The sequence below is a fragment of the Dyadobacter sp. HNCC25DJ185 genome (genome assembly GCF_056895195.1).
Map to the genome: position 1 here is coordinate 1 of NZ_JBXHAR010000017.1, position 57,671 is coordinate 57,671.

Genomic DNA, 57,671 nt, shown 5'->3' on the forward strand with positions numbered 1-57,671 from the left:
GTTTCTATTTAAACGACTTTCATGGACGTGGGTGAATTCCCCCAATTCATTTAAGTTTTGTTATAGGTGTCAGAAACAATCCAGTAAATCATAACTCTGGGGATAACGCTCATGTAACCTTTTGTATATCAATTTTATATTTCTATCTTGCTTACTGTTACCTCTAACCGAAACCTGATGTGAAAAAACTACTCTGCCTCTTTACTTTCCTCACCATCGTATCCTGTGAAAAGGACAATAGCCCTGCACCTTCCCCGGACCCATTGGTGCTTGCAAAACATCAGGCCCCCTTTGGAGCCACTACCGTTGACGTTAAACTAAAAAAAATCACTCTGGATAACATCATGAGTGTGGAATACACCTACGATGGTGACTTTCTTAGTCAGCAGAACAGGTACGACAAAACCTGGGTTATACTCTACCAAAGTGGTATTTTCAAAAGAAGCAATAATTTTAATGAGTCCTACGAAGTCGTTTCCACGTATGATTCGCTGACTTCTCCGCTCAAGCCATTTTTTTCTCTGAGCTTTACGGCCCCTAGAAATGATTCTCTCCGCTTTGTGACCGACGAAAAATTTGGGGATAATGTAAAGTTTTACAGGACGTTCGCTTTTGACAAAGAAGGTTTTATATCGCGGCAAGAAGTTGTACAAAATGACCCAAACGCGCTCTCGTACAAGATCAGCTATATCCGGAATGCGCAGCACAACATAACAGAAACAAGACTGAAAGATATGCATGACCCCACTGCTGTCGAACGTGTGGAATATTCCTACGATGCAAACCCTAATCCTTTTTTCAAACTGGGTATGGACTGGAACGGGGATATCTCTGTCAGTTCTTTAAGTGTGAACAACATTACAAAGAAAACAACGATGGGGCCTAACGGACCGCTGAATACGACTTATTATGAATACGAATACCTACCCAACGGGTACCCCTCGAAAGTAAAGGTCAGTGTGGTTGATCCCATTTACTTGCCCTATGTGTATAGTTTAAGCTTTGAATATTGATCGTTAATTAAACCCCGAACTGTGCGAGGTGATGTTCCAGATGCTTATAGAACATTACGTTCCACTCATCCCTTGTCAATTTACCGAACGAAAGCGATTCTTTGCCGTCAAAATGGTCTGCTCCCAGTTCAACGGTTTTATTCAAATAACCGATCAGGCGTTTTTTTTCTGTTTCAAAATCCCTTTCAGTAGTAATTAGAAAAGCAGGGGCAGTTTGAGAGTTTTTTTTATAAGGCTTGTCGCCACATACGGTATCTTTAACAAACAATTTCAAAATAAACCTCATGAAAGCATTCGGCTTTTTGTGCTTATCCTCAAAGGCCATCTCGTAAGCCACATTCAGGTGCGCGAGCATTTGCGGGGCACTCATTTTGCCCCAAAGAGGCCTGGTTGCGGGATTCAAATGTTCAATTCTGCTGATTAACGCTTGTGTTGTTTCAGGAAGGAAAATATTCTCCATGTCGTCGCTGCTTTTTGGTGAGTCGGATGAATGAATACCCAAAATAGCGATAAATAAGGATATTTTGTTCCTTAAGAGAAGTGGAATAAACGGCTACTTTTTGACGATGCTACAAGTTTTTGTCATCCCGTTTCTAAATACCATTTTGATGAGATAGATATCAGCCGGGAGCCCCCCAAGGTCAAATTCCCTTAATTCTGTGGAATACTGAATGAACGGAGGCACAATGACCATCTGACCGGCCGTGTTGTAAACGCCGATTGTTTTTACCTGCTCCCAATCAGCATTCTTAATCGACACCTTATCAATTACAGGATTAGGATAAGACACAAAATCGTCTGGTGATTGAAAATCAACTGAAATAATCCTGCTATATGTAAATGTATTGTCCGAATCAACCAGCCTAATCCTGTAAAAATTACTTCCTTGAGCCGGATGCGTATGTTCGAAGTGATATGTATTTAGAGAGCTGCTTTGTCCGGCTGACTTTATCTTGCCGATGGAAAGCCAATTCTTTGCGTCTGTGCTATGCTGTATTTCAAAGAAATCACTGTTAATTTCAGATGAAGTCATCCAGGTCAAATTTGCACTCAGCTCCACTTGCTCTACCGAAAACGCCACAAGGGTTACCGGTAAGGTATTCTCGATACTGGTGGCAGTCACTTTAAGCATATCCTGAGTATAAATGAGCGGGAAGAACAGTGACACAAAGTGGTTGGCAGGATCAACCTCGCTTCCTGTTGTGGTCACATAGTGCGCATCCTTGTTAAAATAGGCTAGTTGCAAAGTTGCTTCATTATTACCATTCAACTCCGAAGGGTGATATACAACCCCTATTTTACCAAATATATTGATCGGCTCATTGAAGGTGTAAACTCTTTTGATACTGCTCAGAGGAGAACCCTGTATAGGATCCGGCGAAACCGTCATCAATTTATTACTGAGCTCTGTTGTGTTGTTCGCGGGGTTTATTACCAATCCATCAATATAAACAGTGGTCGATCCATTTATATAAAAAATATCCCCAGTTTTAAATTGTGCCGTAGCCTTCTGTGGTCCGAAAAGCGCAGAAAATAACAGCAATAGTACCGGATATCTTTTCATGACCCGAGTGAATAGTATTGTTTGTGGTGAATGCTCCCTTTTCTTCCCGTCGGCTTCCTGAGTATTTTTAATACTTATCCGCATTTGTCAAGAAGTAGGTTTTTCTTTTTCTATTCAACAATCGCGGTGCAGATTGGCCCAGTTCCGATTTCAACTGTGCAATTTGCTTCACAAGCATTTCATTCAACCGGGATAGTTCATCCGTTCTCTTAACCAGTGCTTGAATCGCAATAAAATTGATACCGTCGAAGTCTGCCTGATTAATAGTTGTATCATTACCAATAGTTCCGACACCATCTTTCCCAAATGCGTGATGAAAATCCTGCGCCATGGGGCCGTAATGACGAAATAGAGAAGAATCCTGATCCTTGTAATTCCACGAGGTCAGCTCAAATGCACTTATTTTTCTTAAAAATTCTTCCCCGTCAACCTTTCTGAAATTTTCTTTTTTGTTTCGGTCAGATATAATGTTCCAGGAATTGCCACCCGGCGAAAGACTCACGCCATTAAGGGAATTGGAAGTGAATAAAGAATATCCACCTGTGAAACGCATGGTCATTGAATTGTCTGCTCCACCCGAAACCTGATCACCGAATGCAAACGCTCCTTTTTTATTACTTACTGAATTCGTGCCGATTACCACAGAGTTGTTTGCACCAGAGTTGTTTCCATATCCAATTGCAACAGAGTTATCACCAGTGGCCTGACTGGACTTTCCTTGTGCAAAAGAAGCATAGCCAAGCGCCTGGGATTCCACACCGGCAGCCAGGGAAGCTTCACCGCTTGCCACTGTCTTTTCTCCAATCGCCGTCGAAGCCGTACCAAGGGCAACGACCTGATAACCGGAGCCAAATGAATAGTATCCCATCAGGGACGGAGTAGCAACATACTGGTCCATTACGGAGTTACGTCCACCAATAGACCTGAAAGCACACCGTTGCGAAATCCATTTCACGTAAAAACTCAATGGCTTGTCCTGAATATAGTAAGGATCATTGGTTAAGGTGGGTGCTATCAGCAAGGAAGTCCCAAGAATGGAACCATTTTCAACATGCAATTTTTCAGTAGGGCTGATTGTACCTACCCCTACTTGCGCCAATGAGCTCGTCAACGCAAAACAGTAAAACAGCGGCGGCATGATCCGCATCTTAAAAATTCTGACAAACATATTAAAGAAATGGTATGGTTTAATGCGTGCTCATATTTCAATCCGGGAATCTTATGGTAGTTTCCGATAGGGATTATTAACTGTCCTCACAAGCCGCGAAAATGTTAATTATGAGCCATGCAAATATTGTCTTAGCAATATTTGCATGAGAAAATAATGACCCAGTGGACATTCTTAATTATTAAAAGGTTTTATTAAGCAATTAAACTTTCCGCGTAGCTATGGCCACTCTTAAAAATCTATCTCGCAATTTGGTGTGGACGGCCTATCTAGCGACATTGTCCTGTCAGCAAAAGGAACCGGTGGCGGATTGTGGCTGTGGAGGAAAGTCATTTAGACAAATCAGGGAGGTAGCTGCGAGTTACGTAGGAAACGGTGGCTTTGTTTTGTTCGAAACCAGCGATACAACAAGCAAAACATGGGCTTATGCCTGTGAGGCCGACTCAGCCTGGCAGAAAAGCAAAGCGATGACCAGTCGCGACTATATCGTCACCGGTGAACTGAAATCGACGTGCTACACAGGCGAGAGTCTGGTAGCCATTCCACCATTTTTGAAAGTTGTTTCAATCCGGAAAAAATAAAGGGGTATCTCCATTTTTTCTAAAGCAATTTCTTTTCAAAGCAAACACTGTTCTCAACTCCGATGTATTGTCCATAATTCGGGGTTACCGAATAGCCATTTTTATGGTAGAGGGCTACTGCCTCGGTTTGCCGGCTTCCCGTTTCCAATACACAACGTTTAGCACCCAATTCAACGGCCCAGGTTTCAAGTTCCTTCAACATTTTCGAAGCTACTCCTTTGTTCCTCCCTTCGGCCGACACAAACATGCGCTTCACCTCCATTGCATCATCCCCGAAAGGTTTCAGTGCGCCACATCCAATTGGTTTTCCATCCTTGTAAAAAACCACAACATGTTTGATCTTGTCGATCTTATTATATTGGGAATAAAAAGCATGTTCAGCCCCATCAGTAATGGCCAGATAAGCGTCCAGTGCGCTTACCAGGGAGACAAAATCAGGATTTTCAGAGTCGGTTCTGACCAAGGTATTCATATTAGTAAAACATTGTTTCCTTCACTTGAAGGAAGAGATGAATGGAGAAATCTTTTAACGCAGCTCATCCAGCTCCACAACTTTCTGGGTTTTGGTCAGCAAATGGATGATCAGCCACGCAACCAGATAGGTGCATCCGCAAATCGTGAAAATGATATTATACCCTCCTTCCAGATTTCCGGCTGCTTTGTAAGTATCCAGCAGGCTTCCGATCAGGATCGGGAAGAGGATCCCTCCTACTGCCCCGGCCATTCCCCCAATACCTACCACGGAACTTACGGCTTGCTTGGGAAATAAATCCGAAGGCAAAGTAAACACATTGGTAGCCCAGGCCTGGTGCAACGCCACCGCAAAACTAATCAGCCCTACGGCGATCCAAACATCCCCGGCGAACTGGATCAGGATGACAGACAATTCCAGGGATGCGAAAGCCAGTAATACCGACTTTCTTGCCTTCAGAGTCGGCCAGCCCTTTTTTATTAACCAAGACGAAAGGTACCCCCCGCCGATGCTCCCTAGTGTCGTAGCCGTGTAAATCAGCATTAATTCCAGACTTGGCTTTTTGAGGTCAAGATGAAACGTGGAAGCAAAATAGGAAGGCAGCCAAAATAGAAAGAACCAATAAATGGGATCAATAAGGCCCTTTCCAGTAATGTAAGCCCACGTCTGCGGAAATGTAAAAAGCTTGATCCATTGCACAGGCTGCTTTTCGGCGTCGTTTTCGTCCTGATCCTGACCGCTTGTAATGTAATGCAGTTCTTCCTTACTCAGCCGCTTTTGCTTTGCGGGAACGTCATAAAACACGACCCAGAAAATAAGCCAAACAAAACCCAGGGCACCCGTTATCCAAAAGACTTCCTGCCAGCCATAACTGACAAGAATCCAGGGGACGAGGATCAGCGCGACGACTACTCCAATGCTCGTACCCGCGTTAAACAGGCCAGTTGCGAGGGCACGTTCTTTTTTCGGAAACCATTCTGCCACGGTCTTCACTGCGGCAGGATAGTTACCGGCCTCCCCCAACCCGAGGCCCACCCTCGCCAGTCCAAATCCAAAAGCACTTCTGGCAATCGCATGCAGCATTCCGGCCACACTCCAGAACACAATGGTAAACGAATAGCCCGCTTTCGTGCCAATCTTGTCAATCAGCCACCCAAAAACCAGAAGCCCCAGCGCATAAGCCGCAGTAAAAGCCATGACAATACGCGCAAAATCCGTTTCCGTCCAGGTAAACTCTTTCTCAAGGATAGGCTTCAGCAAGCCTATGATCTGGCGGTCGAGGTAATTAATGGTAGTGGCGGCAAACAGCAGAAGAACGATAATCCAACGGTAATTTTTTGTCTTGCCCATGCTGCCTAAGAAAGTTTTTGAACGAATTGCAGGAAATGGTTTTTCAGGCCCTCCCAGTCCTTATCCTGGATTAATTGCTTGTCAAAAAGTTGCCCGCCAATACCCAGCCCGTCTGCGCCCGCCCGCAGAAAAGCTGACATGTTCTCGAGGCCTACCCCACCGGTCGGAAGCAGTTTCAGCTGGTTCATGGGTGCTTTTAAGTCTTTAATATATGCTGGGCCAAGCGAGGTCGCCGGATAAATCTTTACCATGGTTGCACCCATTGTCCAGGCATTGTAAATCTCAGTGGGCGTGAACGCGCCGGGAAAAATCGGAATATTTTTCTTCACACAGGCCTTAATGACTTCTTTAGCGACCACCGGCGTCACAATGAATTGCGCACCGGCCTCCAGCGCAGCATCCAGATCGTCCTTTGTACAAACGGTCCCTGCCCCGATGTTCAGGCCTTCGCTTTCGTTCTCAATGGCGTAACGGATTATTTCAGTAGCACCAGCGGTGTTCATGGTGATTTCCACTGTAGTGAGGCCCGACTCCCGGAAAATCGGAAGGATTTGTTTGACGTCGTCTAAGGTCACGTTCCTTATAATACCCACCAAAGGCGCCTTTTTAAAAAGTGCTTCCGAAAATTTCGCTTTACTCATCATTCGTTTTATTCAGTGTTTGGTTTTGATGTTCAAATATGTGGAAATGTGCCGTTTTACTGCTCTTCCACGAGTTCAGATGAAAACTGGGTTGCTCTGGAGGATTGTCCCATCTTTCTGTCGTTTGAAAGGCATTTTCAGATTTGCCTAAATCCAGGAACAGGAAAATGGTGCTGGACCTACCAGTTATGAATGGATCCGTCGGGCGCTTTCAGGATAGGATGCGGGAATTTTGTTTTTTCTTTGATCTCCATCACAAACGTAGCTTTCTTGGGATCGAATTTCACCCCGAGGCCCGGAGCGTCGTTCAAGTACAGCTTTCCATTCTTGAAATTGATAAAATCTTCATTGAAATAAGGCGGGCGTTCCGGTTCTCCTCCGCCCAGCTCCATCATAGCCCGCGCCGGGCTGCTCGATCCGAGCACATGTACCAGTGCTGCGGTAGACAACGGACCCGTAAAATGCGGTATCATGCCCACGTAGTGCGTTTCGCAGATGGAAGCCAGCTTTTTAAATTCGCCTATCCCGCCTGTATTTGGCAATGTGAAACGTGTGTAATCGATCCAACGCTTTTCGATAAACTCATTGGCATCCCGGCGGTCGCCAAATTGCTCTCCAACCGCGATAGGTACTTTGGTCATAGAACGCACCGTCTGGTAAACAGAAGGGTTCTCGGACCGAATGATATCTTCCACAAAGTACGGCTCTAATGTTTCCAGTGCGGAGCAGATCTTTATCCCGTCCGTTAAATCAAAGCGGGTATGCAAGTCGATCGCCCATTTTCCTCCGCCGCCTACCGCCTGGTCGATCCTTTTACAAAACTCCACGGTCTTCTTCACATTCTCGTAAAAATCAAACGGTTCCTCGCCGCTGCCACCTGTCGGGCCGATACGGTAACACCTTAACCCTGCCTCCATACAATCGCGGGCACGTTCCTCTTCGGTTTTGGCTTTACTGGCCCTGAACCCGGTCGCATAACATTCCACATAATCGCGGGTTGCACCGCCCAGGAGTTCATACACCGGAACATTCAGGGCTTTGCCCTTGATGTCCCACAAAGCCATTTCCAAGGCGCCCAGTGCATGCAGCTTTTCACGTCCCGGCGGATAAAACATGCCCCGGTACACATTCTGCCAAATGTGCTCAATGCGAAATGGGTCTTCACCGATCATCATCTGGGCACATTGTTCGATCATATCTATCGAGCCGCCTTCGCCAATCCCAATGATCCCTCCGTCTGTTTCAATCTCTACAATACCCCTGGCCTGATTGAACAGTGGTTTATTATATCCAGGCGCAGCATAGTAGCGTATTTTGGTGATTTTCATTTTTGAAGCCGCTTCCAATTGCCGGAAAGGGAAACCTGCAGCAATTGCGGTAGTTCCCAGTAAAGCCGATTTGATAAAGTTCCTTCTTTCCATATGAATGGGTAGTTCTTGGGGGACATTCTAAATAAGTGAGCGAGTATCTTAACCAAAATCTCTCTACATCGATTTATACTTTAATCGATTAAGCATTTTTTTAGCAAATTATTTTTCCAGCCGCTGCGTCTTGGCCATCGACGAATCCCTGGCTATGAGCTTGGCTTCCATTAAGATTTGCTTCATCCCTTCAGTGGGGTTTTTGAGCCTTTTTATCAAGTATTCAACGGCTGTTTTCCCAAGCATTTCCAATGGCTGACGCATGTAAGTAATCGGACAATAGTACAGGTCAAATACTTCCGCCTGTCCAAAACTGACAATCGCGAGGTCGGAAGGTACCTTGAGGCGTAATTCATTAATGTATCTCAAACCGTTGATCGCCAGACCGTATGTGGCGAAAATGATCGCATCCACTTTCTGTTCCGGCGCCCGTATCTCATCGATTGCGGTTTTCACTTCTTTGTCCATGGTCTCAAACCGGACTTCCTTCAGCCAGTTAGGATCAAATACAATGCCGCTGTCCGTCAGTGCGTGCTTGTAACCACGTATACGCTCCTCCATATGGTACATGGTGGACTTATACGCCATCAACGCAATCCGTTTGTAACCTCCACGGATCAGATGGAGCCCGGCATCGTACGATGCCTTGTAATTGTTCGTCGCCACGAAATCCGTCTGTATGTCCGGAAAATGCCTGTCCAGCAGCACGAACGGAATATTTCTTTCTTTAAGGTAAATGACCTGATTTTCGGAACCTTCGGAGGAAACAATGATAAAACCGTCCACCTGGCGGTTGATCAGGACATTCAGGAGGTCCCAGGATTTATCAGCACTTTCGTCGCAACTTCCAATAATCACCGTGTAGCCGTTTCGCTTTGCCTCGTCTTCCACCACCCGCGCTATGTTTGCAAAAAACGGATTGGATATATCGGCGATAACCAACCCTATCGTGAATGTTCTACCGCTCCGGAGACTTTTAGCCAGGTGGTTGGGCTGGTAGTTTAGCTCTCTGGCTATTTCTCTGATTTTTTTTGCGATCGCTTCACCAACCCGGGTTTCCTTTTCCTTGCCGTTCAACACGTAGCTTACCAGTGCGGTAGATACTCCTGCTATCTGGGCGATATCCTTCAGAGATGTTTTTTTCACTTTCCGCCTGCTTAACATTGTGTAAAGCCCCGGACGGTTTGTCAGGGGGTATGGAGTTGTGCTACCTTCATGGCTTTACCATTGTCCGCCGAATTTCTCACCTGCCAGTTCGATTGTTCGTAATCGGTTCCTGGCCGCCTCTTTTCATTGACAGCCATGTCGTTACCCGGCACTGCATTCACCTACAGATAACCAGCCCAACCTCCTCGCTACCATTTTTCCTGGGAGCCTCAGACAATTTTAGAATGGCTATAAGGTATATATTTTCGTTCATGAAATGATCGGTCAGACCCCCGAAATTTTCTTTTTTGAAATCCGACGGTTCGCTGGTATTGCCCAACGCACTAAAAGCGTCTTGCTGATAAGAATGTAACCCACCAAACGAGAAAGTTTTATTTCACTTAATCTTTACATTTTCCTCGAATAGGCAGATACTTCCTTTACCTTGAACAAATCACTTCGAAAGCTAAGCAGCTATTCCGGATAACCATCACAACGTTTCATACTAGCCTGCCTGGGATTGCGGCCAAAGCGCACTAGTTTTATATCATCCAAATAGCAAGAACGTTTTTCCCTACAAGCGCTCCATGAACTTCCTGAGACGACTTTTAGACCAGTCTAAGCTGCCGCTTTCGGAAAAGGAATTCTGGCGCTACTCATTTTGCTATTGGGGTATCTTCGCCATCATTACGCTTTGGCAGCTCACTATGCTGTGGCTCCTGCGCGAAGGTTATGTCATGCGCTACCACGAAACGTTCATCTGGCTGCTGGACGGGCTTTTCTGGTGGTCTACTACACCGCTGATCCTGTATGCTTCGCTTAAAATTCCCGTTGTTTTCAGACTGCGCACCACTTCATTGATGAAGCCTGTCCTTTACCATTTGCTCATTGTTACGTTCCTGAACATTTTTATCAATTCTGTTCACTATTACATTACCAATCCGCTGATGTTCTGGGCCATTGGCCGATCTATCCCACTCGAGAGCTATCTTTTTTCTTTCTATTTTGGTTTTACGGGAAGCTATGCACAGTACATGCTGCTGGTGGTAGGCTTTAACAAAGTTTCGTACATATACCGCTATCAGGCATTGAAACAACAGCACTTCGAAACCGAGCTGAGCAACGAACAGCTGCGCGGCCAGTTGGCCAACGCACAGCTTCAATCCTTGAAAATGCAGCTTAACCCACATTTTCTTTTCAATACCCTGCACGCAGTCGTGAGCTTGATCCTGAAAAACGACATCCGGAAGGCTACTGTCATGATCACCACCCTGAGTGACCTGCTGAGGGCCGTGCTGGTGAACCAGAAGGCCGACTTCATTCCATTGCAGGAAGAGCTGAAACTGACCAGGCAATACCTGGACATTCAGCAGGTCCGTTTTCAGGATAAGCTTAAAGTTGAGTACCAGATCGATCCGGCATCCGAACTCTATCCGGTACCGCAGCTCATCTTGCAGCCTTTGGTCGAAAATTCAATTACCCATGGCATCTCCGACCTGACCACTAATGCGCTGATCAGGATCACGAGCACCATGAGTTCCTCGGGGCTGGAAATCAGGGTGATAGACAATGGCTTGGGTGTTAATCAGCGCAGGCAGTCGCGTGGGATGGGATTGGGGTTGAAAAACACAAGCCAAAGACTCAGACAAGCCTATGGTGAACGGGCAGTTCTGCATTTCGAACAGCCGGCCCAGGGAGGGACCATTGTAACTTTAAATTTTGGAGGGCAGCCAAAAAAATAAAAATGCCAAACCTTATGAAACATTGCTGTCTGGTCATTGACGACGAAATGCTGGCACGGGATGTCATCCGCACGTTTCTGAGACACGATCATTCTATCGACATCGTGGACGAAGCCGCCAATGGATCGGAAGCCGTTGTCAAAATATTGCAGCACAGGCCGGATATCATCTTCCTGGACATTCAAATGCCGGAGCTCGATGGGTTCGAGGTACTGAAGGAAGTATGGCCCTACCATCAGCCGTTTGTTGTATTCACAACTGCATTCGACCAGTATGCATTACGCGCTTTTGAAGTAAACGCAATCGATTACCTGCTCAAACCTTTCGACGAAATCCGTTTCCATCAATCACTTGGAAGACTGAAAGAACGGTTAAGCCAACAATCCCAGCCCAGGATTCAAGATTTGGTCAATAACCTGCTGAAAGAGGCCCACCAGAAAGAAGAAAACTATTTGCACCGGATCCTCGTCAAAGAAGCAGGAAAAATGTACCTGGTCAAAACAGACGATGTCAGCCATTTCTCAGCGGACGGCAACTATATTTCGGTTTATACTAAACAAAAAACGTACACCATTTATGAGAGCCTTAGCAGCCTGGAAAGCCGCCTTGACCCGGCAATCATGATCCGTGTAGGGCGTTCCAGCATTGTAAATATGAATTATATAACTGAGTTGGAAACCTACTTCAATGGTGAATACATCATCCACCTTTCGACCGGCGAAAAGGTTAAATGGACCCGGGGCTATCGCGATAACATCAAGGCCTTCCTCACCAAAATGGGATAGCTGACCTGTTTCACTGGCATAATATCACGTTTCAAATAACAAAATACTCAACTCAAATATTTGAGGTTGTATTTCAACGGTCTGGGTTTGAAATTTGTCACCGTTATGATATTACCTAATCTCATCATCGTTAGCCATGTTCTTCAAACCTCTAAAACAAAATCGAACAGCCATTCCTGTTTTCGCTCTACTCACGCTTACTCTCCTTTATGCCGGCAGCAAATTTTACAAAGCACCACGTCAGTCCTCTCATAGGGCCAGTGAAGAAACGGTTCCGGCATACCCGGTGAGCACGAAATGGCGATACGACGAAATGGCCCACAAGCTTGTGATGGAATGCCCGGCCACCAGCGAAGAATTGAATACCCGTTTTGCTTCAGGTCTTGGAAAGGCGCTCCACCACGTATCCCGTCAGATCGCTGGCGATAATCAAGTCATTGAATTATAGGGCCTGAATTAAAAAAGCCAGAGGCTCGACAGGTATCACAGTTCGGCAGATTTTCAACCTGGACTGTGATATCATCGCGCCTCTGGCTATAAGCCTTCTCCTGTCAGCGATAATCAATACTGTAGCTCCGCCACTTCGTCTGCCACTGCCTTTGTCTCGACTGCAGGCGGCAGGAGCTTGTACATCACCGGAGTAACCAGCCTGGAAAGCAACGTCGAACTGATCAGACCGCCAATGAGCACCAGGGCCAGTGGAGAATACAAAGCGCTGTATTCGATGACCAGAGGGAGTAACCCTCCTATCGCCGTCAGCGACGTCAGTAAAATCGGCACAAACCTGATTTCACCCGCTTCTATGATCGCCTCCTCGATTCCTTTGCCCTGCTCGCGCAGCTGATTGGTAAAATCGACCACCAGAAGTGAATTTTTTACCTCGATACCGACCAATGCAATGAAACCGATCGTCGCGGTAAATGAAAGTGTTTCACCTGTCAGATAAAGCATCGCCAACCCGCCCACAATGCCCAGCGGGATCACAGATAGGACGATCAGAATACTTTTGAAGGTTTTGAATTCCAGGATCAGGACACCGAGAAAACCGAATATCGTGACTAGTATAATCAACCCCAATCCGCCGAAGCTTTCCTGCTGGCTTTCTTTTTCACCTGCAACCGTAAAAGTCTGTCCTTTTTCAAATTTGAAATTGTTCAGCTTTTGGGTGATCTGGTCGTTGAGACGCTGCACATTGTAGTCGGGCTTTACAAATGCCGACACCGTGACGTACCTGTCTTTGTCGTAGTGACGGATTTGGTTAGGTGAACTTTCCATTTCAATAGTCGCTATATTTTTCAATGGAATACTTGCGCCACTCGCCGAGGGAACATATAATTTGTCAAAAACACCATAATCCTGAATAGCCGCATTTCTCGCAACCGAAACATTCACGTCGTAATTATCCGCTTTACCGACGTCTTCCCGGTAAGTTGCAACGTTCAATCCGGCAGCGCCCAATCGCACCGTACGATCGATGTCCGCAGATGAAATACCCAGGGCACCCGCTTTTTCCTTGTTTACCTTGACACGAAGGTCTGTGGGCTGTACAAGCAAAGGGTTATTTACATAAATAGTGCCCTCTGTTTTCGCCAGCAGGTCGGCCACACGGAAAGCTGTTTTTCTCAGATCATCCAGGTCTTCCCCGTAAATACGATAAGCCAGAGGCGCTTCGATCAACGGGCCTTGTTCAAAATCCTTTACCTTGATCTCCGCACCCGGGTAACGTTCCAGCTTTTTCCTGAGTCTTTCGATTACCTCCACCTTCTCTTCTGTTTCAAGGCCTTCGACCTGAACAAAGATCTCCGCAAAGTTTTCACTTTCATTTCTTTGTATGACATTGTAGTAAATCCTGGGATTTCCTTTTCCCACATTGGTCGAGAAAGAGGTGATCAATGGTTCCTGTTTCAATACACCCTCTACATACCTGGCGACCTGATTGGTTTTTTTCAGGTTTGTTCCCTGCGGCGTTTCGATGTCCACCAGGAACATCGGCTTTTCCGATTTCGGGAAAAGACTGTTTCCAATCAACGGGACCAGTGCCAGTGAGCCGCCGAATATCAGTGCGGCAACCAGCAAAGTCACCACCGGCCTTTTCAGCGCTTTATCGAGCAGGCTTCCATAAGTGGTGTGGATGATTTTCTTCATTCCCCTCAGCAGGAAATTCCCTTCTTCGCTCATATGGGGCTTCAAAATGACGCTGGAGAGAAATGGCACAACCGTGAGCGAAACCAGCATGGAGGCAAACACCGTGGTGATGACTGAAAGGGGTAAGCTGCGGATAAAATCACCTGCGCCTTCGGGCAAAAAAACCAAGGGCAGAAAAGCAAAGATCAGCAGGATCGTGCAGCCCACCACGGCGAGCCCGATTTGGGACGAAGCTTTGATCGAAGCCTCAATGCGGCCATAACCCATCCTCAGGTAACGCTCAATGTTCTCAACGACTACAATACTGTCGTCGACCAGGATACCTAATGCAACAATCATCCCCACAATGCTAAGCTGATTGATATTGTACCCAAAAAGGTTCATGAGTGTCAGACCAATGGCAAGAGATAATGGAATGGAGATCATGACCACGACCGATGCGCGTGTGCCCAGGGGCAGAAGTGTCAGCAAAACCAATAAAATCGCGATTCCAAAATCCCTCGCAAAATGCGATAACCGGGTATCGACGCTTTTGGCCTGGTCAAAAATTTTCACCAGTTCAATATTGGAAGGCAACTCTTTTTTGAATTTCTCGACAATCGGATCTACCTGGCCCTGCACCGCAATGATGTTTTCGCCTTCTTTCTGGCTTACATTCACAAAGCTGCAACGGTAACCGTTCAGCCTGGTGATGTGTGTTTCATCTTCATAGCCCAGCTTCACATCAGCCACGTCCTTGAGGTACACGACTTTGCCGCCGGAGGTCGACACGATGGTATTGGAGACCTCGTCTAGTGTACGGTAGTTCCCGCTGGTTTTGATATTCAGCTTTTTAGTAGCCATGCTGATGCTTCCGCCGGGAATATTCACGTTTTCGCTCTGTAATGCACGAATCACCTGATCCTGTGTCAGCTTTTGCTGGGCTATTTTCTGCAGGTTCAGGTTCACTTTAACCTGCCTTTCCGGGATACCTGAATACTCAACTTTTTTCAGGGTTTTGACTTTTTCCAGCTGTTCTTTAAAAGCCTTGGAATACTTTTTCAATTGTGCATAAGTGGCATTTTCGCTGATCAATGCATATTGATAAATGCTCACATCGGATGGGATCTGTTTGTTGATACGGATGTCGGCGATGTCAGCCGGAAGCTGGGAACGCAGACTGTTGATCTCACGTACCACTTCCTGGTACTTATCGTCGGGGTCGGAGCTGTACTTGTATTGGATCTGCATCACCGCCAGGCCATCACGAATGTCTGTGATGAGGTGTTTCATATCGTCCAGCTCGTTCATCTTTTTCTCCATGGGGTCCACCACCAGTTGCTCCATATCTTTCGGACTTGTTCCCGGATAGATCACAATGACGGTAAATTGCGGGGGATGAATGTCGGGGTCCTCGCTACGGGGCATTGTAAACAGGGAATAGATGCCTAATGCAAGCACGGCCAGGAAGACGACCAGCGTAAACTGGTAATTTTTGACTGCGAATTCAGGTAATTTCATGATTTCGTGCGTTGAATAATTACTGAATGATTTTGATCGCCGATCCGTCTGCCAGATACGCGGAACCCTCCCGGATCACCTTTGCACCGTTGTCTATCCCCGAAAGGATATAAGCCTTGTCGCCTTCCAGATACGAGATCTTCACAGCTTTCCTGACTGCCCTGCCCTGCTGCGCAACGAACACAAATGCACTGTCGTTTTCCCCTTCGATCAATGCATCAACAGGGATAGAGATCATGTTAGTTTTCTCTTTCGGGTAAATACTCACCTTCGCAAAGAGCCCGTTTGCCAGTTTGGCACCTTCCTTATCCAGACGGATCTCAGCCTGATAAAGCCCCGAAACCGCGTCGCTGCCCTGCGCTAGTGTTTTTACGCTGCCGGTGAATGTCTGGGGATAGGCATCAAAAGTGATTTCTGCCTTTTCACCGCCTTTTAGCCGCGCCCAATCCTTATCAGTAAGCCCGCATTTGATCACCCAATCGCGGCTGCCGGTACCGCTCACAAACAAAACAGCCGCCCCCCCGGAAACCTGTTCCCCGGCATTCTGCAATTTCTTAATCACCACGCCATCGGTGGTTGAAATGATCTTGGACTGCGAAAGATTGAATTTTGCAATATCGACTTGTCTTTCGGCCAGGTTCAGCGCTGTCTGGGTGTTTTCGACTTGCTCTTTGGTAGCCACGCTGTCCCGGTAGAGGTTCTGTACGCGCTGTGCATCGCGCTTGGCTTTCAGGAAATTCTCTTCGGCCTGGCCCATTTGAGCAGCGATCTCGGTGGTGTTAAGGGTGGCCAGAAGCTGTCCTTTACGCACCCTATCTCCCTCTTTTACGTAAATATCCTTGATAATCCCTCCGACTTTGAAAGATAATCTTGCCTCGTTGTCAGAACCCAACAAGCCAGAAGTTTCCACAGCCTGCGCCTGGCTCAATGCCGACGAGCTGATGATTTTTACCGGAATGGTGTTGTCCGTGGGTTCCGCCTTCTTTTTTTCCTCTCTGCAACTGACGGTCGTGGCCAGGAAGAGAATGGATATGCCGATCTGGATGGTAGTTTTCATTTCATTTTTAATTTGAGAATACGTAACTCGCCTTAGCCCGTTCCAGCTCAGCAGCGCGGGTTTGAACGTTTAAATAAGAAATACTTTGTTGGAGCTGATCGTTGATCAGCCTGTTTTGCGCGTCCAGCAGCTCAATGTAAAGCAACTGGCCCTCACGGTAGAGCTTCTGCTGGTCCTGGTAATATTGCTGGGACAAGGTAGTCTGGCTTTTGGAAGCCTGGTAGATCTGCATTGCCGATTTCAGACGATTGGAGGCTGTTTTGGCCTGTAATTGCAGTTGCTGTTCCACCTGGCTGATCTGCTCGCCGGTTGCCTGGCCATCTAGCATTGCCTGCTTTGCCTTGTACTGGGTGCGGTTTGCGGCAAAGACACGCCAATCCAAGGTCACGCCGAAAAGATAATAACGGGTATCATGGTTGAAGCTCACAAAATTTCCCTGCGACCCCAGGTCAATAAACGTCGACAACCTGGGCAATGCCGCCGCCCTCGCCAACTGGCCCGAAAGCGCATTGATTTTGTACAGCGATTCCAGTTTCAGGAGTTCTTCCCTCCTGCCGGCAGCAGCTGAGTCTGGCACAGAGACCGCTTCGATGATCAGCGGCTCCTTTTTAAGCAGTTCGAGTTTGGTATCCAGCGGATTATTGAGCAGAAAATTAAAATAAGCCACCGCATTAACAGATTGGTTTGTCGCATCGTCGAGTTTTGCCTGCAAACCGATCAGTTCATTTTCCGACCGGCTTACCACCGTCCTGATCGCCTTATCATTTTTGACGAGCGCCTGGTTAAACCGCAGGTTTTCACGGGCAAGAGATACCGCATTTTCCAGTATCCGAATGGCCTCATCGGCCTGCAGACAGGCGTAATAAGCCACCTTGATCTCTTTCACCAATTCCCTTTTATAAACGTCCAGTTCGGCCTGCTGAAAATGGATCTGTTCCTTACGGATGCGGGTATTGTATGTGATTTCCGCATTGTAAAGCGGCAAAGACGTCCTGAATTTAGCGTCGTAGTAATTATTTGGATTGAAGGTCTGGCTGACGTTCTCGACCTGCGGAAATGCGGAGGAGTTGGTCAGGTGGTTCAAGGAGGTATACACCGGGTTCAGCAAATCGCCAATCGGAATGCTGATCTTCCTTCCGCCACGCGAATCCAGGTAACTGGAACTGAAATTGACTTCCGGCAGAAAGAAGGTTTTGGCTTCCCTCAATGCGTATAAACTTTTTTCCAGGATAAAACCCTGCTGCCGAAGTCCCTGGTTATTTTTCAGGCCCTGGTCAATGTATGCTTCGAGAGTCGCATCCTGTGCAACTGCCTCAATGGCAGGGACGATCAGCATCATCATGTACAGGACCCTTCCCGAAATACGGTGATATATCCAATTTAACATAAATAATGTTTATTTAGTGAACAGTGTTTATTGAAAAGCAAAATTTTTTAAGTCTTCAAAACTTCCAGATAATTGGCGACCGCATGGTCCAGCATTACCTCCACTTCCGGGTCGGACATCGGCACAATACACATTCTGCCCCTGACATACAGTGAAACCAAACCATGGACAAAAGACCAGACGGAGATCGCGAGTAAAAGAGTATCGGCCGGCTTAATCAGTTTTTGCTCAAGACATTCGCCGATTGTCTCGACCACATAACCAAAAGCACATTCTCCTGCCTGCCATTTTTCCTCATTCTTAATCTGGGCCAGCGGCGCACGCATAATGAACATCAGATCATAATAGTCAGGATTTTCGAAGGCAAACTGCATATAAGTGCGTCCAATAGCACCCAGACGTTCAAAAGGATTGGATATCGAGTCATTTTTGCGGAGTTCTTTATCGAGCAACGCAAACGCATTTTCGTGGATTACATAAAAAATCTCATCCTTGTCTTTGAAATACAGATAAATAGTCGCCGGACTATACTCAATATCATCGGCAATGTTACGAATGGACGTCTTATCGTAGCCATGCTTTAGAAACAGCTGAGTAGCCGACTCAATAATCAGGTTTCTCATATCCTGCTTCTCCCGCTCTTTCCTTTCCTTGATTGCCATGACATTTTTTGAAGTACGTTGTAAATATAATAAACACTGTTTAGTAAAAACAAGCACTATTTGATTTAGGCAGGAAAAATTTATGCCATTCATCACAAATCATTTTACAAATTACTCATACAGAATATCTTAGGTAAATATATATTGCTCATCCCAGTCCGTTTACTGCTATGGCCATTCTACAAAAATTTCTTCAACATCTCGATTGGACAGTCAACACACTCCGGTTTGTGAGAAAGCACTTACTCCTGATCCTTTCCCTCGGCCTGATCGCCGCGTTCGGAAGGGCTGCCCAGCTTCGGGCATTTGGCGAAGTACCTTCCTGGTTAAATGCTGTTTTGGAGGTGACAATCCAGGTTTCCCGGGTCCTGATTTTCCTTTTCACATTAGGTTTAACAAACATCAAAAAAGGTTTAAACCGGTTTCTGAGTATTTTCTCGCCAAAAACAACACATCCTCGGCACTGGAAAATAGCCTGGGCGACATTCCAAAAACAATGGCCGAAAGTGACACTCAATATGGCTGCTTTTATACTGATGGCGTTCCTGACGAACTTACTGATCGACCATATTGCCTATGAAACCTGCCTGTATATCACGCTTAAAAAAGATGGCCTCATTTCTGGGAACACATCCGAATGGTCGCTGATCCTCTTTTTTAAAAATATTTCGGTCATTCCCTTTACACTCGTTTTTAATGCTACCTTACTTTTGTGGTTTGTAAACAAGCTGCCACAACAGAATAGTAAGGCCTGAAACTCATTATGAAAAGATTCCCGATTTCAATGCTGATGCTTGGGTTAGCATGGACTTTTTCGTCCTTAACCGGGAAGGAGGACTCCGGAAAACCCAATATCATCGTTTTTCTGGTCGATGACATGGGATGGCAGGACACTTCAGTGCCATTCTGGAACGAAGCGACCGATTTTAACAGACGCTACCACACGCCCAATATGGAGCGGCTTGCCCGGGAAGGAATGAAATTGACCAGCGCCTACGCGATGCCCGTCTGCACGCCTACACGTGTAAGCCTGCTCACCGGCGTCAACGCAGCGCACCACCGCGTCACACACTGGACATCACCTGATAAAGACAAGAATACCGATTACCTGGATTCGCTGGTTAGCCCGGTCGACTGGAACATCAATGGATTTAGCCCTGTCGCAGGCATACCGCATACTTTTCATGCGACGCCCCTGCCGGAAGTCCTGAAACAAAACGGCTATTATACCATTCACAGCGGAAAGGCACATTTCGGGTCGGCGGGTACACCCGGTTCCGACCCGAAGCAGTCAGGCTTTATGGTCAACATTGCGGGAAGCGAAATTGGCCACCCGGCCAGTTACCTGGGTGAGAAAAACTACGATAACCCTAAAAACGGCAAATCCGACCGCAATGCTGTTCCCGGGTTGGCGACTTACCATGGTACCGGCACGTTTCTGAGCGACGCCATTACGACGGAGGCATTGAGGGCATTGGAAAACCCATTGGACAAAAAGCAGCCCTTTTTCCTATATCTAGCCCACTATGCCGTCCACGTCCCGCTGAGTCCCGACAAACGTTTCATCCACAAGTACGTCCAGGCCGGACTGGATTCTACGGAGGCCAAATATGCAGCTTTGCTGGAAGGGATGGACGAAAGTCTCGGTGACGTCCTTGAATTCCTGGATGAAAAGAAAATCGCAGACAACACCATTATCCTCTTTATGTCCGATAACGGAGGTTTGAGCCTGACGCCTCAACGAGGTGGGAAGGCCTGGACGCACAATCGTCCGCTAAGGGCCGGAAAAGGCTCGGTTTACGAAGGCGGGATCAGGGAGCCGATGCTCGTGCGCTGGCCGGGGGTTGTCAAACCAGGAAGCGTTAGTGATCAATATGTGATCATTGAAGATTTCTTCCCGACTATCCTGGAAATGGCCAGGGTCAAAAATACAAAACTGATCCAGCGGATAGACGGCGAGACATTTGTTCCACTATTGAAAAATCCTGCAAGACGGAATCAGAACCGGGAGTTGGTTTGGCATCATCCTAACCGCTGGATAGCAGCCGAAGGGCCGAATATCCATTATTCAACCGCCTTCAGAAAAGGCGACTGGAAATTGATCTATGATTACAGGAAAGAAAAACTGGAACTTTACAACCTCAAAACCGACATAGGGGAGACTAATGACCTTTCCGCTTCAAACCCTGCAAAAGTGAAAGAACTGGCATCTATGCTTACAAAACAATTGAAGAAATGGAATGCCCAGTTGCCGGTATTCAAAGCCACAGGAAAGCAGGTGCCCTGGCCCGATGATGTGATTTAAAATACAGAAAGGGCATATAGCCCTTTCGTTTGCGAAGTATTATTGATTATTGCCGGGTGCTGCTGGCATGGAAGCCAGCTTGGCTTCATCCTCACTGATGCGGCTCCTCAGCGATTCAATATCACGCTTCAGCCTGTCAAGATTATCGGCAGCCCGCCTTGCCCGTTTGGCGTCCCGATGTGCAGAGCCGGCACTTTTACTGGCTCGCCTGGCTAATTTCTTGCTTTGGGCATCATTGCCCAACTTTTCTGCCGCCTCCCTGTTATTGTCTGCCGATTTTTGTGCCTCTTCGGCCGCTTTGGCAGCCTCGTCTGTTTTACTTTGAAGTTCGTTTTCCAGTTTGGCAAGTTCCAGCTTACGGTCGTTGAGCTTTTTGCTCAGTTCCAGCGCCTGCTTCTGGTCTTTTAACATATTGATCGAATCCTTGGAAACGACCTGTGCCGACAATGAGAAGGTAATTAGCAGGAAACCCAGGGTACCCGCTATTGCTTTGGTTTTCATATTCTCTTTATTTGAATGTAACTACGAAATACCCATGCTGCAAATACCATGCCGTGGCTGCTGGTTTTCCGCCGGAGATACCGCACCATTCTTCCTGCCGGTACTAAATTGCGCTTTTTGCAGGCTCTACCTGCGCCGCTTTTGACGAAATACTCCTGATAATTTCATCCAGCTCATTGGCGGACGTCATGATATGCTCGAGCAGCTCGGTCTCTTCCGCTTCCGTATTCTCGTAATTTTTGATCAAATCAACCAGACCCATTAACCTGGCCAGAGGAGCCCGGATGACATGGGACTGGAGCCAAGCTATTTCCTGCAATTTCTGATTGCGTTCCTCGATTTCGTTGACATATCTTACCCGGTCGGTCACATCCCGAAGCACACCAATCATCCTGACCGCCTTGCCCGTGTGGTTCCTGCGGATATAACCCGTTTCTTCAACAGATGCATAGGCGTCGTTCACCTTCCGAAAACGATACTTCGCAGTCCACTTCGTACGCTTAATGTCGTCCAGGTACAGGTGCAGATTTTGCTGCACCCTTTCCTTATCTGAGGGATGAATATGTTCCGCCCACTTTCCGAGCGGATTACGGTCCTTGTTGATATCGAACCCGAAAAGCCGGTAAAACCCGTCGCCCCATTGAATCTGGTCGTTGATCAGGTCCCAATCATAAATCGCATCATTGGTAGCCTTGTTCAACAATTCATATCGTTCGTTACTCTTTTTCAGGGCGTCCACCGCTTGTTTGCGTTCCGAAACATCGATACCCGTGCACTGGATTTCGACGGGCTCCCCATTTTCGTCTGTCAGGGCGATGAAATGCCAGTAAGCACATTGCTTTTCGTGATCAGGACTGATGTGTTCAATTTCCATCGGGCAAACAGTGCCCGGATTTTTCAGACAGGAGGCAACTGTATTGATTACGCGCTTTTTGTCATGCTGGCGTATGATCTGCATACAGTTCACGCCAATGAAATTACCCCCACCGTAGAACCAGCCAAAGTCCTCCTCAAACTTGTTGTTATAATAAGTATAGTTTCCGGTCAAATCGGTCCTTATCACATAAATAGTTTGGGAATTGACCAGGCTGCGCAGCCTGGACTCACTGGCCTGAAGCTCCTTTTGCGTGTTTTTAAAATCGGTGATGTCGAGGCAGGCCCCAATCATTTTAACAGGCAGGCCTTTGTCATCCACTTTTGTTTTTCCCCAGGTTTTTAGGGTGCGTTCCTCACCGGAGGAATGGATGATCCTTTCTTCAAACCCAAAATCACTGCAGGTCTCCAGAGCAAGCCTGATCCCGCTTGAAACCCTCTCCCGGTCATCTGGATGGATTTTTGAAATATACCCTTCCAGGCTCGGGCTAAACGTGTTTTTATCAAGCCCATAGATCGTATACAGCGTATCCGACCAGTTGACCACATTCGTTTCAACATCCCACTGCCAGTTTCCAAAACGGGCCAGTTCCTGGCCTTGTGCCATGAGCATGGTAGTCTCTGCTGCAATTTCTGCTATCTGCCTGTTTTCCAGGATTACGGTCAGGATCGAAATGGCACGATCAATCACCTTGATTTCCTCCTCTCCCGGGAATTTGACCTTGTTGTAATAGACAGCAAAGGTTGCGATCACCTCATTATCCAGGATCATAATCGGGTGGGACCAGCATGCACGAAGCCCGTACCTCAAAGCAATATCTTTGTGTTTGACCCACCTGGGATCCGTGGCAATATCGCTCACCACCACTTTTTCTTTACTAAAAGCTGCCGAGCCGCAAGAGCCTTCCAACTCCCCTATCTCCAAATTCTGGATGGACCTCATGTAGGTTTCGGGCAGGGACGGCGCCGACCAGTTTTGCAACCGGTTATTTTTGACCCTGTGGATCGCACATCTCATTTGGGGGAAAATCTTTTCAATACCCAGCAAATAATCGTCAAGGAGCTTTTCAAGGGACGACCCTGCCGAAGAATTACGTTCCAGGATGGTTTTCTCCAGGTGCTCCATGTCCTCCATATGCTTTGCTTCTGTGATGTCGAGCATCAGTCCGCGAAGCAAATCAGGCTCGCCATTCCCGCGGATTATTGACACAAAGTCCCTAATCCAGACAATGGAGCCATCCGCATGCAGCATTCGGTACACAAAGGCATGGTTGCGGCCTTCACAGGTAAGCCTCTGGCAAATATCAGGAACCCTGTCCCGGTCTTCCGGATGTATCTGCGCTTTCCAGCATTTAGGGTCGCTTAACCATTGTTGTGGCTCGTAGCCCAGTATGTTCCGGATCTGGTCGCTGACAAAACGGAATTCGCTTGTAGTGGCGTCTGCCTCCCATACAATGCCGTCGATCGTCTGGATCAGGGATTCAAATTTGTTGTACGAATTGATGAGTTCCTGCTCGACGATCTTGCGCTCGTGAATGTCCTGAATAGCCCCATAAATCCGGGTGCATGCGCCATTCAAAAACTGGCCCTTCCCTGTTACCCTGATCCATCTTTCATTTCCTTTGGCGGTAATCGCAATCAGCTCCAGATCAATGAGCGTCCCTTTTTCAATCGTCTGCTGTATCGCCTGGATAAAACGGTCACGGCTTGCGCCGGGTTTATAAAAATGCTCGGGGAATTCAATGCTGGGCTGGTAGTCCGCCGGCACTTCGTAAATCTCCTTCACAACATCCGACCACACTACGACACCCCTGACCAAATCCGCCTCCCAGCCGCCTACGCGAGCAATCCGTTGTGTTTCATACAGGAACTTCTCATTGCTAAAGGTATTTCCATCGCTGACTTGCCCGGCAGCCGCAGGAGCCTCTTCTACAGATATCAAAATAAGCCCGACCTGGCCTTGTTCACCGAAAACAGGCGTATTGGTTACAACAAAATATTGTTCTTCTGTTTTCTCTCTTTTGGGAAGGGCTGGTGTATACCGGAAAACAGGGGTATGATTCGCCTGGCCATCTCCAACCACCCGCTCAAGCAAAGAGCTCAACACCTCTTTCCCCTGAGATGACATCTCAGGGAAAGCTTCGAAGAAACCTTTCCCTACTAAACTGTTCCTATCTCTGCCTGTAAATGCCAGGTAGGCATTGTTGACCTCAACTATAGTACATGTGGGAAGATCTGGGTGCAGGACCACACTAGGTGTAGGAAGAGCATTGAATACCTGAGCTAAATAGTTTTTTAACATGCCTCAAACCGTTAAACACAATCGTGGATCAAAACGCAAAAATTTCACCAACCATTAACCGTAAACGTAACCATCCGGAGGCTAAGCCCAAACTAATCATGTGCTTGCCAATTTAATGATATTTTCTATCAGATTACTTCAGTAATTCGCCTAACTAAAAGCATTTTGGCATAAAACTTTCGGTTAAATTCGCACTACGCGCTGATAATCCGCCACATCACATGAAACCCGTATTCATCCCTACCGCTTTCCTGTTGCTAATGCTCACCGTTTTCTGTCTTTTTCACAATGAAGAGCGTCGTGAAGAACAGGACCGGACCTCCGAGATAGCAGTTTGCGCACCATTGTACAATAATGCGGTACAGGCTGCGGCAGATGGAAAATTTGTCGTCGCGCTGCCCGGATGGGGTCATTACAGTTATCCGGTCTCAACCGAAAACGACAGTTCGCAATTCTATTTTGATCAGGGCCTGAGTATGTATTACAGCTATCACTTCAAAGAAGCTGTGGCATCTTTCAAGGAATCTGCTCGCTTTGACCCCTCTAATGTGATGGCTTTCTGGGGCCAGGCTTTGGCCATGGGACCTTACTATAATGCCGCACATAGCTACACCAAACCCGCAGAATTGGCAGCGGCGCTAAAGAACATGAATGACAAAGAGTCCGCTGCCAGCGAAAAAGAAAAAGCGCTGATCGATGCCATGAACAGCAGGTACTCGGCCGACCCGACAGATTCCGACCGGGCCGCGTTAAACCAGGCTTACGCCGCAAAGCTCAGATCCTTGATCCCGGTATATGGCGATGATGCGGATATCAAAATGCTCTATATCGATGCTAATATGCTGATGCATGCCTGGGATTTTTGGAACAAAAACGGTTCATCTAAAGCCTGGACACCCGAGCTCGTAGCGCTTTGTGAACAGGTATTGCGAAGTAATCCCAAACATCCGGCCGCGCTGCACTATTACATTCATCTTACCGAAGCTTCCCAACATCCCGAAGTCGCATTAGGAAGCGCCGAAACGTTACGGGACTTGCTGCCGGGTGTGGCACATATGGTGCATATGGCAAGCCACGAGTACGAACGGAACGGCTTGTATGCAAAGGGTGTGGAGGTAAATAACCTGGCGGATGATAACTTGGTCTATTACGACTTACTGGCCAAAAACCTTTCCCTGGCAAAGCATTCCTCACATTACTTTGCAGTGCAGACCTATTGCGCGCTGACAGGCGGCATGTACAAAGAAGCAATGCGCTACGCAACAAGAGCGCAAAAAAGCGTCTCTCCCGGTTACGAAGCTACTTATGACCAATATCTTTTTATGTTGCCCGTGATGGTGATGGTGAGGCATGGAAAGTGGGATGAGATACTAAACAACAGCATGGTTCCCGACAGCAAGTGGACTTATGCCAGTCTGCTTTCGGACTTTGCCAGGGGACTGGCCTTCATCAACAAGGGCAACCTGGATTCCGCCGCGTCACATTTGGAAAGCCTGAAATCAAAATCAAAAGATCCCGTGTTGACCAAAAGGCGCATCCCATTCAACGCTCCGGTGCAGATTGCCGGAGTTGCGGAAAAAATTTTGGAAGGTGCGTTGCTGTTTTCCCAAAACCAACCTGCAAAAGCGATTGCCAGCCTGCAAAATGCGGTTGAGTTAGAAGACAAGCTGATTTACACCGAGCCCAAAGACTGGCCGGTACCATCACGCCAGTTTTTGGGTGCCTACCTGCTCAAAGCCAGAAAACCTGCCTTGGCGGAAGCCGTTTACCGACAGGATCTTGTTTTCAATCCGGGCAACGGCTGGTCGCTGCTTGGCTTGTACGAAAGCTTGCGGGCGCAAAAGAAAACAAAACAATTGGCCCGTCTTAAAACCAAGTACGAGGAATCGTTCTCCCATGCCGACCAGGTACCTACTGGCTCCGTATCGATCGAATAAGCTTGCAAGGTCTGATTAAACCTTAAACCGATTGCGCATGAGGGTAAAAAAATCGAGCATATCCCCAGCTAAAGCCATCTTTTCAGCAGCATTCGCCGCCGGTACACTCGACCTCCTGGCAGCGATCCTGGTTTATGTCATTATTTTGGAGCAAACCAGCGCGTCGCGCATTTTGATGTCCATTGCAAGCGGCGTTTTTGGCGAAGCCGCCTATTCGGGAGGAATGGCTATGGTACTGACAGGCCTGCTCCTGCACTATTTAATAGCCCTTATTTTCTCTGTTTTCTATTACTTTCTTTATCCGAACCTGACATTTTTGCGTAACAAGAAGCTGCTCAGCGGATTTCTATATGGTATTTTTGTTTGGGTTGTGATGAATTTCGGTGTTCTTCGGATCGTGTTTTCAGGGTTTTCCCTGCCTGGTCCCGGGCAGGCATTATTGGGAATGGCCATCATCATTGTTGCAGTCGGGATACCTATCTCTTACATGGTATCGGCAAGCCATTTGTAACCGGCTTCACGCCTGTTTCGTGCATTTGATACCTGTTAACATGCAGATGGTCAATTGGATTTCCTGATCCGCCCGATGAAAAGTTTCTTTGCCACAATCTTAAACTGAGAGGTGATGAGAAAAATTCTGAACAAGCTCTACCACATTCCATTCTGGCTGCTCTACCATTACCTGTGGTGGACGGTGTCGATGGGCAACCCGTTTAAGGCTGCCAGCAGCATCCTGTATACGCCATATACGGTCAAATTCGCATTCTATGTGGTCTTTCAGGCATTGGCTGTTTACTTCAATTTATACTACCTCATTCCAAAATACCTGGAAAAGAGCCAGTTTAAAACCTATCTGGGCTGTCTTTTTGTATCCCAGGTCGCGACCGCGCTGGCGATCGTTTCGGGCTATTACCTCAGCGCTTCCGTCGGACATATGGCGATCGAAACATTGTATGGCCGGGATTCCAATTGTTTTTTCTACTTTTTCGCGGAAGCGCTGCCATCCACGCTTGCCAGTACAACGCTCGCAATGAGCATCAAGCTGACCAAAAACTGGATCCGCAGCGAACAAAGAAAGCAGTTACTGGAAAAGGAAAAGCTGGAAACAGAATTGCAATTTCTCAAACACCAGTTCAACCCCCATTTCCTATTTAATAGCATCAATTCTATTTTTTTCCTCATACATAAGAATCCGGATATGGCATCGGCCTCGCTGGCCCGGTTTTCGGATTTGCTCCGGCACCAGCTCTATGAATGCAATGACCATCAGATACCCCTCGAAAAGGAAATCAGCTACCTGAGGAATTTCATCGATCTCGAAAAACTACGCCAGAACAAGCATGTCAGGGTAAATGTGGAAATTGAATTGATGGAAAAGGGATTCCCGGCTGTTGCACCTTTCATGCTCATGACCTTTGTAGAGAATGCCTTTAAACATGTCTCCCGGGGAAGCAGCACCGACAATTGGATCAACATCAGGCTGCGTCTGATCGAAAACCAGCTTCTCTTTCACATCGCTAACAGTACTTCTGTAAACAGACCTCAGAACCTGTCTCCTTACAGCGGCATAGGTTTGAACAATGTCAAACGAAGACTGGAACTGATTTATCCCGACAGACATCAACTGGACATCCGGAATGAAAGCAATTTCTTTGAAATAAATCTGCAGGTTGAACTGGAAGAAATCGCTTTAAACGGCAGAACGGCATTCGACTATTTAGACCACTAACGGAATTAAGCCACTGCAGATTCGTCGGAGTTCAAATCTGAAAAATTCGCCTACTGGACAGTGAGGAAGATTTTCTCTTTTTTGGAAGCAGCCTGTATTTTGGAAAACAAGGCATTAAATGCCGGCCTGGAAGTACCTGCCACGATCTGATTGCCGTTTAATTGCGTCCCTACCAGTATGCATCCCTCGGTATCGCCTACGGAATTACCAGGGTGAATGCGAATCCCGATAAACCCCGGAACATTCTGGGCCAACGGGAGCAGCTTTCGGAATCGTTCGGAAAAACTGACTACCAGCTCATATCTCCCTCTGGGGATAGCTGTTTGTCCATGTATCTTCACATTGAAAATTTCGGATATCGTCATCGTTTTCGTCAAACCCCGATCGATATCTTCCAGGGTGAAACATTCAAAAACGCCATCGACACTCAATGAGCCGGGAGTTGCGCTGGCATTGGGATTTCGGGTAATTACAATTTGCATATTTGGGGAGAGTGAAGGGATCGTTTAAAACTTAAATTAATCAACTTCGCCAATTTATTGAATCCTGAACGCATCCTATCCTGGTGCAAAACCCGCTAAACTTATTAACCGGTTAAAGACCCAAACCACGGCCGGCTCGCCAGGGCCTCGGAAGCTACAGGCCTTGCAGGAGCACAAAAACGATATTTTGTTACCTTTGTAAACTTTATGTAAAAGCACTTCTATGTGAAAGCAATTTCTTTTTGGAAAAAATAAACAGGCCTGACTTCCGGGCATCTGTGACTATTCACTCTAAAAAAAGAAATCATGCTTTTTCTCCAAGATGCCGCTTACGCGCATCCTAATCGGGATGTGCTGTTAACAAACATCAATCTCTCCATTAATCGGCAAGATAAAGCTGCCATAATCGGCCATAACGGGTCCGGAAAATCGACGCTCTTGAAAATCCTTGCCGGAGAATTGCCTCCTTCAGGCGGAATCGTCAGAATGGATTCGAAGCCGTACTATGTCCCTCAGCAACTGGGCCGGTTTAATGACCTCACGGTCGCAGAGGCGATGGGTATTGCCAGCAAACTGAAGGCGCTGCAGGATATCCTGGACGGCCATCTCACTGACGCTAACATAGAAACTTTGGCCGACGACTGGGCCATCGAAGAGCGTTGTAAGGAAGCGTTTGCACATTGGAAGCTCAGCGGGACCGATTTGACTCAAAAGATGGCTACACTGAGCGGTGGACAAAAAACCAAGGTTTTCCTAGCCGGAATCATGGTCCACGAACCGGAAATCGTGCTGCTCGACGAGCCGAGCAATCATTTGAATACGCTGGCCAGGGATATTCTCTACGACTATGTGAGCTTTACCAGGCACACGCTCGCCGTCGTAAGCCACGATCGAACACTGTTAAATCTTATCCACACCGTTTATGAGCTCGGTAAAGAGGGTGTCACCGCGTACGGCGGCAATTATGATTTTTATGCAGAGCAAAAAAGAGTCGAAACCGAAACACTGCTCCATGACCTGAAAAACAAGGAAAAAGCGCTCCGCAAAGCCCGCGATGCAGAGCGGGAATCGCTGGAAAGGCAGCAGAAACTGGACGCCCGCGGGAAGAAAAAGCAGGAAAAAACCGGATTACCTACTATTATGATGAACACATTGCGTAACAAAGCCGAAAAAAGTACGGCTGCGATGAAAAATGTGCACGCAGAAAAAGTAGGAGCTATCTCGCAGGAATTAAGCCAATTGCGGAAAGACCTGCCGGGGCTCGACAAGATGAAAATGGATTTGGATCATTCTGCGCTGCATAAAGGAAAGATTCTGTTCACAGCCAAGGATATCAATTTCGGTTACGACGGTCGAATGCTTTGGAAAAACCCGCTGACATTCCAGATCACAAGCGGACAAAGGATAGCGGTCAAAGGTGCAAATGGTTCGGGGAAGACGACATTGATCCGGTTAATGTTGGGAGAACTTCAGCCGCAAACCGGGGAAATCGAGCGCGCTGATGTCCGCAGCATTTACATGGATCAGGATTATTCGCTGATCGACAATGCATTAACCGTCTACGAGCAGGCGCAGAAATTCAATTCCGAAACATTGCAGGAGCACGATATCAAGATCCGGCTCAACCGATATTTGTTCACTTCCGAATTTTGGGACAAACCCTGTGCAGTGCTGAGCGGCGGGGAAAAAATGCGGCTCATGCTCTGTTTGCTGGCAATCGGTAATCAGAGCCCTGATCTGATCATCCTCGACGAGCCGACCAATAATCTCGACATTCAGAACATTGAAATCCTGACCGCCGCGATGAACGACTACCGGGGAACGTTGCTGGTGATTTCGCATGACGCCTATTTTTTGAAAGAAATCGGCGTGGAAGAATCGCTGGTTTTGTAATTTTCGCCCCGGGAAATCACAACCCGTCAAAACTTAACACAATAACTCAATGAATCGCAACCTCTTTATAAAAAATGCGGCCCTGCTCAGTACCGGCCTGATGATCTCGAAAATACCTTCATTTGCCCAGCCAGCCGATTTTCCGGTGGTCAGGGTCCCTGCCGGAAAGCGCAATTTCACCAGCAAGGCCGTCGAGGATGCGATCGTTGAGTTCCAGGGTGCCGTGAAGGACAAGGAGCTGGCCTGGCTTTTTGGCAACTGCTTCCCAAATACATTGGATACGACTGTCACCCATAAATCCGATGGCACCCGTCCCGATACCTACGTGATCACCGGCGATATTGACGCCATGTGGCTGCGCGACAGCACGGCGCAGGTTTGGCCGTACCTGCATTTTATTAAAAAGGATAAACCCTTGCAGCAACTGATCGCGGGTGTGATCAACCGCCAGTCGGCCTGCATCTTGAAAGATCCTTATGCCAATGCATTTTACGACGATCCGAACAAAAGAGGCGAATGGAAAGATGACGAAACGGATATGAAACCGGGCCTGCATGAGCGTAAATGGGAGATCGATTCACTTTGCTACCCCATCCGCCTCGCGCACAAATACTGGCAACTGACGGGAGACACCACGCCTTTCGACGCGAAATGGAAAGAGGCAGTGCTGCTGACATTGAAAACATTCAAGGAGCAGCAGCGCAAGGATGGGCACGGGCCATACCATTTCCAGCGCAAAACTTCCTGGGCGACCGACGGCGTGCCGATGAACGGTTACGGCTATCCGGTTAAACCTGTCGGTTTGATCTGCTCGTCTTTCCGCCCGAGCGACGATGCCACGGTTTATTCATTCCTGGTACCTTCCAATTTCTTCGCGGTAACCAGTCTGAGACAGGCTGCTACCATGTTCGAAAAGATTTTGAATGATAAAGCTGGCGCGGCTGAACTGACAGCATTGGCCAATGAAGTGGATAAAGCATTGAAACAATACGCGGTGATCGACCACGCGCAGTATGGTAAAATTTACGCTTACGAAGTGAATGGTTTCGGCAGCTACAACCTGATGGACGATGCCAATGTGCCTAGCCTGCTGGGAATGCCGTATCTGGACGCGATGCCAATCTCGGACCCGGTTTATCAGAATACACGTAAAATGCTTTTATCACTAAATAACCCCTTCTTTTTCAAAGGAAAAGCAGGCGAAGGCATCGGCGGACCGCACGCGGGGATCGATATGATCTGGCCGCTGGGCATTATTATCCGTGGACTGACCAGCAAGGATGATGCAGAGATCAAATTCTGTATCCAGCTTTTAAAGAAAAACCACGCAGGTACCGGCTTCATGCACGAGTCATTTCATAAGGACGATGCGAGCAAATTTACCCGCTCCTGGTTTGCCTGGGCAAATACCTTGTTCGGGGAGTTTTTGTGGGAGACTTATCAGAAAAAGCCTGCGCTTCTCGCATAAAATGTTACTGCCACGAATACACGAATGCAGCACGAAAGGCATTCGTGCTGCATTCGCGTATTCGTGGCAGTAAAAAACTCACTCCGCACGCAAACTCTGCGCCGGATTTGCAAATGCAGCTTTTATGGCTTGATAACTAACTGTCGCCATTGCAATCAGCACGGCTGCTACTCCCGCCGCGGGTAGCAGCCACCATTGAATTTCAATGCGGTACTCAAATTTTTCGAGCCACTGGTTCATGAGCCAGAACGCCAGCGGACAGGCCAACAGACAGGCAATACCTACCAGCCAGACAAATTCCTTCGAGAGCAGCATCCATAAACCGGCAATAGTCGCACCCAGCACTTTCCGGATCGTGATTTCCTTCGTGCGGCGCTCGGCCATGAACATCGCCAGACCGAACAATCCCAGGCAAGAGATAAAGATCGACAAACCTGCGAAAATCGCGGCCAGTTTCGCCACCTGGTTTTCGGTAGCAAACTTTTTTCCAAAATCTTCGTCTGCAAAATGATACTCAAATGGCAGCGCGGGATTGTATTTATCGACAATCGGCTGCATCGACGCCAAGGCTTTGGTCAAATCGGCATGGTCTTTCAGGCGCACCAGGATGGCGTTCACATTATTGCCGTCGAAGAGGATCACCCCCGGACCTACCTTTTTAAATGGGTCGAGCATTAATACATTTTTGGTGACGCCGATGATGGTCAGCGGTTTGTCGCCCAATTTGATCGTCTTTCCGATCGGGTCTTTATAGCCTATCAATTTCAATGCGGATTCGTTGAGAATGACCGCATTGGAATCGGTGCTGAATTGGCGATTAAAAGCGCGGCCAACCACGAACTGCAATCCCGCAGTTTTGTCGTAGTCCCAGTCAGTCATGACCACATTGATACTCAGATTCGCATTCGGATCTTTTCCTTCCCAGCTGAAATGCGAGAAATCGTTATTCACCCAGGTCATCCCGCTGGACGCTTTTGCTACGGAAGAAATGTAGCCGGAGTTGAGTAAATCGTATTTCAATGCATTATAATTTTTGATCAGATCGTGGGTCGCATTCAAAGTGATCAGATTGTCGGGGTTGTAGCCGATCGCACGGTCCTTAGCATGGCCGATCTGCTGATATACGACTACCGTACTGATGATCAGCGAAATAGAAACTACAAACTGCATCACGACCAGTATTTTCCTCGTATTAACAGCACCCGTGCCTGAAACAAAACACCTTTCAGGACTTTTACCGGCAAAAAGGACGACAGGTAAAACGACGGATAACTTCCCGCCAGCAGCCCGGTGCCAACCGCCACCAGCAACAGCACAGCACAGAGATTTTTATTGGTGAGGTTAAATTGAATGTTCTCAAATCCGAGATCATGCAGCGCGGGAAGTAGCAGCTGGATCAAGACAACAGACAGCAGCAACGCAAGAAATGTCGTCAGCAGCGACTCTGTGAGAAACTGCGCAATGAGCTGGCCTCTTTTGGAGCCGATTGCCTTGCGGACCCCGACTTCTTTGGCACGTTTTTCAAACCGCGCGGTGCTCAGGTTCATGAAATTGATACAGGCGATCACGAGAATGAAAATGCCGATGATGCCAAACAGCTTTACATATTGAACCCTTCCGCCCACATTCTGCCAGTCTTTAAAATCGTCATAGAGTCGCCACCGCAGCATGGGATAAAGCATGAGCGACTGGTCTTTCAAAAAATCATCCTTATTTGCGAGCAGCGGGGCGATCTTTTTGGAAAGCGCCTCCATAGAAACGCCTTCTTTTACTTCAATGATGGTGCCGATAAAGCTATTGTTCCAGCGTGTTTTTGATTCTTTGACGTCGGGATAATTCTGAACTTTGAATTCAAATGGCGCCAGGAATTCGAATGTCAATGTTGAATTTTTTGGAACATCCTTCATCACACCGGTTACCTGCACATTGAACTGGTTGTCGATCCGCACGATCTTCCCTACCGGGTTTTTATCTCCAAATAAAGATCTCGCCAGCGACTCTGTCAGAACCAGTGAATTAGGATCATTCAATGCAGTTTCCTGGTTGCCGCGGATCAGCGGATAAGTGAACATTCTGAGGAAATCGGGGTCGACATAGTAGCCCATTTTATTGAACTTGCTGTTGCCCGCCACCACGCTGTGCACCCCGCCCCAGTCGATCCTCGACGCGCGTTTGATATCCGGATATTTAGAAATCAGCTCGTCGTAAACCGGCATCATCAGGCTGATCGAAGTGCCTTTCTGATTGTTCAAAAGGGTGTTCCTCACAACCGCCGCGATCCGGTCGCCATTTTTATGGAATGTATCAAAGCTCCGCTCATAATGTACCCACATTCCGATGAGCATCGCAAACGCCATCCCCAGCGCCAGTCCGAGCATGTTAATACTTGACAATGTTTTGTTCCGCAGAAGCTGGCGGGTAGCTATTTTGAAATGGTTCGTAATCATGGATTGGGAGTATAAAGGGTATGAGGGGTGTTCAGTGGGCTGTCTCTTGATATATCTGGGCTTAAAAAACCCGATCACGTCGCACCAGTAGCGCAAAACGGCCCTGCGCCTACCCGCCGATCTCAGTTGAAAGTAAAACTCTTCATGCAAGTCACCCTCAATGGCTTCCAGCAAGTGTGGTGCTACAAACCATCTCAGGAATTGGTCGGCCAGGCGCGGTGGTTTTTTCATAGTTTCGTGGAAGCTGCTATTACTCCAAAATAGACAATTTGAATGGACCGGCTAGCCTGCTCCAGAAGCTGACGCGAATGTCCTGGATTTCCTGCAGCGTACGTTGCCCGAAAGCGGTCACGGTGAAAAGCTTTTTCCTCTTTCCACCGCGCTCGGCAGTCGACTCCCCGAACGCAGATTTTACCATCCCTTTCTCTTCGAGGCGCTGCAATGCGGAATGCACCTGGTTCAGGCGTGTTTCTCTCCCCGTTTGCTCAATAATCTCGTGCATGAGCGCCACGCCGTACGCCTGCCCCTCCATTACCGCAACAGTAAGCAGGACGATTTCTTCAAATTCCCCGAGATAATTACGTTTCATCGGCTTTTTATAATTTCTATTTTTGCTGATAAAATAGCTTGCCAAAAAAATAATTGTAACCAACCACCTCAAAATAAATTAGTTACCTCAAACAACTGATAGCCAGACTGTCCGGAATCGGACAGGGTACGTCCGCTTTAGGTGACGGGATATTTCAAGATGGGATTATAAGCCGTATAGGAATTTCCGGTATCGCCGAAAGCGTGAACCCGTTTCCCGCCGACGTAAATATCCGTAGCTGCCCAAAGGCACCAGAAACAACCGCTGATGAGATTAGAAAATGCTGTCGGACAGTACCACCGTTTTGTTCTGGCAAAACAATGGCTAAGTCCAATAAGGAGGAGCGTCAGTAAAACGCGCATGATCAGGAGGTCTAGAGGAGGTCTACTGTTTGGGATACGGTAAAATATTCTTCGTAGTCTTCTTTCCCGAAACCTCTTTTGAAGCGATGATCTGATCAGGCGCTTTCGACTTTTCTACCCAATCAATGATCAGACTGATCCAGTCCACATTGTCGCAACCCGGGCCGCCTCCGCAATGCAAGACGCCGGGCAGGAGAAACAGCCTTGCATAGGACTGCGCGTCTTTGTCGCCTTTCAGGATTCCGTCGTAATGTTCAATCGTTGCGTTGGCCGAGAGGGCGGGATCATTCCAGCCGTGGAAAAAAATGATCTTGCCATTGCGTTTTTTGAATGCACTGTAATCAGTACTGGTGGCATCCAGATAGGAGGAAGCGTAGGCCGTTTCTGACGCAAAGGTTTTGAATGCGTATTTTGAATAATCAAATGTGGAATCGTTGAAAATGAGGTATTTGAAAATGTTTGTGGAAAACATATAATGCAGGCTGGGCTCTTTTTGCTGCGCGGAAACCGGCGCGGTAATCCACGGATTCCATGAACCATTTTCAGCCTCCCCGCCCAGCGGAAAACCAGGGTAAATCTGCTTGCCTTCGGCAACCAGCGGACTATATACCGATTTGATCGCCTCGACTTGCTGTTTTGTAAAACATGCGCTTCCCGCCTTCTGGCCGGGGCACATAGGTAGTTTAGAAAAATCGAAATGGCATTTACCCGGATTTTCCAAAATTCCATCCGCAGAGCCGTCCAGCTGGTCGCATTGTTTCAGTACCTCTTTCTGTAAAAGTTTGAGATTATCGTCGGTAAGGACAGGTTTCAGGTCTTTTGGATTTGGATAAATATGCTGGATATGCGACACAAATTTCGCAGCGATGGCCGGCCAGCCGAATGCCGGTGCCCCTGCCACGATCCCGTCAAAATCTTCGGGATAATATTCCGCTTCCATCATGGCCTGTCCGCCGCCCCGGGAGCAACCCACGAAATACGATTTGGCAGGTGCCTGACAATAATAATTTTGCATAATAGCCTTCGATACCACGGCAGTGCGGTGTATGGCTAGCTTCCCAAAATTCAACTGCCGCTCCATATTATTGTAAGCCCATTTTGCATCCTCGCCACCTTTATGGCCCGTATCAGTTCCGGCTGTGGCAAACCCCTCGTCTACCTTCGTGCGGAACGAGTTTTGAATGGTACCCACAAAACCGCCACCTCCCGACATCAGGAAACGCGTATTGCTTTCGTCGGGAAGCAAAAGCTCAAAATTGATTTCCTTGCTGATCCTGCCGAGTATGCGACAAAATGGCTTTTGGATGACGTTCGTCGGGTTCCATGGTTCATCCGGGTTTTTGATCGTGCCTCCGGCATTGGCTTCGGCCAGCAGAATGGTCACGTCGGGAAATTGTAGGTTCTTTAAACTCTCGCAGGGTTTGCAAGGTTTGACGCTCTGCGCGGAAGCAATGCAGGCCAAAAACAGGAGCAAAAGAGTAAGATGAAATCTTTTCATGTTGTGAACATTTTTAAGTAAAGTGCCCTGGTCAGCTGGATTAAATCGGCAACAAGATAGAAAACAAACTGCCCTTGCCTTCGGTGGTTTCGACCCGCAATTCGCCGCCATGTCCCTTGGTAACAATGTCATAGCTCAGTGAAAGTCCCAGTCCCGTCCCCTGCCCGGTGGGCTTTGTGGTGAAGAAAGGCTGGAAAATCTTGTCAACTACTCTTTGCGGGATGCCATTACCGTTATCCTGCACCCTTACCAGTACCCTATTGCCTGATTTTCTTGTGCTAACCGTCACAGTCGGTTCGTAATTAGCATCGGGGATCTCTTTTTGCTTTTGCTGGACGGCGTAAAATGCATTGTTGAGCAAATTCAAAACTACCCGCCCCAGATCCTGCGGGATCACTGCCACTTTGTCGATGGCTGGGTCAAAATCTGTTTTGATGGCGGCGTTGAAAGACTGGTCTTTGGCGCGCAAGCCGTGGTAACCCAGGCGAATGTATTCGTCGGCCAGTGCATTAATGTCCGTGGGCTGCTTCACCCCGCTGCTGCTCCGGCTGTGCAACAACATGCCTTTTACGATCGAATCAGCCCTTTTTCCGTGGTGGTTGATCTTTTCAAGGTTCTGACTGACGTCGTTTGCCAGAGCGATGGCTTCCTTCACATTGCCGCCCGCCAGTTCCGTCTTCATCTCGTCCAGCAACTCCTGGTTCAGCTCCGAAAAGTTATTGATGAAGTTCAGCGGATTCTGAATTTCATGCGCAATGCCAGCCGTCAGTTCACCCAGCGATGCCATTTTTTCGGATTGAATAAGTTGATTTTGAGTGGCTTTTAGTTCGGTATAAGCCTTTTCAATTTCCCTGGCCTGCTGTAATTCCCGTTCCCTGCTCTTCTCCCGCTCCCTCGCCTTGATCCTTTCCCGCATATATCGGTTGATAACAAAAATCAGCACCGCAAAAATGATCAGATAGGCCGCATACGCCCACCAGGTTTTCCACCAGGGGGGCAGAATGGTTATTTTCAGCACCTTACCTTTTTCATTCCAAACCCCGTAAGCATTGGATGCACGCACCATAAATTCGTATTCGCCCGGTTCCAGATTCGTGTAACCCGCGAAATTGCGATTGTCGTAGATCCAGTCTTTGTCGGAGCCTTTCAGCATGTGGGCATACTTGTTTTTCTGCGGATTGGCGTAATGCAAAGCTGCGAATTCGAAGCCAATGTTGTTTTGGTCGTGGGCTAATTCGACATGGTCTGTTTGTAATAAATCACCTTTCAGCGGAGAGTTTTCGCCCATATCCAGCACCGATTTATTGGAAATCAGCAAATTGCTGATGATCACAGGCGGAGGCGTATCATTTCCTTTAAAGCTTTTGAAACTGGTCAGGCCATGGTCGGCCCCAAAATAAAATTGACCATCAGCAGTTTTTGCGGCCACCAGGTAGGTACTGAAACCGTCGCTACCCAGGCCGTCGGCGGAGTTGTAGTTGATGAACATCACCTTGCCCAAAGCCTTATTGGTGATCATCTGCGAAAGCCCGTTTTGAGTGGATATCCACATTTCCCCCTTTTCTCCGGGCAGGAGCGAAACGGTATTGTCTGTCGGCAAACCGTCGGCTTCGCTGTAAAGTGTGAATTTCCCGGTCCTGGGATCGAATTTGTTCAAACCGGCCCTGTTGGTGATCCAAAGGATACCGTCCTCATCCTCAAAGAGATCCGTAACAGTATTTTCAGCCAGCGAGTTTTCGTTTTTCAAATCGTGCATGAAATGTTTAACGTCACCTGAAACGGGGTCAATGCGGTTAAAACCCTTTTCGAGGGCACCCACCCAAACATATTTTTTGCCGATTTCAATATCGATAATATCACTGCCTGTAATCGATTTTTCACGGAGCTGTTCAGCGTGCAATCGTTTTTCAAGAAAAGCCTCGTCCTTGTCCGTCAGCTTCACCAGTCGCATCCCATAAAGAGCGCTCACCTCAGGCCCGGGCTCGTTGTAATTTCCATAGCTGTGACTGTCGTCGGTCATGTAGTGAAGCGTGTAACTCCCTGGCCGAAGGTCCAGGATTTTAATATCGATCCTGTTTTTTGCTGATCCGCCCGCGTGCATGGATTGCGCGAAAGACGCCATCATCCAGATCGTATCCTTTGGCGCGCCTTCTATCCATCCGTAATCTGCCGGACCTGCCGGGTCACCTTCTCCCACGGCCATCACCGCATATTTTCCTGCAGTCTTGATCTCCACTTTCCGGGATTTATTTTGCATCTCGGTCACACCTTCAATTCCTGCCACTTTTTGACTCGTTTCGGACAACCTGTCCAGTTCGTCAACCAGCTCTTGCGGATAGGTCACGTGGTCTGTACTGACCACGTTTTGAAACTGTTCTGTTTTGGGATCGAATATATCAAGCCCGTCGGCAGTTCCCAGCCACAGGCGCCCCTTCTGATCAGGCCTGATCACCCGCACCTTGCCGGAAGCAATGCCTTTCCGGCTTTTGTATTGGTAACTATATCGTTTTATTTCCTTGTAATTTTTGTCCAGCCTGAGTAGTCCGTCACCCCAGGTACCTACCCATAATGTTTCGTTGTCATTTTCCGCAACAGACCTGACGGAGCCGCCGTACATATCATTTACGACATCAAATGTGACCCTTCGTGCTTTTTGGGTTTTTGTATTAAAAATCGACAGACCATAACCTTTTGTACCCACATACAATATCCCCGGCTTGGCTTTGGACGCAAGCACGCTGTACGGAATACCGGAAATACTGGTCGGATCGCCGTCTTTTCGCGCGATCACTGAAAAAGGCTTACTGAGCGGATTGTATTTGAGCAATCCGAACTCCATGCTTCCAAACCAGAACACGCCGCCGCGATCCACCATAAAGTTGGTAAGGGTAATGTTCCAGCCATGCTTTGGAACCTTCACTTTTCCCGCCAGGGTTACTTCTTCGAACTCGTCGGAAGTCCCTTTAAATTTGAGTATCCCGTGAAAGTTGTTGGCAACCCAGATATTTCCGGAAGGGTCTGCTCCGATCCGGTTCCAGTTCGCCCAGCCGCCCTGAATACCCTCGGTATATGTTTTGATCGTTTTCAGCGTGCCCAGCGCCGGGTCATATTTGTAGACACCATCGGATGCGGTGATCCAGAGGATGCTGTTCACGTCGGAGTATAGGGCCGAAATCCGGTTTGCATCCGTTTTAAGATGGCCAAATAAATGTGGCTGCACGAACCTGAAAGTGTCGTCACCGGGTGCAAGATGCATCAGGCCGTAAACCGCTGAGCCTATCCAGATACCCCCTTTTGCGTCCTGGGTAATGGCCAGCAGTATTCCCTGGTGAGACTGCTGATTGATACTGTCACCTTCGTACTTTGCGTATTCCCATTTTTGCGAGGCGCGGTTTAATTTCAGAAGCTCCAGCAAATTTGTAGTTACCCAAACTTGCCCCTTTTTGTCTGTTATCATCCGGAACGATCTGCCCGCTCCGCTTCCGGTTATATTTCGGAAAATTGTGCCAATGTTATAATTGACAAATTCTTTTTTCTTCCGGTCATAATAAGACACACCTTCGTCGTTGCTCACCCAGATGTTGTGCTCTGGATCCTCCATCAAATCCCAGCAGTTGTTGTTCTGCAGACTATTGGATTTGCCACGCACATTTTTGAAGGTTTCAAAGCGGTAGCCATCGTATTTCTGCAAACCGTTTCCGGTAGCGATCCAAAGTAGGCCATAATGGTCCTGGATGATGTCGTTTACCGTCGGCGAGGCGATCCCGTTTGCCACCGAAAGATATTCGGGATCAATGGTGATTTGCGCCCTGACATTCAGGCTTAATGTTACCAGCAGCAGGACGCAAGCCAGCAGCTTTTGAGGGTTCATTTTCTTAAAGTTTTTCATTGATGAGGAGCGTTGAATTTTATTTGGTTAGTCTTTTTTACTTACTGATCCTTTGCAGATCCAGGTCATGGAAATCAAAGCTGAAATCGATATTCGGTGAAATTCCTTTCATTTTAATACTCTGCGCCTTGCCGTTTTCATCCAGCGTGAACATCGCAAATGCGTCGCAATTCATATCCTGGTATGCCCATTTCACCGCAAAGGTATTGGCCCTGTAAAAATGCATCGGACCGTTCAGCCTCGGCGAACGCAACGCTTTGATCCACAACTGATTACCTTTCATAAAGATTTCCATTTTCCCAAACCATTTGTCTTCATAATTACCCACAAAATCTTGCGTCTTTACCGGCGTGCTTTTCGCAGCAGCTACGGTCTCCCACACTTTGGTGGTAACCGAATCCCCATTGCTTTTCTGGGCTTGCATATCCTTGCTGATCCGTTCGGTCCAATCTATTTTGTCCAGTCCGAGGTAACTGTCGAGGATCGTCTGGGTGACCGCGCGGAATAAGCCCGCCCCTCCATTTTCCGTATTGGTCAAAACCACAATCCCTAGTTTCAAATCTGGTATCAATGTTACATTCGACAACATGCCGGGCAAGCCGCCGGTATGGGTGGCGCGCAGATTTCCTTTGACATCGGATAACCCCCAACCGAGCCCATACCCGCCAAAGTGCGAGTTGTAACGTGGATCACGGTTGACGCCCGTAACCGTATGGATCGTCCACATTTCCCGCTGCCGCGCCTCTGTGAAAATCTGTTTTTCGAGGTTACTACCATATTTACCTTTGTTCAATTGCAAAATCATCCATTTCGACATATCGTCTACGTTGGACAAAATGCCACCAGCCGCGCCGCTGATCGCCTCTACGAAAAGTTCGATCTGCCGCATCTGGTTACTGGCAGAACCTTCCGTCGAATGCGGCATGGCCAGGTTCACTTTGTCGGTTGTCTCCGCCACCGATGTAAAAGTGTGGTCCATTCCCAGCGGTTCGATTATTCTGGAATGCACAAATTTTTCCCACGACATCCCGCTTGCCCTGGCAATGACCTCCCCGGCAACAAAATAGAGCTGGTTGTCATAGTCAAACTGTGTTCGGAAAGCGGATACCGGCTTGAAATACTGAAAGCTCGCCAGCACATCCTTGATTGTAAAATCGGTACCGTCCGGGAAAAACATCAGGTCACCTACGCCCAGGCCCAGCCCGCTGCGGTGACAGAGCAAGTCTTCTATCAAGAAATTTTCAGTGACATATTCATTGTACATTTTGAACTCGGGGATATGCTTCTTCACCTTGTCCTTCCATGAAAGCCTACCTTCATCAATCAAAATCGCCAGTGCCGCCGTGGTAAAAGCCTTGGAATTGGATGCGATCTGGAAATTGGTGCGATCGTCAACAGGCTGCTTCGCAGTGATCGACCGCACGCCATAACCGTTTTTGTGCACCACTTTCCCGTCTTTCACAATCGCCACCGAAGCACCTGCGACATGGAATTGATCCAACGCTTTTTGAACAAGGATATCTACCTCTTTGGGAGAAATCTGTGCGGATGACTTACTATATCCCAGTAAAAAGAACAGGATAAACAGGATATGGAGTAGAGTTGCCTTTTTCATTTTGTCGAATGGATGTAATTGAAATCAGATCGTCATGGTGAAATTATAAATAGCTTAGCCAACGTTGTTCTCTGTGACTTTGTTTGTAGCGGTCGAATTTTTTGCAAAGCGGGTACAGTGCCAGAATGATCCCGGTCCAAATGAGGTACACCACCGGCAGACTGAAACCGAAACCGTGCAAATCGATCTCAAATTGATGCTGGATCGCTGATTCCCACCCGAAGCCCATGAGTTCCGCGAGCGCCATGCCCAGGAAACGGATCGCGTACAAATGCAGAATGTAATAGAAAAACGGCACCCGGCCAAAGACACAAAAGAAATCCGCAATCCTCCCCCTCCATTGTTCGGAATTGGCCAGGAACATCAAAGTGAACGTCAATGTCAGCAGCAGGTAGCACAAGGAAGGCGGGTATTTGGTGACATTAAAAAACGACATCCATGTTCTGCCTGGCGTTTGCAGATGTACCCACGGCTCCGGGTCGCCATACATATTTGCCCAGCGGATCAACAGAAAACCCACGACCGAGCAAAGGGCAAGCGTATTAAACAGCTTTTTTCTTTGAGCAGCGGCAACTGAGTTATTGTAAAACCTTCCGAAATAGTAACCGAGCGCCATCACGGCGATCCAGGGAATGACCGGATAAACGACGGTGAATGTGACATGCCCGTCGAAAATTTTGGTTTCGTAAAATTCATGCAGCATCGCCCACCAGACATTATTCAGGTGAATGTTGTCCAAAAGGTTATGTCCTGTAATGAGTACAATGGAGACAATGAGAATTGCATTTTCGGGAAGGTGTATGAAACCCGCCAGCGCGATCATGCTTACGCCAAGGACCCATATTACCGCCAGGTCGATGTTGCTGAACTGTACATTGAGGTACCAGGCAAATGCAATAATCGTCAGTTCCATCAACACCAGCCACAAGCCCCGGCTGATCAGAAAAATGGAGAGGTCACCTTTGGTGCGCCGCCTGCCCGACATATATGCCGAAACCCCCGCCAGAAAACTGAAAGTCGGGGCGCACACGTGGGTTATAATACGCGTCAGGTACACCGCGAGGGTAGCGTGTGCAGGGTTACTCACATCCAGAAACGCACCGGATTGGTAGAAGTAATCGCGCGTGTGGTCGAGCGCCATTAATACCATTACGAAACCTTTCAAAAGGTCAATGGACTGGATTCTGGTTTGGTTTAAGGAGGAGGTTGAGGTCATTTGGTATCAGGCGTTGAGAAAATTTGGAGGGTAATAGTGGAAGATCTGACCTTCAACATTTTACCCCTTTTTAAACAGTTTCCTTTCGAAATGGCTGCCATTTCCCGTAAGTCAGCGAGCGCCATAGCCATTCTGCCGGACCGAAGCGGAAATATCTGAGCCATATTGGACTGTAAATCAATTGGCTAATATAAATCGAAAATGCGATCAGTGAAAGTTTCGCCGGGCCAATCAGCGCTTCCTGTCCAAGCCCATAGCTCATGAAAATGAATGCGCAGATCACTGATTGCATCAGGTAATTTGTGAGCGCTATTCTCCCTACCGGCGCGAATACCATCAGTAGCTTCTTCCAGACCGGGTTTTCGAAAAGCAATGCAAATGCCGAAGCATAAAACAGACATAAAGCGGGTACCCCCAAAGCATACACGATCGGCTGGATCATACCCATTGGCTCCAAGTCATAGTAGGCGTCGGTGGTCATCATCATAGCCAGGACGATATTACAGGGAATACCGATCACCGCGCCCCAGACCATTACTTTCCTGATCCATGGACGGTAGGTATTTATATTGGCGTAGATTCTGTTTTTTGAAATATAAAAACCAACCAGGAACATTGCCAACACCCTGAAAAAGCGTCCCGTGAAAAGCAGATCGGGGTACCTGCCAACCAGCAGGCCGCCCAAGTTATTCGTGATGATTTCGGGATAAGTCCCGGTGCGGAACGTGACAATCACCTGGTCGAAAAAGCGCGGGCCTGTCTCCGGCGGCGCAGGAGCAGACGGATTGGCCAATTGAAAACCGAGCATGATGGCGTATTGCACAATCGGCAGCAGGTTCAGGGCGACAGCGCTCCGCAATATGGTCCGGTCGGATTTATTCCTGAAAAGGATCAGGAACACACCAGTGATCGCGTAGACGGTCAGAATATCCCCGACATATAATAAGACCGCATGCAGCAACCCAAGTACGAACATGATCAGCAGCCGTCGCCGGAAACGCGACGCGAAATTGACGTCGGCCGCCGAAGCCCGTTTCATTTGCAAGGCAAACCCGATTCCGAAAAGCATGGAAAAAAGAGAATAGAACTTCCCGTCGATCAGGAAATGCTCGATCCACTCCGCGTAATGATCGATATGAGCTGTATCAAATGCAGCCCTGGCTTGTTCGGACAAGAGGAAATAACCCGAATGGGAGACCATATTGGCCAGCAGCACACCCAATAACGCAAAACCGCGAAGGGCATCGAGCAGGGCATGGCGTTCGCTGACAGAGGTTGGTTGTAGTGTTTTTTCCATCGTTGAATCGGGGAAGAAGTTATTTCTTGGGATTGGTTGGAGTAGTAAAAACCAGGAATAATACGGGGACTAGGGATTTTGAAAACCTTCGGCTTTTTGAACTCCCACGGTGCTCGGATTGTAAGGGCAAGAGGATCATTGCTTCCATTTTAAATCCTTTTAATAAGCGTTGAATGCAGTACTTTAATTTTCCACTGCTTGTTTTCCTTCACCAGGATAATCGTTTCCAGCCAATGCACGGATGACTTTCGCTCACCCCTTTGGATGTCTGAATAAAGATGATAACTTACCCAGGCCGTGTTTTTCCTGATTGTTGTATTGATAAAATCAAACCTATTGGTGCGCTTAAAATCGCGGCCGATGTTGGACCTGATGCCCTTGACGACCAGGGAGTCCGCATTCCAGATTTGGCCGTTTTCATACAATACGGCGTCCGAAGCAAAGTAACGCTTCATACTGACCGAGTCCCGGTCCGCCAACGCGGCAAACATGCCTGCTACCGTCTGCTGTACTGCTTCCTCGTCCTCAGCCGGCCGGGATTGTGCGTGGAGTGCCAGGGAGAATAATGCAGTAAGGAAAAAGCATATCACTTGTTTCATTTGCCAGGTTTTTGGTCTATAAGTAAACACTCCCCACCAGATACACCGCACAAATAAGGATCAGCACTACCAGCAGAGGCATGATAAACTGCATCCAGACTTTCAAACTCACATTCACCAATGCCAGCGAAGGCAGCAGCATAGCGGTGGGTGAAATGAAAAGCATCAGGTTCATCCCGTATAAATAGGCATTGACAATCTCACTTCCCGGAATATTGATCAGGACCGCCAGCGTTCCCATAATCGGCATAGTCAATACTGCCATACCGGAAGTGGAGGTGATGAAAAGCGAAAAGAAAAAGAAAAAGACGAACAGCAGCAGGATGAAGACGGCCGGTGGCATATGCGATACCAGATTCCCAGTATAATACAAAATGGAATCACTGATATGCCCGTCATTCAGAATAATGGTAACCCCTCTCGCCACGCCCACAATAAACGCCACCGAAAGGAGGCTTTCCGCGCCCTTTACAAACTGCCTCACGAAGACCTTTTCATTGACCTGCCCCAGAAACCCGACCAGGATCGCACCCCCAAAAAGGAGCGCCGACAGCTCCAGTGTCCACCACTGCAAAAACATCGTTCCGTAAATCATGGCTACAAATGCGCCCAGGAAAATCAGCAGTAGGGCTTTGGTTTTCAATCCCAGCTTTTCTGGTATGTCCTGATCGCTGATATGGATTTCGTAAGGAGGTTTTACAATTCCGTCTATTTTTAAAACCAGGGAGGTCGACGGATCTTTTTTCACTTTCGCCGCATACCGCAATAAGTACCAGGTAAAAAGGACGGTTGTGATGAAGAACAGGATCAAACGCTCATAAATACCGTCTTTCCAATTGATCCCAGCAGCATTGGAAGCGATGATGGTCGAAAAAGGATTGGAAAAAGCGGCGATACCGCCGACCGTATTTCCCCCGAAAATCACACCAAAAGGCACCAGCAGATCGTAACCGGCTGCCAGAAAAACAGGTACCAGGATCGGATAAAACATGAGCGCTTCCTCGTCCATTCCATAGCTGGCCCTACAAAAAGCAAATAGCAGCGTCAGCACCCCAACCAGGTAAGGTCCTTTGTCCCGCATTGCATGGGATAAGGACGCGACGCCTTTTTCTATCGCCCTGGTTTCGTTGAAAACATACACAAACCCGCCCATGACGAGGATGAACATGATGATATCAATGCTATCATAAATTCCCTTCATCGGGGCCTGGATGATATGGATAAATCCCTGCGGGTTGCTTTCCAGCGTCCGATAAGTGTTTGGGACGGATACCGGCTTCAATACCTCGCCGTCCAGAAATTTCCCGATGGGGATCCGCAAGCCAAGCCGGTCCAATGTTCCCTGTGTCAGGGGCAAAAGGGTGTCGCCAGTTGCCGTTTTCATTGAAAAAGATTTGTGATCGACCATCGAAAGCTTGCTGTATTGACCGGCGGGCAAGAGCCAAGTGGCCATTGCAGCCAATACAATCGCAACCATCAGGATCGTAAGCGGCTGCGGGACTGATTTAAGTCTAAACATTTATCATCTCACTTAATCCGGTTGTATTTTCTCAGCAAGTCGATCACCGACTTATGCGGAAGGGCGTATGCCTTATTTCCGTTTATCCCGACCATGGTCTCCGCGGCAACCATGGCATTGATGACCGATTCCTCCACAGCCTGGACGGTCGCCTCAAATAGCGAGTTCATATGGTCATTGGGAAGCTGGTCCAGTTCTGCAATGTTCTCCCGCTGAAATGCCTTCGGGTTAGCTGTGGAAAACGCGATGAAAATATCACCGGAACCATTGTTGCCCCGCCCGCCAACAATGCCGATACCGAGGGATACCCTGGTGGCTATCCGCTTTAACTGATGCGGCAATAATGGAGCGTCCGTAGCAACCACTACAATGATGGAGCCGTCACCTTCCTCCTTATAGGACGGCGGAGCTTTTATTTCATAGTTCAGGGTATCTTTCAACTCCTGCCCGATCGGCACACCGGCTATCGTGAACTGGCTTTTGGCACCAAAATTGGATTGCACCAATACGCCCACGGTGTAGGTCGAATCTTTGATTTTAACAGTTCTCGAGGCGGTCCCGGTCCCGCCTTTGAAACCCAGGCACATCATCCCAGTGCCACCACCCACATTTCCCTCTTCCAGATGACCCGATTTGGCGTTATCCAATGCTTCAAAGGCGTGGCTTTCCTTGACATGAAATCCATAAATATCATTCATACCGCCGTCGTAAGTTTCAGCCACAACAGGATAAGTGTACCAGTAATCTTCCTTGTACCAGCCCGTTTTTACAAACCACTTCAAAACTGCATCTCTTACAACACCCACGCTGTTGGTGTTGGTGATCATGATGGGTGTTTCCAAAAATCCGGACTCGGTTACCCAGGTCGTACCCGTCATTTCTCCGTTACCGTTCAGTGAATACCAGTTGGCGAACACAGGATTATTGTTCCTGCCCCTCGGCAAAATTGCGGTAACACCAGTCCTGACCGGACCTTTACCCCTGACATTTTTACCCTGCCCCGAAATGATGGTGCTATATCCGACTTCCACACCCTTCACATCCGTAATTGCGTTGAATTGGCCCGGGGTTCCGCTGAAAGGAATACCAATATCACGTGCTCTTGGTTTTTGACCAAACAGACTACATTGAACCAGAAACAGCAACGCGAGTGATGTAAAATACTTCATCATAAACTTTCCTCAACTAAGTCTTTTCCTTCGGGCGGTCTTATCCCGGCCAGTATTTCAGGCTTCATCTGCTTTGAAAGCACCTTCCCTGCATACTTTCCGTTCCCGGTTGGATTTGCCGTCACGAATAGGAGCGGCTGTGAAACCGAATTTAGTTTGAACATTGAGAGAGAAGGCTTTGTAAGTCGGCATTCTTATTCCAAAAGACAAGCCCTAGAGTTATTTCCCCATTCTCAAAGATCGTGAGTTTCAAACTGAAACGTGAACGCAATTGTCCCAAATACCTGGCCTATTGTCCCAAGCATTTGATTTATTATCCCGAATACCTTAGTTACTGTCCCAAAACTTCGTGAGTGGTTACAAGCCTGCCCTTACCGCTCTCCTCGCGGTCCCAACGCCCGGCTTCCTGTTGCGCCGGTTTCCAGGTTACTGGATCAGTTATCCTGCAATCTGGCTGATCAACAGATCGTACCGCGGATCATGCCAGGATTCGGACAGCCAATCCCTGACGATAAATTTGAAAAACAGCATGGGCGGCTCGTGCTGTTCGACGGCCGTTTGAAAATAACTTAAGGCCGTTTCTTTGTCACCTACCGATGCATGCACAATACCCAGATCATAATTCGATACCACCTGGGTTTTGCTGAGCGACGTCATTTGTGTAAGTATGTCTCTTGCGCTTTCGGGTTCCCCGGAGAGTCCGAACAATGCGCCGCACGCACTCAAGGTGATGCCATTATAGTTAATTTCAAGGGCTGCTTCCAGTGCCTCCTGCGCACCGGGATAATCTTTTAAGGTGATCAGATTGAGACCCAGCACCATATGCCCTCCCCAGAATGAAGGTTCAATGGCAATCAGCTTTCTGCCCTGTTCGGCGGCTTTCTCAATGCTTCCCGAAATCCAGTATACATACCCGGCGTAAAAATTATTGATCAATGAAAATGGCTCGAGCGACAGTGCCAGCGAAATCTGATCTTCGGCTTTGGCATAATTGTCGGTGAGGGCGAGGTACAGTGCATACTGGCCGTGCAGGTCAGCCGTGTTCCAGTTTAACTCCAATGCTTTTTTAAATGCTGCGGATGCCCCGGAAAAGTCCCATTCATAGAGCATCTGCATGCGGGCCAGCGCAAGATAACTCTCAGCAATGCCGGGGTCCAGCGCAAGCGCTTTCTCAGTGGCCTGCTTCATCAGCGGCAAGGCTTTCGCTGCCGGGAGAAGCCTGTAAAACCACATATTCAGGTAACACGAGGCTATCCCTGCGTAGGCAATGGCGTAGCCTGGGTCCAGTTCAATAGCGGATTCAAAATACCTGATCGCTTTGTTAAACTCATCGGTGCCCCCAAACTTGTTGTGGTAAAACCGGCCATGGAGATAGAGCTGGTAGGCGGCAGTGTTATTGGTATATCTTTTGAACGTGGCGGCCTGCTCATCGCCCAGAAGCTGAACTTTGACACCCGCTAAAATCGCCAGCGCAATCTCATCCTGGATGTCAAAAATGTCTTCCAGCTCGCGGTCGTATTTTTCGGACCATATCTGATAACCGTCTGCGACATCGATAAGCTGTGCGACGATCCGCAATTTGTTTCCTGACCAGCGCACGCTCCCTTCCAGTATGTGGTTGACATTCAATTGCTCCCCGATCATACGGAGGTCCTGGTTCTTGCCTTTGAAAGTAAATGAAGAAGTCCGGCCCGCCACCTGGAGATTGGGTATCCGGCTCAATACGTTGATAATTTCCTCGGTAACACCGTCGCTGAAATATTCCTGTTCCAAATCATTGCTCAGGTTCAAAAACGGTAGTACGGCAATCGATGGTTTCATGATAGGTTGACAAGGAGCGTTGTTTTGATCAGCGAAAACCTGGCCCCTGTACTCGGTTGGGCTGATATGAAAAAGCTTCCGCCAGATATTTCGCAAAATTCAGCGGACTTTCTATGCCGGCAAGGTAGGCAATTTCCGATACCCTCATATCCGTCGCTGCCAGTAAATTTTTCGTTCAATGCGCTCCACCAGGCAAGCCTCATTCGCCATGAAGTTCTTTTCATTTTGAAGTGAGGGTACGTTTTTTCTGGTTTCAATTCTCTGGTCACTGGTATCGACAGGCAGCCCGGTAGCCAAAACTCGCCCATGCAAATACGGTTTCCAAAATTTGGCCATCAGGGATATCCATATTTAGGGACGGCGCGACTTTGCACCTTCCGCTATTGCAGCCTGCTTTGAATACGGGCCTCGTCCAGGTCCATCTGCCTCTCTCTCCTGACCAGCACCTCTTCATGGAATAAATCTTCCTTGCGAAGCCGTGAGAGTTCTTTGCGCAGATCTCTGAGGATCTGGTTGCTTACGATGCCAAACTGAATGATCTGCTGGCGGCTATGGTTCCCGGAATCTCCTGAATGTGTAAGAAAAAACAGGTCCCTTTCCAGTTCGAACTTGAATTTTTTAAGTATTTCATTTTCTTCCAGAGCATTACAGTGCTTCCCGTTGAGCTCTCTTAATGCCAGATCGAGCAAACGACGGTTCAGGTCTGCTTCCTGCATCTGCTCTGGCATGGCATCTCCAGTATCCTCGACTTTAAGGAATTTAATGATATAGGGCAAAGTAAATCCCTGGAAAACCAGTGTGATCAAAATAACCACAAATGTGGTGAACAAGATCAGATTCCGTTGGGGAAACAGCTGACCATTCTCCAGAAAGAGCGGAATAGACAGCGCCGAAGCGAGTGAAACAACGCCACGCATCCCTGCCCAACTGATCACGAATACATTTTGCCACTTTTGCTTTCGTTCCCTGGCATTGAATTTGGCACGCAGCCAACCAGGGACAAAAGAGGTAAAGAACAACCAGAACATCCTTACAAAAATGGTCAGCAAACTGATCACAATGGCATATTTCGCTGCCTGAAATGGCTGATATCCGTGCAATCCTGCCAACACAACCGGCAGCTGCAGACCAATCAGGATAAAAACCAGCCCGTTAAAAATAAAGACCAGCACCGACCCGATGGCCGCAGAGTGAAGTCGCGAAATCCCATAGTTTGGCAATTTCTTGTACCGGTACGACATGAACAACCCACCGGTTACAACGGCCATAACCCCTGAATATCCGTAGTGCTCTGCAATCAGGTACATGAAATAAGGGGCTATCAGCTCTAATGTGGCATTCATGCTCGGTGTTGCGGGAAGGAAACGGTGCATCGCATAAAAAAGCAAGGCGAGTGCCAGCCCGATCAGGCAACCGGCAAAACCCACTATAAGAAATGCAGCTGCTGCCTCCTCCTTCACAAACCGGCCGGTGAGCACCGCTTCCAGGGCGAAACGAAACACGATCAGACTGGCCGCATCGTTCAGCAGGCTCTCTCCCTCCAGGATTGTAACCGTTTCTCTGGGAGCCTTCAAATCCTGCAAAACCGATTTCGCCGCAATGGCGTCCGGCGGAGAGATGATTGCACCTAGCAGCAGTCCAAGCGGCATGGTAAATTCGGGGACAAATGCATGCGTAAAATAGGCAATGATGCAGGAAGTAAAAAGTACCAACCCGAACGCAAGCATAACGATCTGCCGCTTCCATTTCCAGAAATTGGCCCAGCTTGTTGCCCAGGCCGCCTGGTACAGCAAGGGTGGAAGAATCACCATAAAAACCCAGTCGGGAGATATTTCAAATGCCGGGACACCGGGTAACAGACTGATAAGCAGTCCTGCGAGCACCAGAAATATAGGATAGGATATTTTCAGTTTCTTGCCCAGCATGATTATCAGCGATACGGCAAGCAATAACACAAGAATAACAAAAAGATTTTCCTGGAGGAGCATGAGAATATCAACGGGTTTAAATTAGAAATCAACGTCCGGTAGATATTCTTTTCATAGTGATTACATGTACCCGAAAAGCCGGTACGACGTGGCATACGTCTCGGTTTTTAATATTTTTTAACAAAATATCGTACAGGCTGCTTTACTTCCCTGCCGGCACAGTCACAAGGCCCCCAGGCTACAGGTGGCCGTTCGGGCCAGGGGCTTTACTGACGGCTCACCATTTTCGCCCCGGGGTAATCAAGTATTTAATCATTGGTTTTTCAAAGCCTGCGCACCCGTCCGCAGATCGGTACTGTGCACGTCAAGCGCCCGGGAAAACGTACATTCTTGCACCATGACCCTGCCCCGGCAATCTCAAAATGAGTGAAATCTGCCAGGGATGCAATAATCAGGCTGCTTTCGAGACGGGGTGCGCACGTAACCCGTCGCATGGCGATGTTCTCGATATATCGGCTCGCGGTTCCCAGCCGGGCATGTATTATTTACGGACAATTTCCTGCGCGATATTTTTGCTTTCCGGGACCAACATCCCTGACTGAATAAGGTCGGCTATTTTGCAGTGAGTTCCACCCGTCGGTTATTCGCCCTTCCCTCGGGCGTACCATTATCTGCCGAGGGTTTTGTTTCCCCATAACCTTTGGCGGTCAGGCGCAAGGAATCGACGCCCATTTCCACCAATTTGGTCTTGACCGCTTCTGCGCGCTGCTCGCTCAGTTTGAGGTTATACGCATCGTCCCCGTCTGCATCAGTATGGCCACCAATTTCAAATTTCAGTTCCTGATGGTCTTTCATCATGCCGAACAGCTTGTTTAGTTCTCCCATACTTTCAGGTTTCAACACAGCCTGGTTGTAATCGAAAGTGATGCCTCTGGCAATGTAAGTTTTGGCGATGGAAGTAAGCTGCTTGTACGGGTCCTTCCCTCCCCCGGCGATCCGCACGTTACGAATGAAAAGCTGATGACCATCAGGATTGTTTGTGCTCCCCTCCCCATTGATGTAAATGGAAGCGGCTTTACCGGCTGAAATGGGCGCATTGACAATCCTTTGATTATTGAGGTAAACTTTAATTCCTCTTTCAGTCCCCGCTATGGAAACATGTACCCACCTGTCGTAGATCTCAGCATCTTCAAAATCACTGGTCATGCCCTTATATTTTCCTTTGAACTCGCGAAACGATACTACCCCCTCGCTCCGGATACTGACGTCGTACTGATAATCGCCTAACACTTCGTTGTTTGCATCCACATCCCTGGAATGGAAAACGACATCGAAACCACCGCTTCCCCCGTCGCCCATGTACCTGCCCCAGGGGCGCTTGTTGTTCGCTGTGATCAGGTAATCGAATTCAACCGAGAACCGCTGTGGCAGGTAGTTGTATTTTTTCATCCGGGGATACATTCCGGTGTAAAATCCATCCAGAAAACCAGCCACGGTCTGCCCATTCACTCTGGTTATTTCTACGGTACCGCCGGTCGGCACCCACAATGAAGGAATTTCATCGACACTTTCATCCCTGAAATTATCTTCAAAAATTACTGAATCGCCAGGCGTGAAGTCAAAACTGGCGTACGCTTTGATCGGAAGTTCTTTTGCTATGGCAGCAGTCCCGGAAGCTGTTGATGGCGTTGAGGCATCAGGGGTATTCTGGTTTGCCGGGACCTGGGGGGGCTTGTCAGCGGGTGTTTCATTTTTCTGCGTAGCCGCTTCTTCCGCTTTATCCAAACCCTTATCGATGGCCTGGTCTGTCTTCTGGTTGGCGCGTTGTTCTACTTTGTTTTTGACCCGATTTAAAATTCCTTGTGAAAATGACAGATTTGTCAGAGCAATACCAAAAACGAGGGGAAGTAATGATTTTTTCACTGGTTAAATTGGTTAATTTCAACTCAAAATTAGCGTAAATCAATCCTCCTGTAAATGGCACAAAAGTGCCATTTACAGGCGACGTTCCCCATCTCAACATGAAAGCAACCCCGTTAAGGAAACAGATCGTTGGTGCCTACCGGTACTTGAAAAACTATTACGAAAAACTGCCCCGCGACCCGGACCTTGAAGCATACATCAATCAGTTTTCATTCGGGGAAATCATAGAGAAAATCTACGCCGTAGGCCCCTACTGCTGGTTTTTATCGGATATGCGTGAAGGAAAATTCCTGAAAACAGGCGGGGCATTGGAACAAATGACGGGCTACCGGGACGATGAGATGGTCGGCAAATCGTTCATTCATGCAGCCAGGTTTACCAATGAAGAAAACCTCCATGCTATTGTAAACGCTGCGGGTTATTTCTGGGGTTATTTTTATCAACAGCCACTGGAGAACCGCTCCCACGTGAAGTCGTCCTACACGTATGAATTTATCCGGAAAAACGGAAGTACATTTCACGCTCTCCAGCAAAGCTCCACCATTTTCATTGATAAGCAGGGCAACGGCGTTTATCAGTTCGACCTCATCACCGACATCACGCACCTGGATCCGGACATCCAGCTGCGGTTCTTTATCCTGGACACTTCAGATTCAGACAATATGAAGAACATCCCCGTCCACCCCGGCATTACCCGCAATCCGAAATCACTCCCCATTACTTCTGCGGAAAAGCGCGTACTGGAATTAATCGCACAAGGCAAAAGCATCAAAATGATCGCCGATAAACTGGGCATCAGCGAGAATACAGTAAAGCACCACCGCACCAACATGTTCCAGAAGTGCGAGGTGAATAATATGGCCGAGCTGACTGCGAAGGCGATTAGTCAGGGGTGGTTTTTGAAGTGAAAGGGATAACAGCGGCTGTTTAAACCAATAGCGCCGCCTCAGTAGCAGTAGGCGTAATGTCTTCTACGTTCAAAACTACCTTTGCGTTCACAAAACCTTCCCTCATAGTAATCCGATGTACGATCTGATTGCCCTGACCGTCGATAGTCGGACCTGAGTTGAGTACCAGGGTTTTTGGGACCTGGAGATTGATGATCAGGTCGCCCTGGGTATTTATCGCGGTGAGAGGCATAGCGCCCTTTCCGATTACAGTGATCTTATCCGCTTTGTCCGCGCCATCGAAAATGGATTTGGTAATTGCCCCGGCTACGGAGCTGACAATCGATCCTATTCCAGGAATGGCTTCAATAGCCACGCCCAGCACCGACGGAAATGATTTAAAGAAAAACTTTTCAAGCTTTGAAACCTTCTATATCGCTGTTAATTCGGCCTTGACGATGCAGTCGCCCAGAATTAATTCCTTAAACAGCAGCTTATCCTCAAACGGCTCATTAGCGAGACTCATCTCTACTCCGTCGGCCAGCTTCACAGATCTGGCACTTGTTACGGAGGCTTTTGTGGCGTTCGGCGCTACCAGCGTGACTGAAAGTGCATTTAAGCCTTCAACATGATCCTCGATTGCCCCATTTTCTATTACAAGGACACTTTTAAGGGTGATCTGGACAATTCTGTTTTTCATCTTCGTTATGGACTGCCTGTTTACACCGCAAAGGTGGTAACGGCAGTCAACGTATTCAATACTGAGTTTTCAGTATTTTGGCCATTTTTTGGTTTCGTCAAAACTTATACTTCATGTTATTGAGATAATTATTCCAGGAAGAACTAAATGTTTCCTATCCATGGTGCTGCCATAATTTCGCACTCAGGCTGCGCTTCGGGTATATACGGCCTTCCGCGTTTCGCTATCCTGGCAGCATGGTATCATTCCAATCTCTGATCACAAACGACCCGACAAGCCCTTCCAGGATAAACGGATCTTCCTTCACAAATTCCTCCGCCGCTGCCCTGGTCTTAAAAATTGCCATGTTGCCCATATCGGCAAAGGGGCCAATGCCGATGACCTCGCCACGCGCAATGTATTTTTCAACTATTGCTTTATGTCTTGGATAAACAGCCATGATTTCATCCATTGATTTTCCTGAAGCTTGTCCGATTACTACTGCTTTCATCATCTGTTTTGTTATTTGTTCGTACTAATTTCCCTGCCTGCTTACCATTTCATTGATCCATATCGGCGCAAAAGGCGAGGTACAACCCTTTGAAACCGGGTAATTTCTATAAATCCCAAGCTTCTCTCCAATGGTAAGCGCGCGTGCTCGATATTCCGCAAGCTTAATGCCAATGTTTGCCAGCGTCGAATTCATCGTCCATTGCACTTCCGGTGCTGCGTGAGGCATTTCGGTTTCAATGCGGTCCAGAATGGCGGGAATATCGAGCGCTTCCAGATTCCGGGACACGCAGCCGCTGGTCAGGCTCCATCCGGCGCGGGCGCACATGACATCATCGGATTCCAGCCAGGCTATCCGCAGCGGTTCGGTATCCGGGTAATCTTTGATCACGTAGGAATACAGCCAGTCGGCGACGTGGGTGTGCTTCTCGGATCTGACCAATTTGGTGAGATCCTCTTTGGATAACTTTTCAGGATTCATAACCAAAATCGCCAAAAAGCGGGCATCCAAATTGCCGGTATCCCAAAGCTCCAGTGCCAGAGCGTGGTCGGTCTTTATTTTCTTTGCAACATTCCGAATATCGCCCATTTTAAGCCCGAATTGGTTGGGCCCTGCGCCACGGCTCGTATTGAATTGCCGCATTTTTTCACTGCCTAGTGATTCGAGTTGGGAAAGTGCTTCATTTAGGGTCATGACTGGCAAATCGGTTACTGGTTAATCTTTTCAAATTAATGTATCGAAAAAAGTACTAACTGCCCTGAGATCGGCCGAAGAATAAGATATACCCGTCGGCATCTTGGATTTCAAACCCTCTCAAGCCATCCTCTCCATCGTCCTGGAGTGTCCGAAAGAATGTCACATTTCTCAATAAAAATTCCGCCGCCAGTGCATCGGGATCCTGAACGTGCAGATAGGCGTCCCAACTGGCAATGCCTTTTTTGACATCCCGCGTGTGGTTCGGTAAGGGATCTACACCAATTGACTTCAATATGATCATGGCGCCGCCCCGCTGGACAATACCAAAAAAGATATCGTCTTCGGTAGGTCCTTGAAAAGTAATGTCAAATCCGAGCATATCGCGATAGAACCGCAGGGCGTCAGGAACGTTCTTTACAATAAAAAAAGGTGCGACGCCGAAAATCTCCGTTTTAGTCATATCAAATTTGCGGAAGTTTATTTTGAGGCCTGTTTAACCAAAACGAACAGCCATTTTCAAACCCTCAGCGAGCCGCGAAACCCTCGGGCCGCATAGTAGGAATCCGCGCCGTTGTGGTAAATGAACACCCTGTCAAAACGACGATCACCGAAAATAGCGCCACCGAGCTTTCTGACGTCAGCGGGTGTTCTCAGCCAGCTCGATGTTTTCAAATCAAATTTTCCGATTTGCTGTAATTCCTGGTATTCTTCCTCGGTTAACAACTCAATCCCCATTTCGGCTGCGACGTCCAGAGCCGTATTCTCGGGTTTATTGGCCTTTCTGGATTCCCAAGCCGCCCGGTCGTAACAAAGACTTCTGCGATCCTTGGGGCTTTCCGTTGCGCAATCGAAGAAAATGTACTCGTCCGTCTTTTGATCATAGCCAACGACATCCGGCTCTC

49 protein-coding genes (1 of these 49 running past the window's edge) are annotated in these 57,671 nt (G+C 47.9%); 13 read left to right on the forward strand and 36 right to left on the reverse strand.

Annotated elements, in window-relative coordinates:
• Positions 1 to 179: 179 nt before the first annotated feature.
• Positions 180 to 1,013, forward strand: coding sequence for a hypothetical protein (locus AC1XUF_RS31025; protein WP_483345766.1), 834 nt, complete (start codon positions 180 to 182; stop codon positions 1,011 to 1,013).
• Positions 1,014 to 1,020: 7 nt separating this feature from the next.
• Here AC1XUF_RS31025 and AC1XUF_RS31030 read toward each other — a convergent pair whose 3' ends face one another.
• The 3 genes from AC1XUF_RS31030 to AC1XUF_RS31040 form a co-directional block, all read right to left on the reverse strand.
• Entirely contained in the window at positions 1,021 to 1,473 is a 453-nt protein-coding gene (locus AC1XUF_RS31030) for a DUF1569 domain-containing protein (RefSeq protein ID WP_483345767.1), read from the reverse strand.
• 93 nt (positions 1,474 to 1,566) lie between these two features.
• Entirely contained in the window at positions 1,567 to 2,577 is a 1,011-nt protein-coding gene (locus tag AC1XUF_RS31035) for a T9SS type A sorting domain-containing protein (RefSeq protein WP_483345768.1), read from the reverse strand.
• Between the two features lie 67 nt (positions 2,578 to 2,644).
• Entirely contained in the window at positions 2,645 to 3,745 is a 1,101-nt protein-coding gene (locus AC1XUF_RS31040) for a tail fiber domain-containing protein (RefSeq protein ID WP_483345769.1), read from the reverse strand.
• 221 nt (positions 3,746 to 3,966) lie between these two features.
• On the opposite strand from AC1XUF_RS31040, the gene AC1XUF_RS31045 reads away from it, so the two are divergent.
• Complete coding sequence (locus tag AC1XUF_RS31045; protein WP_483345770.1) at positions 3,967 to 4,326, forward strand: hypothetical protein; 360 nt, start codon at positions 3,967 to 3,969, stop codon at positions 4,324 to 4,326.
• Between the two features lie 19 nt (positions 4,327 to 4,345).
• On the opposite strand, the gene AC1XUF_RS31050 is transcribed toward AC1XUF_RS31045, so the two are convergent.
• The 5 genes from AC1XUF_RS31050 to AC1XUF_RS31070 all read right to left on the reverse strand — a co-directional run bounded on the left by AC1XUF_RS31050 (position 4,346) and on the right by AC1XUF_RS31070 (position 9,356).
• Positions 4,346 to 4,798: a GNAT family N-acetyltransferase gene (locus AC1XUF_RS31050; protein WP_483345771.1), complete on the reverse strand. Its 453-nt coding sequence runs from the start codon at positions 4,796 to 4,798 to the stop codon at positions 4,346 to 4,348.
• Positions 4,799 to 4,852: 54 nt separating this feature from the next.
• A complete protein-coding gene (locus tag AC1XUF_RS31055) occupies positions 4,853 to 6,148 on the reverse strand; it encodes an MFS transporter (RefSeq protein WP_483345772.1) in 1,296 nt (431 codons plus the stop codon).
• A gap of 5 nt (positions 6,149 to 6,153) precedes the next feature.
• The gene (locus AC1XUF_RS31060) at positions 6,154 to 6,789 is read right to left on the reverse strand and encodes a bifunctional 4-hydroxy-2-oxoglutarate aldolase/2-dehydro-3-deoxy-phosphogluconate aldolase (RefSeq protein WP_483345834.1); all 636 of its coding nucleotides are present in this window, start codon (positions 6,787 to 6,789) and stop codon (positions 6,154 to 6,156) included.
• Between the two features lie 179 nt (positions 6,790 to 6,968).
• A complete protein-coding gene (locus tag AC1XUF_RS31065) occupies positions 6,969 to 8,210 on the reverse strand; it encodes a mandelate racemase/muconate lactonizing enzyme family protein (RefSeq protein WP_483345773.1) in 1,242 nt (413 codons plus the stop codon).
• 108 nt (positions 8,211 to 8,318) lie between these two features.
• Positions 8,319 to 9,356 (reverse strand): LacI family DNA-binding transcriptional regulator, encoded by a 1,038-nt coding sequence (locus AC1XUF_RS31070; protein WP_483345774.1) that lies wholly within the window; start codon positions 9,354 to 9,356, stop codon positions 8,319 to 8,321.
• Between the two features lie 587 nt (positions 9,357 to 9,943).
• Between AC1XUF_RS31070 and AC1XUF_RS31075 the strand changes: the two genes are divergently transcribed.
• The 3 genes from AC1XUF_RS31075 to AC1XUF_RS31085 all read left to right on the forward strand — a co-directional run bounded on the left by AC1XUF_RS31075 (position 9,944) and on the right by AC1XUF_RS31085 (position 12,331).
• Complete coding sequence (locus AC1XUF_RS31075; RefSeq protein WP_483345775.1) at positions 9,944 to 11,098, forward strand: sensor histidine kinase; 1,155 nt, start codon at positions 9,944 to 9,946, stop codon at positions 11,096 to 11,098.
• A 14-nt stretch (positions 11,099 to 11,112) separates the two neighbouring features.
• Positions 11,113 to 11,883: a LytR/AlgR family response regulator transcription factor gene (locus tag AC1XUF_RS31080; RefSeq protein WP_483345776.1), complete on the forward strand. Its 771-nt coding sequence runs from the start codon at positions 11,113 to 11,115 to the stop codon at positions 11,881 to 11,883.
• 136 nt (positions 11,884 to 12,019) lie between these two features.
• A complete protein-coding gene (locus AC1XUF_RS31085; protein ID WP_483345777.1) occupies positions 12,020 to 12,331 on the forward strand; it encodes a hypothetical protein in 312 nt (103 codons plus the stop codon).
• A 113-nt stretch (positions 12,332 to 12,444) separates the two neighbouring features.
• Here AC1XUF_RS31085 and AC1XUF_RS31090 read toward each other — a convergent pair whose 3' ends face one another.
• From AC1XUF_RS31090 to AC1XUF_RS31105, 4 genes are read right to left on the reverse strand one after another with little or no spacing between them, the layout of a single operon-like run.
• Positions 12,445 to 15,528, reverse strand: coding sequence for an efflux RND transporter permease subunit (locus tag AC1XUF_RS31090; RefSeq protein WP_483345778.1), 3,084 nt, complete (start codon positions 15,526 to 15,528; stop codon positions 12,445 to 12,447).
• Positions 15,529 to 15,547: 19 nt separating this feature from the next.
• Positions 15,548 to 16,585: an efflux RND transporter periplasmic adaptor subunit gene (locus AC1XUF_RS31095; RefSeq protein WP_483345779.1), complete on the reverse strand. Its 1,038-nt coding sequence runs from the start codon at positions 16,583 to 16,585 to the stop codon at positions 15,548 to 15,550.
• 7 nt (positions 16,586 to 16,592) lie between these two features.
• On the reverse strand, positions 16,593 to 17,972 hold the full coding sequence (locus AC1XUF_RS31100; RefSeq protein WP_483345780.1) for a TolC family protein: 1,380 nt from the start codon (positions 17,970 to 17,972) through the stop codon (positions 16,593 to 16,595).
• Between the two features lie 47 nt (positions 17,973 to 18,019).
• Positions 18,020 to 18,634, reverse strand: a complete 615-nt coding sequence (locus AC1XUF_RS31105) for a TetR/AcrR family transcriptional regulator (protein ID WP_483345781.1) — start codon at positions 18,632 to 18,634, stop codon at positions 18,020 to 18,022.
• 170 nt (positions 18,635 to 18,804) lie between these two features.
• Between AC1XUF_RS31105 and AC1XUF_RS31110 the strand changes: the two genes are divergently transcribed.
• Both AC1XUF_RS31110 and AC1XUF_RS31115 read left to right on the forward strand, forming a co-directional pair.
• Positions 18,805 to 19,389: a hypothetical protein gene (locus AC1XUF_RS31110; RefSeq protein WP_483345782.1), complete on the forward strand. Its 585-nt coding sequence runs from the start codon at positions 18,805 to 18,807 to the stop codon at positions 19,387 to 19,389.
• 8 nt (positions 19,390 to 19,397) lie between these two features.
• On the forward strand, positions 19,398 to 20,939 hold the full coding sequence (locus AC1XUF_RS31115) for a sulfatase (RefSeq protein ID WP_483345783.1): 1,542 nt from the start codon (positions 19,398 to 19,400) through the stop codon (positions 20,937 to 20,939).
• 39 nt (positions 20,940 to 20,978) lie between these two features.
• On the opposite strand, the gene AC1XUF_RS31120 is transcribed toward AC1XUF_RS31115, so the two are convergent.
• The gene (locus tag AC1XUF_RS31120; RefSeq protein WP_483345784.1) at positions 20,979 to 21,440 is read right to left on the reverse strand and encodes a hypothetical protein; all 462 of its coding nucleotides are present in this window, start codon (positions 21,438 to 21,440) and stop codon (positions 20,979 to 20,981) included.
• A gap of 103 nt (positions 21,441 to 21,543) precedes the next feature.
• The gene (locus AC1XUF_RS31125; RefSeq protein ID WP_483345785.1) at positions 21,544 to 24,615 is read right to left on the reverse strand and encodes a PAS domain-containing protein; all 3,072 of its coding nucleotides are present in this window, start codon (positions 24,613 to 24,615) and stop codon (positions 21,544 to 21,546) included.
• Positions 24,616 to 24,836: 221 nt separating this feature from the next.
• Here AC1XUF_RS31125 and AC1XUF_RS31130 point away from each other — a divergent pair, with 221 nt between their 5' ends.
• The 3 genes from AC1XUF_RS31130 (at position 24,837) to AC1XUF_RS31140 (ending at position 28,281) form a co-directional block, all read left to right on the forward strand.
• A complete protein-coding gene (locus AC1XUF_RS31130) occupies positions 24,837 to 26,552 on the forward strand; it encodes a tetratricopeptide repeat protein (RefSeq protein WP_483345786.1) in 1,716 nt (571 codons plus the stop codon).
• A 37-nt stretch (positions 26,553 to 26,589) separates the two neighbouring features.
• Positions 26,590 to 27,063 (forward strand): DUF1440 domain-containing protein, encoded by a 474-nt coding sequence (locus tag AC1XUF_RS31135; RefSeq protein ID WP_483345787.1) that lies wholly within the window; start codon positions 26,590 to 26,592, stop codon positions 27,061 to 27,063.
• Between the two features lie 114 nt (positions 27,064 to 27,177).
• Positions 27,178 to 28,281 carry a sensor histidine kinase gene (locus AC1XUF_RS31140; RefSeq protein ID WP_483345788.1) on the forward strand — a complete coding sequence of 368 codons (1,104 nt, stop codon included), beginning with the start codon at positions 27,178 to 27,180 and terminating at the stop codon, positions 28,279 to 28,281.
• A 50-nt stretch (positions 28,282 to 28,331) separates the two neighbouring features.
• Here AC1XUF_RS31140 and AC1XUF_RS31145 read toward each other — a convergent pair whose 3' ends face one another.
• Positions 28,332 to 28,763, reverse strand: coding sequence for a DUF5675 family protein (locus AC1XUF_RS31145; RefSeq protein WP_483345789.1), 432 nt, complete (start codon positions 28,761 to 28,763; stop codon positions 28,332 to 28,334).
• 306 nt (positions 28,764 to 29,069) lie between these two features.
• On the opposite strand from AC1XUF_RS31145, the gene AC1XUF_RS31150 reads away from it, so the two are divergent.
• Positions 29,070 to 30,656: an ABC-F family ATP-binding cassette domain-containing protein gene (locus AC1XUF_RS31150; RefSeq protein ID WP_483345790.1), complete on the forward strand. Its 1,587-nt coding sequence runs from the start codon at positions 29,070 to 29,072 to the stop codon at positions 30,654 to 30,656.
• Between the two features lie 49 nt (positions 30,657 to 30,705).
• The gene (locus AC1XUF_RS31155; protein ID WP_483345791.1) at positions 30,706 to 32,124 is read left to right on the forward strand and encodes a glycoside hydrolase family 125 protein; all 1,419 of its coding nucleotides are present in this window, start codon (positions 30,706 to 30,708) and stop codon (positions 32,122 to 32,124) included.
• Positions 32,125 to 32,202: 78 nt separating this feature from the next.
• On the opposite strand, the gene AC1XUF_RS31160 is transcribed toward AC1XUF_RS31155, so the two are convergent.
• The 15 genes from AC1XUF_RS31160 to AC1XUF_RS31230 form a co-directional block, all read right to left on the reverse strand.
• Complete coding sequence (locus AC1XUF_RS31160) at positions 32,203 to 33,294, reverse strand: ABC transporter permease (RefSeq protein WP_483345792.1); 1,092 nt, start codon at positions 33,292 to 33,294, stop codon at positions 32,203 to 32,205.
• Positions 33,294 to 34,802 (reverse strand): ABC transporter permease, encoded by a 1,509-nt coding sequence (locus AC1XUF_RS31165; RefSeq protein WP_483345793.1) that lies wholly within the window; start codon positions 34,800 to 34,802, stop codon positions 33,294 to 33,296. Before AC1XUF_RS31165 ends, AC1XUF_RS31160 begins: the two co-directional genes overlap by 1 nt.
• A gap of 19 nt (positions 34,803 to 34,821) precedes the next feature.
• Positions 34,822 to 35,160, reverse strand: coding sequence for a PadR family transcriptional regulator (locus AC1XUF_RS31170; RefSeq protein WP_483345794.1), 339 nt, complete (start codon positions 35,158 to 35,160; stop codon positions 34,822 to 34,824).
• A gap of 384 nt (positions 35,161 to 35,544) precedes the next feature.
• Positions 35,545 to 37,020, reverse strand: coding sequence for a tannase/feruloyl esterase family alpha/beta hydrolase (locus tag AC1XUF_RS31175; RefSeq protein ID WP_483345795.1), 1,476 nt, complete (start codon positions 37,018 to 37,020; stop codon positions 35,545 to 35,547).
• Positions 37,021 to 37,060: 40 nt separating this feature from the next.
• Positions 37,061 to 40,909, reverse strand: coding sequence for a two-component regulator propeller domain-containing protein (locus tag AC1XUF_RS31180; RefSeq protein ID WP_483345796.1), 3,849 nt, complete (start codon positions 40,907 to 40,909; stop codon positions 37,061 to 37,063).
• Positions 40,910 to 40,946: 37 nt separating this feature from the next.
• Complete coding sequence (locus AC1XUF_RS31185) at positions 40,947 to 42,524, reverse strand: serine hydrolase (RefSeq protein ID WP_483345797.1); 1,578 nt, start codon at positions 42,522 to 42,524, stop codon at positions 40,947 to 40,949.
• A 43-nt stretch (positions 42,525 to 42,567) separates the two neighbouring features.
• Positions 42,568 to 43,740, reverse strand: a complete 1,173-nt coding sequence (locus AC1XUF_RS31190; protein ID WP_483345798.1) for an acetyltransferase domain-containing protein — start codon at positions 43,738 to 43,740, stop codon at positions 42,568 to 42,570.
• A gap of 70 nt (positions 43,741 to 43,810) precedes the next feature.
• Entirely contained in the window at positions 43,811 to 45,037 is a 1,227-nt protein-coding gene (locus AC1XUF_RS31195) for a DUF418 domain-containing protein (protein ID WP_483345799.1), read from the reverse strand.
• Between the two features lie 149 nt (positions 45,038 to 45,186).
• Entirely contained in the window at positions 45,187 to 45,636 is a 450-nt protein-coding gene (locus AC1XUF_RS31200; protein ID WP_483345800.1) for a YybH family protein, read from the reverse strand.
• A gap of 16 nt (positions 45,637 to 45,652) precedes the next feature.
• Entirely contained in the window at positions 45,653 to 47,155 is a 1,503-nt protein-coding gene (locus tag AC1XUF_RS31205; protein ID WP_483345801.1) for a YfcC family protein, read from the reverse strand.
• Positions 47,156 to 47,163: 8 nt separating this feature from the next.
• Positions 47,164 to 48,327: a DmpA family aminopeptidase gene (locus AC1XUF_RS31210; RefSeq protein WP_483345802.1), complete on the reverse strand. Its 1,164-nt coding sequence runs from the start codon at positions 48,325 to 48,327 to the stop codon at positions 47,164 to 47,166.
• The gene (locus AC1XUF_RS31215) at positions 48,324 to 48,488 is read right to left on the reverse strand and encodes a hypothetical protein (protein ID WP_483345803.1); all 165 of its coding nucleotides are present in this window, start codon (positions 48,486 to 48,488) and stop codon (positions 48,324 to 48,326) included. Before AC1XUF_RS31215 ends, AC1XUF_RS31210 begins: the two co-directional genes overlap by 4 nt.
• Before the next feature lie 274 nt (positions 48,489 to 48,762).
• Positions 48,763 to 50,145 (reverse strand): AraC family transcriptional regulator, encoded by a 1,383-nt coding sequence (locus tag AC1XUF_RS31220; protein ID WP_483345804.1) that lies wholly within the window; start codon positions 50,143 to 50,145, stop codon positions 48,763 to 48,765.
• 380 nt (positions 50,146 to 50,525) lie between these two features.
• A complete protein-coding gene (locus tag AC1XUF_RS31225; protein ID WP_483345805.1) occupies positions 50,526 to 52,133 on the reverse strand; it encodes a Na+/H+ antiporter in 1,608 nt (535 codons plus the stop codon).
• A gap of 552 nt (positions 52,134 to 52,685) precedes the next feature.
• On the reverse strand, positions 52,686 to 53,996 hold the full coding sequence (locus AC1XUF_RS31230; protein WP_483345806.1) for an OmpA family protein: 1,311 nt from the start codon (positions 53,994 to 53,996) through the stop codon (positions 52,686 to 52,688).
• Between the two features lie 98 nt (positions 53,997 to 54,094).
• Here AC1XUF_RS31230 and AC1XUF_RS31235 point away from each other — a divergent pair, with 98 nt between their 5' ends.
• Entirely contained in the window at positions 54,095 to 54,904 is an 810-nt protein-coding gene (locus AC1XUF_RS31235) for a LuxR C-terminal-related transcriptional regulator (protein ID WP_483345807.1), read from the forward strand.
• A gap of 19 nt (positions 54,905 to 54,923) precedes the next feature.
• Here the strand turns inward: AC1XUF_RS31235 and AC1XUF_RS31240 are convergent, their stop codons facing one another.
• The 6 genes from AC1XUF_RS31240 to AC1XUF_RS31265 all read right to left on the reverse strand — a co-directional run.
• Positions 54,924 to 55,268 (reverse strand): hypothetical protein, encoded by a 345-nt coding sequence (locus AC1XUF_RS31240; RefSeq protein ID WP_483345808.1) that lies wholly within the window; start codon positions 55,266 to 55,268, stop codon positions 54,924 to 54,926.
• 45 nt (positions 55,269 to 55,313) lie between these two features.
• Positions 55,314 to 55,583, reverse strand: coding sequence for a hypothetical protein (locus AC1XUF_RS31245; protein ID WP_483345809.1), 270 nt, complete (start codon positions 55,581 to 55,583; stop codon positions 55,314 to 55,316).
• 223 nt (positions 55,584 to 55,806) lie between these two features.
• Positions 55,807 to 56,076: a YciI family protein gene (locus AC1XUF_RS31250; RefSeq protein ID WP_483345810.1), complete on the reverse strand. Its 270-nt coding sequence runs from the start codon at positions 56,074 to 56,076 to the stop codon at positions 55,807 to 55,809.
• Positions 56,077 to 56,097: 21 nt separating this feature from the next.
• Positions 56,098 to 56,766, reverse strand: a complete 669-nt coding sequence (locus AC1XUF_RS31255; RefSeq protein WP_483345811.1) for a DNA alkylation repair protein — start codon at positions 56,764 to 56,766, stop codon at positions 56,098 to 56,100.
• Positions 56,767 to 56,821: 55 nt separating this feature from the next.
• Entirely contained in the window at positions 56,822 to 57,229 is a 408-nt protein-coding gene (locus tag AC1XUF_RS31260; RefSeq protein ID WP_483345812.1) for a VOC family protein, read from the reverse strand.
• Between the two features lie 56 nt (positions 57,230 to 57,285).
• On the reverse strand, positions 57,286 to 57,671 hold the 3' portion of the coding sequence (locus AC1XUF_RS31265) for a DUF4256 domain-containing protein (RefSeq protein ID WP_483345813.1). The gene runs 178 nt beyond the window's last position; the window shows 386 of its 564 coding nt (coding positions 179-564); its start codon lies beyond the right edge, outside the window — the gene reads right to left on this strand; it ends in the stop codon at positions 57,286 to 57,288.

Bases quoted from the DNA above. Each gene is read 5' to 3' on its own strand.
- AC1XUF_RS31125 (WP_483345785.1), bottom strand. From the start codon at position 24,615: ATGTTAAAAAACTATTTAGCTCAGGTATTCAATGCTCTTCCTACACCT.
- AC1XUF_RS31195 (WP_483345799.1), bottom strand. From the start codon at position 45,037: ATGGAAAAAACACTACAACCAACCTCTGTCAGCGAACGCCATGCCCTG.
- AC1XUF_RS31140 (WP_483345788.1), top strand. From the start codon at position 27,178: ATGAGAAAAATTCTGAACAAGCTCTACCACATTCCATTCTGGCTGCTC.
- AC1XUF_RS31225 (WP_483345805.1), bottom strand. From the start codon at position 52,133: ATGCTCCTCCAGGAAAATCTTTTTGTTATTCTTGTGTTATTGCTTGCC.
- AC1XUF_RS31110 (WP_483345782.1), top strand. From the start codon at position 18,805: ATGGCCATTCTACAAAAATTTCTTCAACATCTCGATTGGACAGTCAAC.
- AC1XUF_RS31215 (WP_483345803.1), bottom strand. From the start codon at position 48,488: ATGTTCAAACTAAATTCGGTTTCACAGCCGCTCCTATTCGTGACGGCA.
- AC1XUF_RS31095 (WP_483345779.1), bottom strand. From the start codon at position 16,585: ATGAAAACTACCATCCAGATCGGCATATCCATTCTCTTCCTGGCCACG.
- AC1XUF_RS31080 (WP_483345776.1), top strand. From the start codon at position 11,113: ATGAAACATTGCTGTCTGGTCATTGACGACGAAATGCTGGCACGGGAT.
- AC1XUF_RS31030 (WP_483345767.1), bottom strand. From the start codon at position 1,473: ATGGAGAATATTTTCCTTCCTGAAACAACACAAGCGTTAATCAGCAGA.
- AC1XUF_RS31145 (WP_483345789.1), bottom strand. From the start codon at position 28,763: ATGCAAATTGTAATTACCCGAAATCCCAATGCCAGCGCAACTCCCGGC.
- AC1XUF_RS31090 (WP_483345778.1), bottom strand. From the start codon at position 15,528: ATGAAATTACCTGAATTCGCAGTCAAAAATTACCAGTTTACGCTGGTC.
- AC1XUF_RS31185 (WP_483345797.1), bottom strand. From the start codon at position 42,524: ATGAAAAAGGCAACTCTACTCCATATCCTGTTTATCCTGTTCTTTTTA.
- AC1XUF_RS31045 (WP_483345770.1), top strand. From the start codon at position 3,967: ATGGCCACTCTTAAAAATCTATCTCGCAATTTGGTGTGGACGGCCTAT.
- AC1XUF_RS31190 (WP_483345798.1), bottom strand. From the start codon at position 43,740: ATGACCTCAACCTCCTCCTTAAACCAAACCAGAATCCAGTCCATTGAC.
- AC1XUF_RS31150 (WP_483345790.1), top strand. From the start codon at position 29,070: ATGCTTTTTCTCCAAGATGCCGCTTACGCGCATCCTAATCGGGATGTG.
- AC1XUF_RS31160 (WP_483345792.1), bottom strand. From the start codon at position 33,294: ATGCAGTTTGTAGTTTCTATTTCGCTGATCATCAGTACGGTAGTCGTA.
- AC1XUF_RS31255 (WP_483345811.1), bottom strand. From the start codon at position 56,766: ATGACCCTAAATGAAGCACTTTCCCAACTCGAATCACTAGGCAGTGAA.
- AC1XUF_RS31250 (WP_483345810.1), bottom strand. From the start codon at position 56,076: ATGATGAAAGCAGTAGTAATCGGACAAGCTTCAGGAAAATCAATGGAT.
- AC1XUF_RS31100 (WP_483345780.1), bottom strand. From the start codon at position 17,972: ATGTTAAATTGGATATATCACCGTATTTCGGGAAGGGTCCTGTACATG.
- AC1XUF_RS31200 (WP_483345800.1), bottom strand. From the start codon at position 45,636: ATGAAACAAGTGATATGCTTTTTCCTTACTGCATTATTCTCCCTGGCA.
- AC1XUF_RS31040 (WP_483345769.1), bottom strand. From the start codon at position 3,745: ATGTTTGTCAGAATTTTTAAGATGCGGATCATGCCGCCGCTGTTTTAC.
- AC1XUF_RS31120 (WP_483345784.1), bottom strand. From the start codon at position 21,440: ATGAAAACCAAAGCAATAGCGGGTACCCTGGGTTTCCTGCTAATTACC.
- AC1XUF_RS31130 (WP_483345786.1), top strand. From the start codon at position 24,837: ATGAAACCCGTATTCATCCCTACCGCTTTCCTGTTGCTAATGCTCACC.
- AC1XUF_RS31055 (WP_483345772.1), bottom strand. From the start codon at position 6,148: ATGGGCAAGACAAAAAATTACCGTTGGATTATCGTTCTTCTGCTGTTT.
- AC1XUF_RS31060 (WP_483345834.1), bottom strand. From the start codon at position 6,789: ATGAGTAAAGCGAAATTTTCGGAAGCACTTTTTAAAAAGGCGCCTTTG.
- AC1XUF_RS31235 (WP_483345807.1), top strand. From the start codon at position 54,095: ATGAAAGCAACCCCGTTAAGGAAACAGATCGTTGGTGCCTACCGGTAC.
- AC1XUF_RS31105 (WP_483345781.1), bottom strand. From the start codon at position 18,634: ATGGCAATCAAGGAAAGGAAAGAGCGGGAGAAGCAGGATATGAGAAAC.
- AC1XUF_RS31210 (WP_483345802.1), bottom strand. From the start codon at position 48,327: ATGATGAAGTATTTTACATCACTCGCGTTGCTGTTTCTGGTTCAATGT.
- AC1XUF_RS31220 (WP_483345804.1), bottom strand. From the start codon at position 50,145: ATGAAACCATCGATTGCCGTACTACCGTTTTTGAACCTGAGCAATGAT.
- AC1XUF_RS31260 (WP_483345812.1), bottom strand. From the start codon at position 57,229: ATGACTAAAACGGAGATTTTCGGCGTCGCACCTTTTTTTATTGTAAAG.
- AC1XUF_RS31075 (WP_483345775.1), top strand. From the start codon at position 9,944: ATGAACTTCCTGAGACGACTTTTAGACCAGTCTAAGCTGCCGCTTTCG.
- AC1XUF_RS31035 (WP_483345768.1), bottom strand. From the start codon at position 2,577: ATGAAAAGATATCCGGTACTATTGCTGTTATTTTCTGCGCTTTTCGGA.
- AC1XUF_RS31065 (WP_483345773.1), bottom strand. From the start codon at position 8,210: ATGGAAAGAAGGAACTTTATCAAATCGGCTTTACTGGGAACTACCGCA.
- AC1XUF_RS31165 (WP_483345793.1), bottom strand. From the start codon at position 34,802: ATGAAAAAACCACCGCGCCTGGCCGACCAATTCCTGAGATGGTTTGTA.
- AC1XUF_RS31205 (WP_483345801.1), bottom strand. From the start codon at position 47,155: ATGTTTAGACTTAAATCAGTCCCGCAGCCGCTTACGATCCTGATGGTT.
- AC1XUF_RS31115 (WP_483345783.1), top strand. From the start codon at position 19,398: ATGAAAAGATTCCCGATTTCAATGCTGATGCTTGGGTTAGCATGGACT.
- AC1XUF_RS31180 (WP_483345796.1), bottom strand. From the start codon at position 40,909: ATGAAAAACTTTAAGAAAATGAACCCTCAAAAGCTGCTGGCTTGCGTC.
- AC1XUF_RS31085 (WP_483345777.1), top strand. From the start codon at position 12,020: ATGTTCTTCAAACCTCTAAAACAAAATCGAACAGCCATTCCTGTTTTC.
- AC1XUF_RS31245 (WP_483345809.1), bottom strand. From the start codon at position 55,583: ATGAAAAACAGAATTGTCCAGATCACCCTTAAAAGTGTCCTTGTAATA.
- AC1XUF_RS31135 (WP_483345787.1), top strand. From the start codon at position 26,590: ATGAGGGTAAAAAAATCGAGCATATCCCCAGCTAAAGCCATCTTTTCA.
- AC1XUF_RS31175 (WP_483345795.1), bottom strand. From the start codon at position 37,020: ATGAAAAGATTTCATCTTACTCTTTTGCTCCTGTTTTTGGCCTGCATT.
- AC1XUF_RS31155 (WP_483345791.1), top strand. From the start codon at position 30,706: ATGAATCGCAACCTCTTTATAAAAAATGCGGCCCTGCTCAGTACCGGC.
- AC1XUF_RS31050 (WP_483345771.1), bottom strand. From the start codon at position 4,798: ATGAATACCTTGGTCAGAACCGACTCTGAAAATCCTGATTTTGTCTCC.
- AC1XUF_RS31170 (WP_483345794.1), bottom strand. From the start codon at position 35,160: ATGAAACGTAATTATCTCGGGGAATTTGAAGAAATCGTCCTGCTTACT.